Raw genomic sequence first — 45,212 nt, forward strand, 5'->3', positions numbered from 1 at the left:
GACCTGCATTACCGCGTGCGCGAAACCAACGAAGAAGCCAAGCTCGCCGGCGATACGCTCTATGCGAAGTGGTCGCCCTATCCGGATGTGACGGTGGAGACATGGCTCGTCCCTGCCGCACCCTGGCATATCCGCCTGCACCGGATCACCACGTCGCGGCCGCTGCAGACGGCGGAAGGCGGCTTTGCCATTGCAAGGCGCGATTTCGAAGCCGACACGCTCTCATCCGCAACCGGTGCCGCCTATGCGATCGGCGAAGAGGATTTTAGCGGCATTCTCGATCTTGGCTCGACGATCAAGCGCCAGGGCATCGCGCAGAAGGCGCCGCCGAACACCAACCTCATCGCTTCCAAGACGCTGGTGCCGCAGCTGCGCGGCACCATTCCTGCGGGCGAGACCATTCTCGTCTCTGCCGTGCTTGCGGAGAAAGACCAAACGGCCGTCGATCACACTTGGACCAAACCGCCTGGCCGACCCGATATCGATGCCCTGCGCGCCCTTATCCGTGACAAGGGGATCACGGTCAGCGTCATCGGGGCGCCCGGTCGCCTGCCATGACGCAATTTGCTTCCGGCCGTCCCGCCATTGCCCTAGCCATGCAGCCGTCGCGCACGCAGCACGTCCTGCCGGAGGCGCTCCTTCAGCGTCTCGGCACCGTTGGGCGCGTGCTCGATGCAGCACCGATGCAACGCTTCGATGACGAGCGTGCGGCGAAGCTCTTGGCGGAAGCCGAAATCCTGATCACCGGCTGGGGCGCTCCGACGATCGACGCCGCAGCGCTGGCACTATCGCCACGTCTGAAACTGGTGGTCCACGCCGCTGGCACGGTGAAGGGGCTGCTCGGGGACAGCCTGTTCGATCGCGGCATATTGGTCAGCCATGCCGCACAGGCCAATGCCCTGCCGGTTGCCGAATTCACGCTTGCCGCCATCATCTTCGCCGGCAAGAAGGTCTTCCGGTTCCGCGATTTCTACGTTGCCGACCGCAATCGCGCGCGGACGCTGACGATGCAGGCCGAGGCCATCGGCAACTACCGCCGCACGGTGGGCATCATCGGTGCCTCGCGGATCGGCCGGCGGGTGATCGAGCTGCTTTCGCACTTCGACTACCGCATCCTGCTTTACGATCCCATGGTCGGTGACACAGAGGCCGCCAGGCTGGGCGTCGAGAAAGCCGAGCTGGACGTCTTGATGGCATCGGCCGATATCGTCTCGCTGCATGCACCTTCCCTGCCGGCAACCCGGCACATGATCGACGTGCACCGCCTCTCGCTGATGAAGGAAGGCGCGACATTCATCAATACGGCGCGCGGCGCGCTGGTCGATGAAGAGGCCCTGATTGCCACACTGAAAACCGACCGCATCGACGCAATCATCGACGTCACCGATCCGGAAATCCCGGAAGCATCATCGGCCTTCTATGATCTGCCGAATGTCTTCCTGACGCCGCATATTGCCGGAGCCGTCGGGCTGGAGCGCACCCGCCTCGGCGAGATGGCGGTCGAGGAAGCCATCCGTTTCATCGAGGGCAAACCACTGCTCTACGAAATTCGCCGCGAAGACATGGCGCGCATGGCATGATGCACCGCAGCAGATCCATGAAAACTCCCTGAAATCGCCCCATTTCGGCACAGGCGAACAACTCGTTTTTAATCATTCCGCGCTAGCAATCTCTTTAGTGAAGAGGTTCTAGTAATGCGTACCCGTGTCCTTTCCATTCTGGCCGTAATGCTGCTCGGCGTGCTGGCGGGCTGTGCGACCGCACCCCGCCATACCCGCAACATCTGCGCGATCTTCGACCAGCGCGATGGCTGGTTCAACAACTGGCAGCGGGCCGCCGACCGCACGCAGCGGAAGTACGGCGTGCCGGTGCCGATCCTGATGGCGACGATCTACACGGAATCCGGCTTCCGACCGCGCGCCCGCCCACCGAGACGCTACCTGCTCGGCTTCATTCCCTGGAAGCGCCCGACGACAGCCTACGGCTATTCGCAGGCACTCGACGGCACCTGGGACAAATACAAGCGCGAAACGGGTAATTGGGGTGCAAGCCGTACCGACTTCGCCGACGCCATCGACTTTGTCGGCTGGTATCACTACCAGACGCACCTGCAGACCGGCATTCCGCTGAACGATTCCTATGGTCTCTATCTTGCTTATTATTCGGGGGCCAAAGGCTATCTGCAGGGATCATGGCGTGGCAATTCGACCGCGTTGGCCGGAGCCAAGCGCTTCAACGGCATGACGAGAATCTACGCGCAGCAGCTGCCGAGCTGCAGCTGATCTCGACACCCGGTTAAGATCAACCTCCGCGAGGATAAAGCGCCACGGCCCTAGGGCCGTGGCTCCAACAAATTCAAGCCGCCATCTTTACCCCAGATATCGGCGATCGATACCTGCTGGCCGCTGCGACTGCTCTGCAGCGCGGCTATGCCGCAGAGAACCGACATTGCCCCTGCACGTGAGCCGGCGCGCTGCTTAAGCTCATCGTTCGGACCCGAGCGCAACAGCATGTTGCGCAGCCGGTCGTCGCCGCCATAGTGCCCGCCGGACGAATGCGGCACCCAAATGCGCTCGACATCGCCGAAATTCTTCATCACGACGATCTCGTCGGCCGGCGGCGTCGTCCAGTTCTGCTTCTCGTATTGCCTGAGCTCGATGCGGCCCTTGTGGCCGTTGAAAGCGATGTGATGTCCTTCGATCGGCATATAGGTATTCAGGGAATAGGAGACATTGACGCCGCTGCGATAGCGGATGGAGGCGACCATCGTATCGGGGATATCGATATCCTCCCGGAAAACGCAGGCATCGCGTAGATAGCCGTCGACGGTGGACGGCTCCTCATAGAGGCTTTCCAGCAGCGGCGTGGCGCTGATGTCGAGATAATAGTCGCACTCATCCTTGTACCGACAGGTACGACAGCGCTCGCCGCGGAATGGGCCTTTGCGGCCGTAGTGCTTGAGATCCGCGAAGGCGGCGACCGTTTCCGGATCGGAATCCAGATACCAGTTCAAAAGATCGAAATGATGCGTCGCCTTATGAACGAAGAGGCTGCCGGAATTTTCCGTGAAAGCATGCCAGCGGCGGAAGTAGTCGGCACCATGGCTGGTGTCGAGATACCAATGGAAATCGACTGACGTGATGTCGCCGATGACGCCCGAATTGATCAGCTCCTTGATCTTTGCCGAGGTCGGCGCAAAACGGTAGTTGAAGGAAATATCCAGCCGCTTGCCGGTGCGGACCTCGGCGTTGAGAATACGCTTAATCTTGTCGACGGTCGTCGTCATCGGCTTCTCGCTGATGACGTTGGCGCCCACCTCCATCGCCTTGACGATCAGATCGTCATGGGTGGAATCGCGGGTGCAGACGATGACGAGATCCGGTTTCTCGACACGTAACAGCTCGTCGAAATCCGTATAGATCGGCACCGATGCGCCGATATATTCCAGCGCCCGCTTCGCACGCATGGCATTGAGATCGCAGACGGCGACAAGCTCGACCTCCTCGCTCCAGCCCTCGACCAACTCCTTGCCCCACATGGTCGCCCCACGATTGCCCGTACCGACCAGAACGTAACGTTTCTTCGATGACTGCATCTGCTCCTCCAGACTCTGCAAACAGCGATGATGGGGCCACGACGGCCCTTCTTCGGCGGTTTGCCCCTCACCCCGACCCTCTCCCCGCTCGCGGGGAGAGAGCTAGGGTGGGGGGCCATGCTCGAGAGGACATCAAAATCCTCATGACCCTAACCAAAATCTTACGTCGGCGACCTCTCCATCGCCTTCCAGTCCGGCGCAACCGACGAACCAAGACCGACAGCGCCGATGACGGAGCCGATAGCGAGCTGTCCGGCCTCGATCCGCAGCCGCGTGCGGCCATTGCTGACGCGGTAGAGATCGGAATGCGCTTCGGCGAAGGCGCCCTGCTCGGCTTCTGGCGCGCCGGCCATGCCGTCGACATAGTGATGGCCGTTGCGCTCGATATGCGTCATGCCGATCAGCGATGCCAGCGCTAGGTCCTGCTGCACGGCAAGGCCGCCCTGCGTCGTCAGATCCTCCGCCGACATGAAATAGGGCATACAGTCCTCAGCACTCCATTTGGCGACACGCGCCCGGTTCAATAGCGAACGATAGAAACCCTTGCAGGATTTCGAGGAGATCCCGGTATAGCCGAGCCCCCTCGCCGTGACGAAAGCATCGATGTCGGCATCGGATTCGTCGATCTCCACTGGCTTGAAGGCGGCAAGTGCCTTCACCGGCTTCTCGAAGGCATGGGCGCGGGCAATCGGCTGCTCGACGAACAGGATCGACGCAGCAAACCGCGCCAGCCTGGGCTCCTCTTTCACGCGAGCCAGCAAATCGGCGACCGCTTCCGCAGATGAAAATTGTTCGTTGCCGTCAAGCGTCACGGAATAGGTAGGCACCTTGGCATCGATGACAGCAGCAACGCGGCAGAGACGATCGATATCGGCCTCGGGGACGCCGGAAACCTTGACCTTGAAGAAGGTCAGGCCATAGGCGTCGATCGCCTCCTCGAAACTCTCCGGCAGGCCGTCATTCAGACGCTCACTCGCTTGGATATCGCCAGGCACGATAGCATCGACCAGACCGACAGTGTGGCGGGCGGCAAGGCTTGCCGCCGGCTGCAATGTCGACAGGAAACCGGAGAGATCGAAGCCTGAGAGATCGCGCGCCGTGGATGCATCAATACCCGGACGGTTCTCCTTGATCGCCTGCGTAACCGTCAGCCCTTCAAGACGGCAGAGCGCATCGAGAATTGCTCGATTGGCAAGTGCCAAGCCGAAGGAGGCGACAAGCCCATTCAGCTTCTCAGCCGCTGCCCGAGCATGATGCGATGCTTCGACGGCCGCGTGTAGGCCGAAAGCCGTTCCCGCCCCTGCACTCCTTAGCGCATCAAGCGCCAGTGCCAGCGAACGGCGAAGCTGGTTTTCATTGTCGGCATTGGAAAGCGCGGGCGACTTGTCGAACCATTTCGGCACCATCAGTTCGGCCGCCATCCCCTCGACCGAGCGCCCAAACGTATCCTCGATACGCACGCGCAGAAAAACCTGCCGTGCCTCCCGCAAGGTCGCCGCTCCGAAGCGGAAGGGAAGCCGCAGCTTGACCGGGCGTTCGAATGTCTCGGCCTCGACAAGCCTGATTTTCAATGGATCGGTCATGATGCTAGTCTGCTCCTGTGATTTTCAGGCAAGTCTGTTCGTGTATGCGCCAGGTGCATGGCCCCTCATCCCAACCCTCTCCCCGCAGGCGGGGAGAGGGGGCTTTTCAATTCGTGCATCCCCCAGATCGAAAACAGCGAACCAGTTTGCACTGTCGCCCCCTATCCCCGTTTCAACGGGGCGAACGGCCATTCGGATAGTCGCAGAAGAAATTTTTCACATCGCCAGCCACGTCACACATTGTGGCCAATACACTTCACGATTTCTCCTCCGCTCCCTTTTCCCTTCGAAATCAGGGAAAGCAAATGTTTGGCCACCTAAGAAATGTAACTATATGGTTACAAGATCGCGCGATAGCTCCAGCCTTGTCAATCGTATTTTGAAAATTTCTCGAAGGCGTCGGAAGTCTCCGCACCCTCGAGCACTTTACGCCCGAATCGAAGCAAGCGTGACCGCAACGATGTGCTCTCCCCAGGCATTCAGCGCATCCGGCGCCGTCAGCTTGCGCGCGAAAATCGTCGACAACGTGTGGCGGTTCGACAGATAGAAGAAGCCGAGCGCTGCGATCGTGAGATAGACGGATATCGGATCGACGGCCGGCCGAAAAATGCCGAGCGCCTCCCCGCGACGCAGCACATCCGAAAGCTCGTCGATGAGATGGGAATGCATGACCGAGACTTTTTCGGAGCGGCGCAGATAATGCGCCTGGTGCAGGTTTTCCGTGGCAAGCAGGCTCAGAAACTCCGGATGCGCAAGAAAATGCTGCCAGGTGAAGAGAGCAAGCTCCCGCATTCCGTCTTCCGGATGGCGGTGAGCAAGATTGAGCTGCTTTTCGGCGTTACGGATCGTCGCATAGGTCGCCTCCAGCACGGCGAGATAGAGCCCCTCCTTATCGCCGAAATAGAGATAAAGCATACGCTTGTTGGTCTGCGCCCGCGCAGCGATCGCATCCACCCTGGCGCCGCCAAAGCCGTGCGCGGCAAATTCTTCCGTCGCCGCGTCGAGGATCGCCGCATGAGTGCGCTGCGGGTTGCGCGAGACCTTCCTCCGCCGCTTCCCCGCGGCCTCGGCGACATCCTCTTGTGCTGCATTTTCAGTCTGTTGCCTCGCTCTGCCCGCCATGGACGATCTCCTTCCCGGCCGGTACCTCTGCGATGGATGCCGACGGCTCCCGCATGCCCCGTTTTGATTGCAATGCGATTGGCGCTTGACAGCGGTCGCGTTTCTATCCAACTTGTAACCAAATAGTTATATGATGCAAAGCAGTTCGTAAATCATCGGTTCGCTGGGGAGGAGACCAGGATGACGTTGACGATCGACCGCCGGCAGATGCTTGCCGGCATGGCAGCCACACTAGCTTTCAGCAGTATCGGACTTTCCCGCGCCAATGCGGCAACCGCGATGCGCCTTCTTTGGTGGGGATCGAAGGAGCGTAGCGACCGCACATTTGCGGCGGTAAAGGCCTATCAGGCCAAGAACCCGGATGTCACCATCGCCGGTGAATCCTTCGGCTGGGACAGCTATTGGACGCGTCTCGCCACCCAGACCGGCGGCGGCAATGCCCCCGATCTCATCCAGATGGATTATCGCTACATCTTCGAATATGCCCGCCGCGGCGCGCTGCTCGACATGACGCCCTATCTCGGCAAGAGCCTGGCGATCGAGGATTTCGGCGCCGCCAACATCGATTCCGGCAAGGTCGACAACAAGATCTATGGCGTCAGCCTCGGCGTGAATTCCTCTATGGTCGTCGTCAATGCCGCGGCCTGGAAGGAAGCCGGTGTCGAACAGCCGCATGACGGCATCACCTGGGAAGAGCTCGGCGATGCCTGCGCTAAGGTGACGGCCGCCAAAAAGCGGCGCGGTTTCTACGGCACGGCCGACGCGAGTGGCCTGGAGCCCGCCTTCGAATGCTGGCTACGTCAGCGCGGCAAGGCGCTCTATACCGCCGACGGCAAACTGGCCTTCGAGGCCAAGGATGCGGCCGACTGGTTCGACTTCTGGGGCCATATGCGCAAGATCGGCGCCTGCGTGCCGGCTGATGCGCAGGCACTCGATCAACAGACCCTCGAAACCGATATGCTCGTAACGAAGAAGGCAGCTGTCAGCTACGCCCATTCCAACCAGTTCGTCGCCATTCAGGGCCTGGTCAAGGAAAAGCTCGATCTCGTCTCCTATCCGGCCAATGCTGATAGTAAACCGGGACAATATTTGAAACCCTCGATGCTGATGTCGGTTTCGGCAACCTCCCCGAACAAGGACGCCGCCGTCGCCTTCGTCAACTACCTGGTAGAAAATCCGGAGGGTGCCAAGACGCTCGGTGTCGAGCGCGGCGTTCCTCCTTCGCCGAAGATCCGTGATCTTCTCACTCCGGATCTGGATGCGGTCAGCAAGCAGGTCGTCGATTACATCGGCCGGCTGACGTCACATGTCGGGGCACTGCCGCCGTCTCCGCCGAACGGCGCCGGCGAGAATGCATTCCTGCTGAAGAAGATCGCCGAGGAAGCGGCCTTCGGCAAATCCAGCGTACAAGACGCTGGTGCGAAGTTCACCGAACAGGCAGCAGCAAACATTACGCGAGGCTGATACCGTGGGTACAAACAGCAAGAGCGTTGCCGGCGGCTTGGCCGTCGGCGCGCCCGCGCCGTTGCGCGTGGAAACCACCTATAAGGCGCCAAGCGCGTTCGCGCGCAACGCGCCTGGCTATCTCTTCCTTCTGCCGTGGTTCATCGGCTTCTTCGGACTGACCCTTGGGCCGGCCATCGCCTCGCTCTACCTGTCCTTCACTGACTACAATCTGCTCCAGTCGCCGAACCTCGTCGGCATCGACAATTACGTACGGATCGCGACGGCAGACGACAAATTCCTGTCGTCGATGAAGGTGACGCTGTTCTACGTCGTCTGTTCCGTGCCGCTGAAGCTGGCCTTCGCGCTTCTGGTGGCGCTGCTGCTGAACCGCGGCATCAAGGGCTTGCCGGTCTACCGTGCCATCTTCTATCTGCCGTCGCTGCTCGGCTCCAGCGTCGCCATCGCCGTGCTCTGGCGGCAGATCTTCGATGCCGACGGCATCGTCAACACCCTGCTGTGGTATGTCTTCGGCATCAACGGGCCGAGCTGGATCTCCAATCCGGATTATTCGCTCTATACGCTTGTGATCCTGGCCATCTGGCAGTTCGGCTCGCCGATGATTATCTTCCTCGCCGGCCTGCGCCAGATCCCGACTGATCTCTACGAGGCCGCCAGTCTCGATGGCGCCTCCAAGGCGCGGATTTTCTTCAAGATCACCCTGCCGCTTTTGACACCCGTCATCTTCTTCAATGCCGTGGTCCAGACGATCGACGCCTTCAAGGCTTTCACGCCGGCCTATGTGATTTCCTCCGGCACCGGCGGACCGATCGACTCGACGCTGTTCTATACGCTCTATCTCTATCAGGAAGCCTTCGGTTATTTCCGCATGGGCTATGCCGCAGCACTCGCCTGGGTCTTGGTGATCATCATCGCCATCTTCACCACCTTCTCCTTCCTCTCCGCTCGTTATTGGGTCCACTACGATGACTGACGCGAAGCTCACCTATTTTGCCGAGGACATGAAGCCGCCGCGCGAACGCCCGTGGTTCCTCTCCGTCCTCATCCATATCGCCCTCATCGCCGCATCGATCGTGATGCTCTATCCGCTGCTGTGGATGCTCTCCGGTTCGATCAAGGACCAGAACGAGATCTTTGGCACGGCATCGCTGATCCCCTCGCAATTTGATTTCAGCGCCTATGCCCGCGGCTGGTTCGGCGGGCAGGTCACTTTCGGCAAATTCGTCTGGAATTCCGCCGTCATCGCCGTGCTTTCGGTCATCGGCAACGTGATTTCCTGCTCGCTGGCGGCCTATGCCTTCGCCCGGCTGAATTTCTGGGGCAAGAATTTCTGGTTCGCCCTGATGCTGGGCACGCTGATGCTGCCCTATCACGTCACGCTGATCCCGCAATATATCCTCTTCCTCAAGCTCGGCTGGGTGAAGACGATGCTGCCGCTCGTCGTGCCGAAATTCCTTGCGGTCGACGCCTTCTTCATCTTCCTGATGGTGCAGTTCTTCCGCGGCATTCCCCGCGAACTGGACGAGGCTGCCATGATGGACGGTTGCAGCGCGTGGCGTATCTACTGGCGCATCATGCTGCCGCTGTCGCTGCCGGTGCTGGCAACGGCCGCCATCTTCTCCTTCATCTGGACCTGGGACGATTTCTTTGGGCCGCTGATCTATCTCTCCGACATTAATACCTACACGGTACAGCTCGGCTTGCGCTCCTTCGTCGACTCCACCGGAAGTTCCGATTGGAGCAGCCTGTTTGCCATGTCGAGCCTGTCGCTGATCCCGGTCTTCCTGATCTTCCTGTTCTTCCAGAGGCTGCTGATCGACGGCATCGCGACCGCCGGCCTCAAACGCTGATTATAAACTCTGCAGTCCCAAGCACCCGAGATTTGGGATTGCAATCAAGGAAACCCACTGAAAGGAAATGTCGCATGAGCGCGCTGCGCTTTGCCGCCATCGGCCTCAATCACGATCACATCTACGGCCAAGTCAACGTCATGCTGCGGGCCGGCGCCGAACTCGTCGCCTTCCATGCGGTGGAGGACGACCTCGCTGCCGTCTTCGCCGGGCGCTTTCCACAAGCGAAACGCGTCGCCGACAAAAGGGAAATCCTCGAGGATCGCTCCATCGCGCTCATCGTCAGCGCCGCCATTTCCAGCGAACGGTCGGGCCTTGCCATCGAGGCCATGCGCCACGGCAAGGACGTGATGCTCGACAAGCCCGGCATGGTGACGCTGGATCAGCTTGCGGACGTCCGAACGGTGCAGGCCGAGACCAAGCGCATTGTCTCCATTCTCTATTCCGAGCATTTCGAGACGGCATCGACCGTCAAGGCCGGCGAGCTGGTGAAAGCCGGCGCCATCGGCAAGGTCATCCACACGACGGGCCTTGGGCCGCACCGGCTGCGCAAGCCGACCCGGCCGGACTGGTTCTTCGACCGCAAGCGCTACGGCGGCATCATCACCGACATCGCCTCGCATCAATGCGAGCAGTTCCTGTTCTTTGCCGGCTCGCTGGAAGCCGAGGTGCTGTCGGCGACGGTGTCCAACCGCGCCAACCCCGATACGCCCGGCCTGCAGGACTATGGCGATTTTCACCTGCGCACGCCTGACGTCACCGGCTATGTCCGTGTCGACTGGTTCACGCCGGATGGTCTTTCCACCTGGGGCGACGGCCGTCTCTTCATCGTCGGCACCGAAGGCACGATCGAGCTGCGCAAATATATCGACGTCGCCGGCCGGCCCGGCACGGATCATCTCTTCCTCACCGACCGCAAGGGCATGCAGCATATCGACTGCACCGGCTTCCACCTGCCCTACGGCCGCCAGCTTGCCGCCGACATAAGAGACCGCACCGAAACGGCGATGGGCCAGGAACATTGCTTCAAGGCCATGGAGCTGGCGCTGAAGGCGCAGGCGCTCGCCGAGGCAACATCGCTCAACAGCATTCAGAGGTAATTGCGATATGTCCGACGTAAAGAAAGTCGCGATCATCGGTCTCGGCATCGGCCGCTCCCACATCGTTGAAGGCTATCTGCCTCACTCTGATCGTTTCGAAGTTGCCGCTCTCTGCGATCTGAACGAGGAGCGCCTGAACGCGGTCGGCGACGAATTCGGCATCGGCAAGCGCCTCAAGGATTTCTCCGAAGTCCTGAACATGCCCGATATCGACATCATCGATATCTGCACGCCGCCCGGCTCGCATTTCCAGCTCATCATGCAGGCGCTTGCGGCCGGCAAGCATGTAGTCTGCGAGAAGCCGCTCGTCGGCTCGCTCGCCGATGTCGACGCCGTCATCGCGGCGGAGAAGACCTCTAAGGGCCGGCTGATGCCGATCTTCCAGTATCGCTACGGCGACGGCATCCAGAAGGCCAAACGCATCATCGACGCCGGCATCGCCGGCAAGCCCTATGTCGCGACTTCGGAAACGCACTGGGTCCGCGGCGCCGACTACTATGCGGTCCCCTGGCGCGGCAAGTGGGACACCGAGCTTGGCGGCGTGCTGATGACGCACTCCATCCATCTGCATGACATGCTGACCTATCTGATGGGGCCGATCGCGGGTCTCTTCGGCCGTGTCGCCACTCGCGTCAACGACATCGAGGTGGAGGATTGCGCCAGCGCTAGCCTGCTGATGGAAAACGGCGCGCTCGCCACCATCAGCGCCACGCTCGGCTCGCAGGAGCAGATCAGCCGCCTGCGCCTCTGCTTCGAAAACGTCTTGATCGAGAGCAATCACGAGCCCTACAGCCCGGGCCAGGATCCCTGGAAGATCGTTCCGGCCAATGACGAAGTTGCGGCAAAGATCGATGCGCTGCTCGACGGCTGGTCGCCGATCCCGATCCGCTTCAACACGCAGATGAAACTGTTCCACGGAGCGCTGGTATCGGGCGGACCGTTGCCGGTGACGACAGTCGATGCCCGCCAGGCCTTGGAACTGGTGACGGCATTCTACGAATCGTCGGAAACGCGCACCGAAGTCCGCTTCCCAGTCGGCCCGGAAAGCGCAAAATACAAGAGCTGGAGGCCGACATGAGTGTTGCCCCGCGAGCCATCAGAACCAACAAGGAGGAAGCGCCCATGGCGACAAGCGTATCGCTGCAGAAGGTTATCAAGCGCTATGGCGAGCTTCAGGTGGTTCACGGGATCGACCTGGAAATCGAGCCGGGCGAATTTACCGTCTTCGTCGGCCCCTCCGGCTGCGGCAAGTCCACGCTGCTGCGCATGATCGCCGGGCTGGAACCGATTTCCGGCGGCGGGCTCTATCTCGACGGCAGCCGCATGAACGATGTCCCCGCCTCCAAGCGCGGCATTGCCATGGTGTTCCAGTCCTATGCGCTCTACCCGCATATGAGCGTCTACAAGAACCTTGCCTTCGGCCTCGAAACCGCCGGCATGAAGAAGCATGAGATCCAGCCGCGCGTCGAAAAGGCGGCCGAGGTTCTGCAGATCACGCAGCTGCTGCAGCGCAAGCCGAAGCAGCTTTCCGGCGGTCAGCGCCAGCGCGTCGCCATCGGCCGCGCCATCGTGCGCGAACCGAATATCTTCCTCTTCGACGAGCCACTCTCGAACCTCGATGCGGAACTGCGCGTGCAGATGCGCGTCGAGATCGCCCGCCTGCACCAGCGGCTCGGCAACACCATGATCTACGTGACCCACGACCAGACCGAAGCCATGACCATGGCCGATAAGATCGTCGTGCTCAATGGCGGCAAGATCGAGCAGGTGGGCGCACCGCTCGACCTCTACAACAAGCCTAAGAACAAGTTCGTCGCCGGCTTCATCGGCTCGCCGAAGATGAACTTCCTCGACGCTAAGATCGTTGCCTCAGACGACGGCTCCGCCGTCATCGATCTTGCCGGCCAGACGGTGCGCCTGCCGCGTCGGCTGGGCGGCCTCCAGCCGGGGCAGCCCGTCACCCTCGGCGCCCGTCCGGAGCATCTGAATGTCGGCGATCGCGGTCTGTCGCTCGGCAATGCCCGTGTCGATCTCGTCGAGCATCTGGGCGGCCAGACGATCCTTTATGTCACCCTACATGGCGGCCAGGCGCTGACGATCGCGTTGGAAGATCAACAGGCGATCCGCGCCGGAGAAACGGTCAGTATCCATATCGATCCCGAGCGCTGCCATCTGTTCGGGCCGGATGGGGTGACGCTGTAGGAGGATTGTTGACGCGGATGGGGCCCATCTCGCCCGCCGAGGGCGAGACAAATCAGCGCTCGCCGCACCTTGATCAGATTTCAACGATCCGCCGGCTGCCGATCGTGCGGATCTGGCCCGTTGGAATGGCATCGGCCGAGATGCCGTCCCGCCGGTGCAGCCGAAGCCGCCTGCTGCCGGGCGCGAGATGGAACCAGTCATCCTCAGCCCGGTAGGCTTCCAAATCGATCTGCACCGATTGCGCCAGCCGATCGGCGCTCAGATCGAGGAACCAGTCTTCACCCTCCTGAACCGCCAATGCCGTGATCTCGGCATCGTGAAACGCTTTGGTGCGTCCAAGCGGGAAGTAAAAGGCCTGGGCGATCATCGCGCCGGTCGCTGGCGCCGTCAGACGTGCCACGGTGACATCATGCGACGGCGGCCCGAAGCGGAAAGCGTAGGTCGTATCGAAGAAAGCGCCGAAAAGATCAGTGCAGGCTATCTTTTGTTTGCCGCGCGCTTCGACCACCAGGTCGCGCCCGCCTCCCACGACAATCTGACGGCCGTCGCGCAGGCAGGAGACCTCGAGCGTCAGATCGAGCGCGGCATCGCTTTCGTTGACGATGTGCACGTCGAGACCATTGGTGCCCTCGTCCATCAACAACACTTGAACCGGCCTGAAGGCGCGGCGCAGCCCATACCAGACCGGCTTCGGCTCGCCGGTCGAATCGATCACACCCCAGCCGGCGCCGGGAAGCAGGTCCTGCAGCGTCCAGACAAGCGCGCCGTTGCAGCCGGAGCCCTGGCGGCGCCACTCGGCATAGGTCTCTTCGGCCACCTCGCCGGTCACAGCCCGCGAAAGGTTGAGATAGAGATCGGGATCTTCCCGCCGCAAACGGTTGGGCTCGAAGCCATAAATCTCCTGAAGATAATAATCGCGCACGTCCTCGAAATCCCAGGATGCTCCGCGATCGCGCGGCACGCGCTCCTTCCATAGCGGGCTATGGACAGCGGGAACCGGCAGATGCCGGCCGAGCGTGCGGGCTTGCGGCACATGCGCGAAAGCCAGGCTTTCGGCGGCAAATCGGACGTCGGCACGGCGCGCATCGGCGAGCGGCCGCATATAGGCACCGACGCCATAATAATGCGTGACGCCGGCATTCGGCGAAAAAGGCATGGCGCCGCCGGAGGGCGAATTGACGACATAAGGCACATCGGGACGAAGCGACTGCACCAGCGGAGGGATGATCTCCTCGACAACAGGGCTTTGCCAGAACTGTTCGGGCAGGCCCATCATGGCGGCCTGCTGGTGAATCTCGCTGCCGCCGCAAAGCACCGCCAGCGAAGGCGACAGGCGCGTGCGGCTCAAAAGCTGCGAAACCTCCGTTTCGACATGGGCACTGAAGACCTTGTCGTTCTTCGGATAGTCGAAATTGGCGAACATGAAATCCTGCCAGACCAGCAGGCCCAGTTCGCCGCAGAGGCGGAAGAACTCCGGCGCTTCATAGGCCATTGTGCCGCCGATGCGGATCATGTTCATGCCGGCCTCGGCCGCCAGCCGCAGCCAGGGTTCGTAATCCTCGCGACCACCGGGCAAGCGCACGATATCGGCCGTGGTCCACACCGCGCCCCGGCAGAAAATCCGCTCACCATTGACGATCAGCGCGAAATCCTGCCCGTCGGCACCGCGATCGACCGACAGCCGGCGAAAACCGGTCTGCCCGAGCGCGTGCTCGACACCATCGACGATGAGCGTGACATCGTGAAGCTGCGGCACACCATGCGTATGCGGCCACCACGGTACCACATCGGGAATTTTCAGGATTGCGGTATAGCGACCGGCACCATCCTTCTCGAACGCCTGCTCAGTCTCCCCGCATTTCAGCACCAGATCTTCGACATCGCCCTCAATCGAAAGCGAAGCATAGAGCCTGCCCTCACCGTTCTCGAGCAGGTCAGGCCGCAAGGAGAGATCGCGAATGACGCGCGCGCGCGGCCGCAACAGCGAAATCGGCCGCCACGGGCCGACGGCCTGAACCTCCGGGCACCAGCCTGGCATATGGCCGAGCAGCGTCGTGCGCACCATGCGCAGACCTTGCGGCGTAATCATCTGCGGCCGCCAGCGGGCGCGAGGTCCCGGCGCGGAGAGCTTCGGTTCCAAGGCACGGAAGCAGAGGGCCAGCTCGTCGCCGCCAAGCAGGGTGACCTCGACGTCATGGGCCTCGAACATGCTTTCGGAAACGAGGATTTGCTGGCCGTTCAGGAAGACTTCGCAGAGCGTCGCCAGCCCTTCCAGCCGCAAAACCGCCTCTCCGGCCTCGGCATCCACCAGACGGCAGATGTACCAGGCATCATGGTCGTGAAGAGGCTCATGCTTCGTCCGGTCCAAACGCCCGACCTTTTCCAAGGCTTCAGCCACCGTGCCTGGCACCGGTGCAGGAATGAAGCCTGACGTCAGCGGCACATCAGAAGGCGAGTCGCAGGTGCCCGCATCCGTCAACACCAGATTCCAACCTTCGCTCAGCTGCATTCCGCCGCCGAGATCCGCCAAGCGCCCGCCCATGACATCTTCCGGGGAATGTCCCCGCCCCAATATTTTCAGAAATGACCCAGCCGTATCGCGATCGAACGGAAGCAGGTCAAAGCTTCCGTTCGAGCTCGCCCATCATGGCATCCCATGCATCGGCAGCCGGATCAAGGGCTGTGCGCAACGGCTCGAATTTCTTGCGCGTGATGGCGCGGGCAAGCTGGAACTGCACCGACTTCGCCATCTCGGAAATTTTCCGCGCCTCTCCCGCCGCATCGGACAAATCTGCCGAGAGCCAATCGAAGTGGCTGCCGGCCAGCTCGAAATTTGCGCCGAGCTGACGCAGCGTGTTGAAGGCATATTTATGGAAGAAGCCGAAAGGCCGTTCCGCAACCCCTTCCACCTGCACGGGGAAGACCTCTGCAAAGGCACGGATCGGGTTGGCCTTCGGGCGACGGCGGAAATGGAAGGACAGGAGCTGCTGTGCGGTCTGGCGGATCGCGGCTTCGCCCGGCGCCTTCTCAGGAAACTTGGCAAATTCCGTATAGGGCAGGAAGGGCAAGTCCTCATCCGTCAGATGCAGCTGGAACAGCCCGTCGAAATCCTCCCCCGACAGCTGGAAGAACCCGCCATTGTGGAAATAGTCGAGCGTGCGGCCCGCCATATCAAGCCGGTTGATCGCCACCGTCGTCTTGCCGTGTTCGCGGCGATAGCCGACGCCTTGCGTATCCGGCATGAAGAAGGAATCCATTTCCACCAGGCAGAGCCGGCCGCGGCCGATCTGCTCGGCGAAATGGTTCTGGACCTTGTCGTAGATCGCAAGCTCGGTGCAGCGCACACCATAGAGCGCTTCCAGATCTTCGAGCGGCACCTTGAAGAAGGTGAACTGGTCACCCTCGAAATCCTGTGTCACAGTGAAACCAAGCATGGCTTCCGGCGGCAATTTCAGACTTGAGAGCACCTCGATCCAGAGATCGATGTAGCAGTTCGTCTCGGGCCACATGCGCTCGCTATCGTGCAACGCATGCGGCTTGTAGGCGGTGGGGTCCAGTCCCTGAAATACGGCAGCCATGGAAGCGATCAGCCCCACAGCGCCTTGCGCACGCTCTCGGGCCATTCCTTGACGTCGAGACCGTGAGTATGGAACAGCGCCAGCGCAATGCGCTCTAGGCCGAAGCCGACGCAGGCCGTGTGCACGACGCCGCCGTCGGCAAAGTTCAGGCCCCACTTCGTGCCGAAGGCATCCTGATGGTAGTTGAAGCTCATGCAGGCGGTCGGCTTGGCGACAGAGGTGATCGGGATCAGCAGTTCGAACTTCAGGTTCTGGTCGCGCTGGTTGTTGGCAAGCATCTTGCCGGCGCGGCCGAAGAAGGGGTCGTTAGCGACGTCGATGGTCACGTCGAGACCGACGGCCTTCATCATCTCGACGCCGCGGTCCATCCAGCTCTGACGGAAATCCGTCACATGCTTTTCGCTACCCATGCAGACATATTCGCGCATGCGGAAGAGCTGCTGGCGGGCCGGATCCTTGGAGGGCTCGTGGCGGAAGCAATAGGACTGCAGATCATAGAGCGCGCCGTTTTCCGGAATCGCGCCGCGCTTGGCAACCGTCGGATAGAGCGGATAGCAGGCAGCCGGCGTCAGCACGATGTCGGTCGCCTGCTGGTCTTTCGTCCAGTCGTCGCCGACTTCCATGCACTTCAACAGGCTCATATGGTCGAGCTCGTTGCCGCAGAAGCTGTGCACCGTGCCGGCAAGCTGCGGGAAGCTCTTCATGTAGCCGCTCGTTTCGAAGAAAGCGCGGTTCATGCCGGGCGGAAAGCGGATGGCTTCGGCGCCATCGGCGCCGCCGAACTTGTCGATCAGACGCTCGAAGGCGGAAATGACGTCTTCGAACTGGCCGCTGCGGCCGTAGAGACCGTCAACGCCAGTGTCGATCAGAAGGCCGGATTCGAAAAGGCGATCGAGAAACGAGGTTTGCATATCCATGACGGTTACCCCAACAGGCTGGTATCTTGTTTGTGGACGAGCAGCATGGTCGACGTATTGCCGAGGATGCGGTCGTTCGAGATCATCAATTGCGCCGAGTGCGCGTCGCGCAGGTGGCGGCCGAGGCTGTAGGGCGTACCGTTCTTGTAGCCCATGATGCCGCAGATCAGCATCGCGTGGTTGATGATCGGCAGGATCATCTCCGAGGATGCGATCTTGACGTTGTTCATCGCCACGGCAAAACCCATCGACGACAGCCGATCGGCATCGAGCTTCGCCTCTTCATAGGCCTTCAGCCCGGCAACCACATTGGACTTCACCATCTGCAGCATGCTGGAGGCTTCGGCGAGACGCAGCGCGCCGGGCGGCGGCGCACCGGGAGACTTGCGGGCGGCGGCCCGCACGAACGCCTGCGCGCGGGAAACCGCATCGGCGGCTATGCCGTACCAGACGCCACTCCAAAGCAGATGCGAGCTCGCCAGCATCGATTGCGCGGCAATCTCGGCAAACGGCTTCGGCAGGATCTGCTTAGCCGGCGCTTCGCCCTTGAACAGGAAGCCATCGGAGCAGGTTCCGCGCATGCCGAGCGTATTCCACTCGACCGTGCGCTTGATGTCGTATTGGTCCTTGAGGAAGCAGGTCAGCACCTGGTCGGACGAAGCAGCATCGGCATGGCTGCGCGAGGTGATCAGAATGGCGTCGGCATGGGCGCCATAGGAGATGACGGTCGCGTCCTTTTCGAGATAACAGGTATCGCCCTCGACCTTGATGGCGCAAATGCTGTTGCGCAGATTGCCGCCGATCCCGCCTTCAGTCGTCGCCGAGGCCAGTAGCAGCTGCTCGCTTGAGATACGGCGCATGAAGTCGCGGTGCCATTCACTATCGGCGCCGTGCTCGACCAGGCTCGAAAGCTTGATGTGATGCATGGCAAAAACCATCGCGCTCGCCGCACATACCTGACCAAGGATCGAGCACAGCTCGGCGATCTCGGTGATCGAAGCACCCTCACCGCCAAGTGCGGTGGGGATCTGGATGGAAAGCAGCTTCTCGGCGCGCATCGCGTCGACAGCTTCCAGCGGGAACCGGCCCTCGGCATCGACGGCATCGGCGTGTTGGCTGGCGATCGCTGCGACGCGTGCGGCGCGCACTGCCGCTCCCTCGCCCGTCCCAACCTCAATTAGAGCGACCGCCGCAGTCATCAGGCGACCTTTCTGCCGTCCAGGATCAAGCCGACGGTTCTTTCGATCGCGGCGATGCTGGCGAAGGACTTGCGGTTCAACAGATTGTCGGGAAACTCGATGTCGAATGCCTCTTCGATGCCAAGCATCAATTGTACGGAGGCGAACGAGGACAATCCCGTCGCGTAGAGATCGGCATCGTCTTCAATCTGATCGATAGCAACGGGAAGTGCACCGAATTTGGCCAGCAAATCGCGAATCGTCTTGTTCATAGTCTAGTCCCTTCTGGCAATTGCAAGCATAACCGCAGTTACGCAGTCTTATTGTTCGCCAAGAAGTAACAGGCAAAATAGAACATTCCGCTAATCGACGTGGTAAATGCAACTGACTTACACTTCGTAGGAAAAGTCTATATTTGATATTTATCCGATTGGAGTTTACCACGCGTAAAGCATGCAACTTGCCGTTTACGCACAAATATTCATAATTCCTAATATTTTGTTCCGGTAGCTCTTGGAGAGGACGCTGCCCGCAATAAGGTTAACGCGCCAACTCGCCACTACGTTTTATTCGAAAAATCTCATAACAATCTTAGCGTCAGTGCAAGCGTAAGGTAAAAGGGCCGAATCTAGGCCTCGGGCGGATAGATATGATCGCCGCCGCGATAATCCGAAACCGAATAGCAGCCTTCGCTCAGCTGGCGAACCGAACTTGCGCCGATATCCGCCTTGCCATAGCCGCCTGGAATATCGAGTATATAAGTGGGCTGGCAAAGGCCAGAGATGCGCCCGCGCAGGGCTGCAACGATCGCCTGCCCTTCCGCGATCGTCATGCGAAAATGGCTGGTGCCGGGGGCAAGATCGGGATGATGCAGATAGTAGGGCTTCACCCGCGTTTCGACGAAAGCCTTCATCAAAGCCGCCAGCACGTCGGGATCGTCGTTGACGCCCTTCAGGAGCACCGACTGGCTGACCAGCACGATCCCGGCATTGACGAGCCGCGCGCAGGCAGCCCGCGCCTCATCCGTCAGCTCCCGAGGATGGTTGGCATGCAGAGCCACATAAACGGTCTTGCCGCTGGCCTTCAGCGCCGCGATCAATGCCGCGTCGATCTTTGCCGGATCGACGACAGGAACGCGCGTATGGAATCGAACGATCTTCACATGGTCGATACTGGTGAGCTGTCCCAGGATTTCTTCCAGCCGCCGCGGTGAGAGAACCAGCGGATCGCCGCCAGTTAGGATGACCTCCCAGATCTCGTCGTGATCGCGGATATAGGCAAAGGCGCCGTCCAGCGCATCGCCATCCAGCGTTCCTAGCCCCTGCGGCCCGACCATCTCGCGGCGGAAACAAAAGCGGCAATAGACCGGGCAGACATGCACGGCCTTCAGCAGTACGCGATCGGGATAGCGATGGACGATGCCTTCGACCGGACTATGTGCGTGATCGCCGATCGGATCGGCGCGCTCCTCGGGGGTGACAAACAACTCGGCCGCATCGGGCACGAACTGCCGGGCGATGGGATCGGCCGGATCGGCTGGGTCGATCAAGCGCATGACGGCCGGTGTCAGAGCCACCGCATAGCGCTCGGCCACAGCCTCCAGCTCGATCGCCTGATCGGCATCGATCAGTCCGGCGCGCTCCAGTTCACCGATGTTGCGGATCGGACGCATCGAATTCATGCGTCGTACTCCGCGACCGGCGCCCACAGCACCTGTTCGATCCGTGAGGCACCGGTTGCCAGCATAACGAGCCGGTCAAAGCCGAGCGCGATGCCGCTCGCCGCCGGCATGACGGCAAGCGCCGCCAAAAAATCCTCATCCAGCGGATAGGTCTCGCCATAGACGCGCTGCTTTTCCGCCATTTCGATCTCGAACCGGCGGCGCTGCTCCTTGGCATTGGTGAGTTCGCCAAAGGCATTGGCAAGCTCGACGCCGCAGGCATAGAGCTCGAAACGCTCGGCAACGCGATGATCTCCAGCCGATGGCCGGGCCAGTGCCGCCTCGGAGACGGGATATTCGTCGAGGATCGTGGCGCGGCCGAAGCCAAGATTAGGTTCGACCTTCTCGACCAGTACTCGGCTGAAAAGATCGGGCCAAAGATCGTCGTCTGCAACGCGAATGCCCGCCCGACGCATGTCCGCTGCCAGGCGCTCGCGATCCGTCGATCCATCGAGACCGATGGATGCGAAGAGGTCGATGCCGGCATACCGCTCGAAGGCGGCTGCCACGCTGATGCGCTCGGGCAGCAGGAACGGATCGACCTCGGCGCCGCGATAGCTGAATTTCTTCGCCCCCACCGTCTCGGCCGCAAGTCCCAGCAGCGCGGCACAATCGGCCATCAGAATCTCATAGCTCTCGTCGGCCCGGTACCATTCCAGCATGGTGAATTCCGGATGATGCAGCGGCCCGCGCTCGCGGTTGCGGTAGACATGGGCAAAGCAGGCGATGCGCTCTTCGCCGGCCGCAAGCAGTTTCTTGCAGGCAAATTCGGGCGACGTATGAAGATAGAGAGGCAATACTCTGCCGTCCGTCGTCAGCGCTTCGGTCTCGAAAGCATGCAGATGCGCCTCGTTGCCGGGCGATACCTGCAGCGTCGCCGTATCGACCTCGATGAAATCGTTGCTCGCAAAGAACATGCGCATCGCCGCCTGGATCGCGTTGCGCCCAATGAGGAACGGCCGCCGATCCGCGTGCACATTGCGGGTCCACCAGGGGGACGCTTTGCTCGTCGTTGGCTTCATTCCTAGCTTTCTTCGGGGCGCAAGCCGCGTTGGGGGTGGCAATTTCCATTGATTTAGGGTAGTTGCGCCCCCAAGCAAACAATTGCTGCGTCTCGGAGAGCATTTCGACAGTCCCTCTACGACGCAAAACGCAGCGTTACAAGGAAGTCTTATGGTCAAGGTCATCGCCTCTTCGGTCCGCAAGGGCAACGTTCTCGACGTCGACGGCAAGCTCTACGTCGTTCTCACCGCCGCGAACTTTCATCCGGGCAAGGGTACGCCGGTCACCCAGGTCGACATGCGCCGCATCGTCGACGGCGTGAAGGTCTCCGAGCGCTGGCGCACCACCGAGCAGGTCGAGCGCGCCTTCGTCGAAGACGTGAACTTCCAGTACCTCTATGAAGATGGCGAAGGCTTCCACTTCATGAACCCCGCCAACTACGACCAGGTCGTCGTCGATGTTGACACTATGGGCGACCAGAAGGCCTACCTGCAGGAAGGCATGACCTGCATCCTGTCGATCCACGAAGGCATTCCGCTGGCGCTCGAACTGCCGCGCCACGTCACGCTGGAGATCACCGAGACCGAACCGGTCGTCAAGGGCCAGACGGCCTCCTCCTCCTACAAGCCTGCGATGCTGTCGAACGGCGTACGCACCATGGTACCGCCGCACATCAACGCCGGCACCCGCGTCGTCATCGCCACGGAAGACAATTCCTACGTCGAGCGCGCCAAGGACTGAGCCTCAACCTCTTGCTTGCATGAAAACGCCTCGTCCTTGGACGGGGCGTTTTTCGTTTCGAGCGAATTGAAGCCACACCAGCGTCGCCAACGCCTAGAAGATCGCGCTATCGCGTATTGGCTTTCTTCTCGTTCTTCTGGCCCGCATCGGCGGCTTCGGAAGGTGTGTCTATGGCGATACTGTGCTCCTGCTGGGCAAGAGCCTGCATATGCAGGAGGCGCGGCGACAGCGCGTGCATATAAGCATCGGAACGGCCGATATAGATCATGGTCACATCGGCGAGGTCGGCCAGCATGGCGCAGGCCTGCGCTTGAACTTCAGCTTCAAGCCCTTCAAAGGCATCATCAAGGATGATCCATTTCGGCTTCGCCAGCAGCAGATGCGCAAAGCCGACGGCCTTCTGTTCCTCGGTATCCAGCAAGCGATCCCAGCGGGCTTGCGTGTCGAGGCGGCTCTTCAAGCGGCCGAGGCCTACTTTGTCCATGACGGCATCGACGGCGGCATCGTCATAGGCATCCGTATCGTCCGGGAAACAGATTGCCTCCCTGAGTGTACCGGTCGGCACATAGGGCGTGTGCGGCACGAACAACATGTCTTCCATCGGCGGCAGGCTGACCGTTCCGGCACCGCTATACCATTGATGCGCCAACACCTCGAACAGCAATCTCCGGTTCACGCCATGGTCGCCGTTGATCATGATGTGCTCGCCGGCATTGATCGTGACCGTGCCCTCGGCAATCCGGAAGCCGTTCTCGGTGGCCTCGTCACTTGTCTTCGTCGATACCTCCAGGTCGGTCCACACCATGGTACCGGGGGCCGCCTTGTCGAAGAGGAGGGTATGCGGCATCGGAGTCTTGTCGTCCATCTCCGTCAGGGCCTGCCGAAAGTCGGTGACGCGCATCAACGTCGCACGCCATTCTGCGATGGGTCCGAAATTGGCAACATACCAACGCAGGGCCGAATTCACTTGGTTGAATGCGCCGACCGCCACCATGAGCTGGCCGAAGGTGAGCCCGCCGGAGAAATAGGCGGGTGCCGCCACCAGGATCGGGATGATCAGCACCAGCCAACCATAGCCTGCGGAAACCCAGGTGAGGTTGGTATTGGCGATCGCGAGCTGGCGGATGACGGCAAGCACGGCGGAAATATCGAGATTGATCCGCCGGCGCTCGTTCTCCTCGCCCCCGGCAATGGTGATCGCCGGCATATGCTCGTTGGCATGCATGAGCGCGAAGCGCAGCTCGGCTTCCTTGGAATAGCGGTCGGCATTCAGCCGCACCAGGCGACGGCCGACGAATTGACTAAGGAAGGATGCCGAGCCGGCATAGAGGATCGCCGCCCAAACCATATAGCCCGGGATGGAGAAGCTCGCGCCCTTGAAATGGAAGACCATGCCGCTCGACAGCTCCCAGAGCACGCCGATGAAGCTCAAAAGCAGGATTGTCGCCTGTACCAGACCGATAGCGAGGCCGGTCGTGCTCTCTGCGAGATTGCGGGCATCCTCGTGCAGACGCTGGTCGGGATTGACGCCGATCAGACCGGAGGAAGCAAGGCGAAGCGCGCGCTTGGCCTGCAGCCACTGGTTCACCAGATCTCTCGCCAGTCCCTCGCGCATGTAGAGCGCCGTCATCTGGTTCAGCCAGGCCTGGATGACGTTGAGAACCAGAAGCGAGCCGGCGATCATGCCGAAGACGCCGAGCTGGTGGAAGAAGGCGGAGATATCGCGCCGCGCCAACGAATCGTAGAAGGGAGCGTTCCAGCTGTTCAGCAGCACCTGAACGTAGGCGGTGACCATGATAATTGCGAAGAGCGCAACGGTAAGCGAAATGATCTTGATGCGGACCGGCGAATTCCAGAACGCCGAGAACATCATCCGCAGCCGAAAGAAAAGGCTGAAATCGTACCCGACCTGCTCGTTGCCTTGCATATTCGGCTTGGCTTGCGCTTCAACTGCCATCAGCACTTCCCTGCGACGCACATCCCCTCAATTAATCATGACCCACCCTCATGTCCATCCTCGTGGCAGACCGGTGTGCGATCACGTTCCTATATACACGTTTTCGCGTCTTGAACCGAATTAGGTCAGCAATTAGCTTGCAGCTGAAAGATTGAGAAAGCCCACCAATGCAATTTCAGGGAACTGCGGACTACATTGCCGACAAGGATCTAATGGTTGCCGTCAATGCCGCCATCCGGCTGGAGCGCCCGCTCCTCGTCAAAGGCGAACCCGGCACGGGCAAGACCGAACTCGCCCGCCAGGTCGCGACAGCACTCGAGCTCGAACTCATCGAATGGAACGTCAAATCGACGACGAAGGCCCAGCAGGGACTCTACGAATATGATGCCGTTTCGCGTCTGCGCGACAGCCAGCTCGGCGACATCAGAGTTCACGATGTCCGCAACTATATCAGACGGGGCAAGCTTTGGCAGGCCTTTACCTCGCAGAAGAAGTGCGTGCTGCTGATCGACGAGATCGACAAGGCCGACATCGAGTTTCCAAACGATCTGCTGCAGGAACTCGATCGCATGGAGTTCTATGTCTACGAGACGGGCGAAACTATCCAGGCCGCCCTCCGCCCGATCGTCATCATCACGTCAAACAATGAGAAGGAACTGCCGGACGCCTTTCTGCGCCGCTGCTTCTTCCACTATATCCGCTTCCCCGACATGGAGACGCTGGCGCGCATCGTCGAGGTTCACTATCCCGGCATCAAGCAGGCGCTCGTGCATGCGGCGCTAACGCAATTCTTCGAAATCCGCGATGTGCCGGGCCTGAAGAAGAAGCCCTCGACCTCCGAAGCCCTTGATTGGATCCGCCTTCTGGTCGCCGACGATGTCGATCCCGGCACGCTGCGCGCCGATGCGAAGAATGCGCTACCGAAGCTGCATGGCGCATTGCTGAAGAATGAGCAGGACGTCCACCTTTTCGAGCGGCTGGCCTTCATGGCGCGTGGACAAGGCAGGTAATGCAACCGGATGCCATCAAAGTATTGATTTATGCCGTACGGGACGACGATCTGCTTGTTTTCGACGAGCCGGATTTTCCGATGATCGAGCCATAGGTGCCAGGTGGTACGGTCGAGGATGGCGAAGATCTGGCGCTCGCAGCCGCGCGCGAATTCGAGGAGGAAACGGGCCTCAGTTCCGGCATTCTGCATAAGCTGGGCGTGCAGGACTACCACTTTGTGCGGGAGGGACGCGCCTATCATCATCGGCGGCACTACTTCTGCTGCAATCTGCCGGAAACGGTGCCCGACACTTGGCGCCATTTCGAGATGACACCGTTTGGCGGGGGCGAACCGATCTGCTTCCGGTTCTTCTGGATCTCCGTAGCAGAAGCGCATCAACGCCTCGGCTATGGAATGCATGCGCTTCTTGAACATCTGTAAGCGGCAACTGACATCAGAACACGGCCGCTAGCTTCGCGAAGCTTGCCCATTGACCCGCCGCATTGGCAGGTTTATGCATTTCTCCTCGTGGTGATTTGGCCGGCCGGCTTGCAGCCACGTTAAATAAGTCGCTAAAGGGCCGCGTGCGGACCGGTAGCGATTCTTATCGCGGCCGGTTTTTTTGTATTTGGTCGAGTGGAAACAATGCCCATCAAAATTCCCGATACCCTGCCCGCGTTTGAAACCCTCCAGAACGAGGGTGTGCGGGTGATGACCGAAACGGTGGCGTTCCGTCAGGATATCCGCCCCCTTCAGATCGGGCTCCTCAACCTCATGCCGAACAAGATCAAGACCGAGGTCCAGATGGCGCGCCTGGTCGGCGCATCGCCGCTGCAGGTCGAGTTTTCGCTGGTACGCATCGGCGCGCACAAGGCCAAGAACACCTCCGAGGAGCATCTGCTCTCCTTCTACCGGACCTGGGATGAAGTGAAGCACCGCAAGTTCGACGGTTTCATCATCACCGGCGCGCCGATCGAGCTGCTCGAATACGAAGATGTGACCTACTGGGACGAAATGCAGCAGATCTTCGAGTGGACGGCCACCAACGTCCATTCGACGCTCAACGTCTGCTGGGGCGCAATGGCGGCGATCTATCACTTCCACAAGGTGCCGAAATATACGCTGAAGGAAAAGGCGTTCGGGGTGTACCGCCACCAGAACCTGAAGCCCTCCTCCGTCTATCTCAACGGCTTTTCCGACGATTTCGCCGTGCCGGTCTCGCGCTGGACGGAGGTGAAGCGCGCCGACATCGAGAAGGTGCCTAGCCTGCAGATCCTGATGGATTCGAGCGAGATGGGCGTCTGCCTCGTACACGAACAGGCCTGCAACCGGCTCTACATGTTCAATCACGTGGAGTATGATTCCACTTCGCTGGCGGACGAGTATTTCAGGGATGTGAATGCGGGCGTGCCGATCAAGATGCCGCACAACTACTTCCCGCACAACGACCCGGAAATCCCCCCGCAGAACCGGTGGCGCAGCCACGCACACCTGTTCTTCGGCAACTGGATCAACGAGATCTACCAAACCACGCCGTATGATGTGGAGGAGATCGGCCAGGAAAGGACTTGAGGCTTGTTCATTCCCTTCTTCCTGAAGCTGAAGGAAGCGAAGGTTCCGGTAACGCTCCGGGAGTTCCTGTCGCTGCTTGAGGGAATGGAAGAAGGAATTGCCGACTATGACGTCGAGGCCTTCTACTATCTGGCGCGCACGACGCTGATCAAGGACGAGCGCTTCATCGATCGCTTCGACCAGATCTTTGCCGACTATTTCCGGGGCGTCGAGGCGATCGGCGGCAATGCTGATGTGGTCGAAGCGACCGAAATTCCCGAAGAATGGCTGCGCAAGCTCGCCGAACGGCATCTAACCGACGAGGAGAGAAAGGAAATCGAGGCGCTCGGCGGCTTCGACAAGCTGATAGAGACCCTGCGCGAGCGGCTGGCCGAACAGAAGGGCCGGCATCAGGGCGGCTCGAAATGGATCGGCACGGCAGGCACCTCACCCTTCGGCGCCTACGGCTATAACCCGGAAGGCGTGCGCATCGGCCAGGAAACATCCCGCCATCGGCGCGCGGTCAAGGTCTGGGATCGCCGCGACTTCCAGAATCTCGACGATAGCGTCGAGCTCGGCACCCGCAACATCAAGGTGGCGCTGAAGCGCCTGCGCCGCTGGGTGCGCGAGGGTGCCGCCGAAGAACTAGATCTTTCCGGCACCATCCGCTCCACCGCCGAGCATGGCTACCTCGACGTCCAGACTCGGCCGGAGCGCCGCAACGCCGTCAAGCTGCTGATGTTCTTCGATGTTGGCGGCTCGATGGACGACCACATCCGCGTGGTCGAAGAGCTGTTTTCCGCCGCCCGATCAGAGTTTCGCCACATGGAATATTTCTACTTCCACAACTGCCTCTACGAAGGCGTGTGGAAGGACAATCGCCGCCGGCGCGTCGATATCACTGCAACAACCGATCTCATCCACACCTTCGGTTCCGATTATCGCGTCGTCTTCGTCGGCGATGCATCGATGAGCCCCTACGAAATCAACCATCCGGGCGGCTCGGTGGAGCACTGGAACAAGGAATCGGGCGAGGCCTGGCTCGCCCGCATGACCGGCCATTTCCGCAAATGCATCTGGCTCAATCCCGTGCCGGAAAACTATTGGGGTTATACGACCTCGATCTCCATCATCCGCCGCCTGATGAGCGACCGCATGTATCCTTTGACCCTCGGCGGCCTGGAAAAAGCGACGCGGGAATTGTCGCGCTGAGCATTGCCTTTGCTCGATGACTTTGGCGTTGCCGCCGCCGCACCTGGGAATGTCTATGCGCCTGCCTTGCGATAAGCTGCAACGAAGAGCCAGATTGCCGAAAGCAGAAAGTAGAATGCGCCGAACGCCACATAGGGGGTGATGTCCAGGATCGTCGGCGCTGCCGTGCCAAGCGATCGGCTGATCATGAATCCACCGGCAAGGGCCGACTGGGCGCCACTTAGGATCATCACCCATTGTGCGCCATAATGGCGCCAACGCCTTACTGCCGTGTATAGCTGCAGCAGACCAGAAAAGATCGCCCAAATCCCGAACACCGCCAAAACAGCATAGGTGCTGCTGCTGACCGCCGCGATCACGGCAAGCGCGGTGATCGTGCTGACGACTACATTCAACGCTTGGGAAGAGTTGGCTTTCAGACCGCCGTTTACTCGTGCGTCAACCAGGTTGGCGAGGGCGTCCCACGCCGGGTAGATCACAAGCAAAAATGCGATGGCACCAGGCTGCCCCCGTAGAAGAATGGCAGCGGCAATCCAGGCGACGGAGAAAAGCGCACGTACGAAATAATAGGATCGCAGCCAGCTGGACTGACTCAAAGAGTTGCTTGACATCGGTAGGCTCCAAGTTGAAATCTACCTACTAGTAGGAAGATAAAATTGGCAAAGTCAACCCGACGATTGAACACCTCTTTGTGAGGGATTGGAAGTGCCGTGACCTTGACAAACGACCTACCAGAAGGTAGGCAGCGACATGAAATCAACGACTTCCACTTCCGAGAAAGTTCTCGACTCTGCGCAGTCTCTCATCGTCGCCGGAGGCTACAACGGGTTCAGCTATGCTGATATCTCGGCGGCGATCGGCATCAGAAAGGCCAGTATCCACCATCATTTTGCGACGAAGGCCGAGCTGGTTTCGGCGCTGGTGGATCGCTACCGGCAGCAGGCGGAAACGGGGCTGAATTCTCTTCGTGAACAGTTCCCAAGCCCTGCCGAACAATTACAGTCCTATGTGAATTTCTGGCAGGCGTGCATTCGCGACGCCTCGTTGCCCTTCTGCGTCTGTGCGATGCTCGCTTGCGAGATGCAGATGCTGCCGGAAGACGTCGCATCCCGCGTACGCGCCCATTTCAATAGTCTCGCACAATGGCTTACCTCGGTGCTGGAAGCTGGAGCCGAGCAGAACCTGTTCCGATTGGCCAAGCAGCCGGAAGAGGAGGCCCAAATGCTGATGGCGTCCGTTCATGGGGCAATGCTTTCTGCGAGAGCGTTCAGCAATCCCGGACTGTTCACCACGATCGTCTCCCCCCAGATCGCCAAGCTGCTGACGCCGCATAGCTAGAGAACCGCCACGCGGAAGTATTCAACAGAGGACCGTTGGGGCCGACCACACGAGCCAAAACAGGCACCAATACACCCGCCTGTCGTACCCGCTGCACATTTGCGGCGCAGGTTGGCATTCCGGAGCGATGAGAGAAAGCCAAATCGAGGCTTGATCCACCATCGACCGCCCCTAGATTTCGCCTTCGGACCGGTTGCGGAACGATGCGAATGGGGGCAGGGTCTGGCCTTGCCTTTTCGATAGCCATGGATGAGCTGATATGACGGAAAATACTTTGCAGCGGGAAGTTTTTGGGACGACGGCCGATGGGGATACCGTCTATCGCGTCAAGATCGTCGGCGGCGGATTGACCGCGCATGTTATCTCATGGGGCGCGGTCATCCAGGACCTTCGCCTTGAGGGTCACCAGCCGGCCTTGCTGCTCGGCTTCGACAATTTCCCCGACTACCCCGCCCATTCCTCCTATTTCGGCGCCACGCCCGGCCGCTGCGCCAACCGCATCGGCGCCGGCCGCTTCACGCTGGACGGCAAGCAGTACCAGCTCGAGCTCAACGAGAAGGGCGTCACGCATCTGCACGGCGGCAAGGACAATATCGCCAAGCGCAACTGGACCATCGTCGAGCACGATACCGACCGCGTCGTCCTGAAGATCGTCGATCCCGATGGCCGCGCCGGCTATCCCGGCAACTGCACGATACAGGCGACCTACCGGGTGCATGGCAACGGCGAGCTGTCTGTCACCTACGAATCGACCACCGACCAGCCTACTCTCGCCAATGTCTGCCAGCACGCCTACTTCAACCTCGACGGCCGCGACGACACGCTTGGCCACGACATCATGATCGCCGCCGATCACTACACCCCGACCGACGACAAACAGGTACCGACGGGGGAAATCCGCTCGGTCGAAGGCACCGTGTTCGATTTCCGCGAGATGTCGCCGATGAAGCGCTTCGAAGGATCGGAACAGGCGCTTTACGATCACAATTTCTGCTTCTCCAGCGAACGCATGGCCAAACGCTCCGTTGTGCTTGCCCGCAGCGTCAATTCCGGCGTGTCGCTGGAAGTCCGCACGACCGAGCCAGGCGTTCAATTCTACACCGCCTTCAAGCTCAACGTTCCGGTTCCCGGTCACGACGGCCAAAAGATCGGACCGTTCGCAGGCTTCTGCCTGGAAACCCAGGTCTGGCCGGATGCCATCAATCATGAGGGCTTCCCCAATGCCGTGCTCCGCCCGGGCGAGGTATTGCGGCAGGAAACGGATTACATCTTTACCAAGAACTGAACCGGGCATGCCCTGTTCTCACAATGATCGGCCGGGCGTCCAAAGCGCCCGGCCGATTCTTTTTGGGCCGAAGGACAGATTAACCTTGTGAATTGGTTCTAAATAGGTTCTAAATAGTCGCCATGGATAGAACCAGTTTGATCACTGAATTGAACAATCGCGGTCTCGGCGAGGGGACCGGGAGCGGGCCTCTCTATAAGCGCCTGGCGCAGGCATTGACGGGCCTTATCCAGGAAGGGCTGCTGAAGTCGGGGACGGCGCTGCCGGGCGAGCGCGATCTTGCCGGCGCCCTGCAGATCGGTCGAGTGACGGTCAGAACCGCCTATCGCGACCTGCTTGCTTCGGGGGTGATCGAATCCCGCCACGGCAGCGGCACCTTCGTCTCGCAGCATGTCGAGCGCATCGAACAGCCGCTCTGGCGCCTCTCCTCCTTCTCCGCCGACATGCGCTCTCGCGGCCGCGAGCCGGCGGCCCGCATCCTCCAGCGCACCATCAGCCCACCGGCACCGGAGGAAACCTTCCTCCTCGGCCTCGGGCTCGACGAACCCGTGCTGCGGCTCGACCGGCTGCGCTTGGCCGACGGTCAGCCGCTTGCCATCGAGCGCGCCGTCGTTCCCATGAAATTCCTGGGCGAAGAGGCCATATCCGAAGGGTCGCTCTACGATGCGCTGGCCGCCCGGGGCTTCAAGCCTGTGCGCGCGCAACAGAGGCTGACGGCCGTGACGCTGGACCCCACTTCCGCATCGATCCTGACCGTCAAGGCCGGTGCACCGGCACTCTTGATCGAGCGCGTCTCCCGCCTCGCGGACCAACGCGTCGTTGAATATACGCGCTCGCACTATCGCGGCGATGCTTATGATTTTGTTACCGAATTGAGAATTGGAGATGACCTATGAGCAAGACCCAATCCCTGATGCTGACGGAAGCCGGCCAGTCGCCGGAGGTAGTTGCAACGCTGCTTGAAAAGGAAAAGCCCGCCTTTGCCGAAATCGCGAAGCTTTTCTCCTCGACCAATCCGTCCCTGATCACCACGGCAGCGCGCGGTTCCTCCGACCACGCCGCCACCTTCTTCAAATATCTGTTCGAAATCTCCCGCGGCATCCCAGTCGCCTCCGTCGGCCCGTCGATCGCCTCCGTCTACGGCGCGCCGCTGCATTTGGAGGGTGGTATCCACTTCACGGTATCGCAGTCCGGCGGCAGCCCGGATATTATTGCGCTGCAGGCCGCCGCCAAGAAGGGCGGTGCCACGACGATCGCCGTCGTCAACGTCACAGACAGCCCGCTCGCCAAGGAAGCGGACATCGTGCTCGGCCTCAATGCCGGCAAAGAACAGAGCGTTGCCGCCACCAAGTCCTTCATCGCCGCCGCCGTCGCGCTTGCCGGCGTCACCGCTGCGATCTCGCAGGACAAGGCGCTGACTAACGGCCTCGCAAGACTGCCGGACGCACTGGCCGCAACCTCGGGCATCGACGGCAAGGCCGCCGAAGACGTGCTCTTCAACGCCTCCTCGCTCTATACGGGCGGACGCGGTCCGGCCTTCGCCATCGCGCTCGAAGCAGCATTGAAGGCCAAGGAAACCGCAGGCCTGCACGCGGAAGCCTTCTCGCTGGCGGAGCTCATGCATGGCCCAATGCGCCTCGTACAGCCGGGCTTCCCGATCGTCGCCTTCTCGCCCGACGATGCCGCCTTCCCCAACAATGCACAGGCACTGGAGCGCCTGCAGAAGCTCGGCGCCACCGCCGTCTCCTTCTCGACCGCCCCGCTTGCCGGCATCAACCTTCACATGCCCAGCACCGGCAACGGCCTGCTCGACCCGCTGGTTTCGCTGCTCTGCTACTATCGCCTGATCGAGGCAGTGACGCGCCGCAAGGGTTTCGACCCCGATAAGCCGGCTAATCTCCTCAAGGTAACGGAGACCATGTGATGGATTACAAGGTCTTTACAGGCGCCCGCATCTTCGATGGCGACCGTTTTCACGAGGACAGCGCACTCGTGATCGGCAACGGCCGCATCCATGCCATCACCAGCGTCAACGACGTGCCCGACAACGCCGAAACCATCCAGCTGAAGGGCGGCGTCCTGTCGCCGGGCTTCATCGACGCGCAGGTGAACGGCGGCGGCGGCCGCATGCTGAACGACGAACCGTCGCCGGAATCCATGTATATGATCGCCGAGGGGCACCGCCCCTACGGCACGACCTCGCTCCTGCCGACCCTCATCACCGATGTCGCGGCTGCCACGACTGCATCCATCGAAGCTGCCGTCGAAGCCGTGAAAGCCAATCGCGGCGTCGCCGGCCTGCATCTGGAAGGCCCGCATCTGGCGCCGGCCCGCAAGGGCGCGCACCTGGCCGAGCTGATGCGTCCGGTCGAGGATAGCGACGTGAGGACCTTTATCCGCGCCCGCGAGGCGATCGGCACACTGCTGGTCACCATGGCCGCCGAGCAGGTGACGGAGCGGCAGGTACAGGCGCTCGCCGAAGGCGGCGTCATCGTCAGCATCGGCCACAGCGATTGCACGACAGAGGCCGCCAATGCGCGCTTCGATGCCGGCGCCCGTGGCGTCACCCACCTTTTCAACGCCATGAGCCAGATGGGCCATCGCGCGCCCGGCCTCGTCGGCGCGGCGATCGACCATCCCGCCCCCTGGTGCGGCATCATTGCCGATGGCCATCACGTCGAGCCGACGGCACTCAGGGTCGCGCTGCGCGCCAAGCGCGGCGAAGGCCGGCTGTTTTTCGTCACCGATGCCATGTCGCTCGTCGGCACCGATCTTCCGAGCTTCACGCTGAACGGCCGCACGGTCTACCGCACCAAGGGTGGCTACTGCTCGAAGCTGACGCTGGACGATGGCACGCTGGCCGGCTCCGACGTCGATATGGCCTCGACCATCCGCTACGGCGTCAACGTGCTCGAGTTGCCGCTGGCGGAAGCCTTGCGCATGGCGACCTCCTATCCCGCCCGCTTCCTGCAGCTTGCCGATCGCGGCCACCTGACGCCGGGAACCCGCGCCGACCTCGTTCACATCAACGACGGTATCGAAGTTACCGAAACATGGATCTCGGGCCAGCCTTCGGCCTGAGACACTCGAAAAGGAAGCTCGGCATGACCGCAGTCACGGACAGCTATTTCTCCGGCCTTATCGGCCGGTTGGAAACCCTGCGCGAAGCGCTTGCCGAGCCCATGTCGAGGGCTTCCGCCGCTATTTGCGCGGCCGCACGCGCCGATCGTCGCGTCTACGTTTTCGGCACCGGCCATTCGCATATGCTGGCGGAAGAGGTGCATTATCGCGCTGGCGGTCTCGCCTTCACCGTCCCGGTGCTGGTCGGCTCGGCCATGCTGCATGAAGGTGCCGTCATCAGCTCGGTCTACGAGCGCACCGAAGGCCTCATTCGCCCGATCTTCGAGCGCTACGGCATGCAGCCGGGCGATGTACTGATCATCGCCTCCAATTCCGGCGTCAATGCAGCGCCGCTCGAGGCAGCGGATTACGGCCGCGAGATCGGTGCCACGGTCATCGCCATCACCTCGCTTGCCTATTCGGCCGCCATTGCCAACGGCCGCAGGAAGCTTGCCGATGTCGCCGATATCGTGCTGGACAACGGCCTACCGCCCGGCGACGCCATGATCGACCTGCCGGGCACCGGCCTGAAGGTCGGCCCTGCTTCGACCGCCGTCGGCACCACTGTGCTGAACGCCATCTTTGCCGATGTCGCCGCCGAACTTTGCAAGGATGGCGATCCGCCCGTCTACCTCAGCGCCAACATGCCCGGCGCCAAGGAAACCAATCAGCGGCTGGTCAAGAAGTACCGTCCGCGTAATCCGCATCTTTAGGGTAATGACAGGAAAACTGCGGAATTAGGTAGCAAATGCCACAAGATTCCAGACACTGAAATTGTTACCTCTAGCTCTTCCGATGGAGTTGGATTGTATGGTGTCGATCGTCGAGGAATTGAAGGGCAAGCTGGCCGAGCTGGATGCCAGGCTTGAGGAGATAGAGGTCGAAGCGCTCGCCTTGGAATCGCAGAAGGCGGCGTTCGTAACCGTGATCAAGGTCTTTGATCCAGCGCGGCATCTGCGGCTCCTCAGCCGCCCAAGAGGAAGGATCGATCTACACCTGGTCGCCGTGTGACCGACCTTCTCAGAGGCCGTGATGTCCGCCGCAGTGTGCTTGAAATCCTCCGAGACGCGGAAGAGCCGATCCTTGCAGGTGATCGGTCGAAACAGTTTGCTGAACGAGAAGGCTTCGGGTCCGAGATCGACGGGATTAGTCCGAACCTTGCCGGTCGATTTTCTGGCCTGCTCGAACGTATGGAGCAGACAGGGCTGGTTCGCTCGTCAGGTGCTTCCGATGGTCGTCTAAATTGTGGGAGATCGTGTCCGGAAATTTATGGGGCCATTACACGCGGTCGAATAATGTTTACCACGCGCTGATGTAAGTGCGACTCTAAGTTGGGGCTGCAGATGACGCGGGAGAAGGCTCTCGTCCATGACATTTCTTTTTCTCAGTAAACCGATATGGCGAAAGTTGTAATAGCGTATCGGTAAAAGTTTCAATAGAAATCTGGTGAAAGTATCAATAGAGTGCTGGTGGAACCGTCAATAGCGCCCTGGTGGAACTGTCAGTACGCGTTGGACTTCTCGGCCCACACCTGGTTCTCGATGCGCTCTGCCGCACCCTGCCAGTAGCCGCAGAGGTTCTCCGACGTCGTGCGATGGGTGACGGTGTGCAGCACATCGGCGAGTTGCCAACGCAACCCCATGTAGCGAGTGTCCTCCTTCCAGGCGACCATCGCCATCTACCAGTCCAGGTACTTGACCGAGAAGCGGTGATGAATGCCGACATGCGCGCGCTCGGCGCTGGCGAAGAAGCTCTCGATCCTGTTCGTGTCGGTGCCATCCTCGGTCTGGTACGCCAGGCTGTGGTTCACGCGCCAAAGGATCGCCAACCCGACGAGGTCGAGAGATATGGTTATATGTGCCCGCAGGTTGATGGCTATTTCAAACACCAACCTTGTGGCATTTGCCACCTAATTCCGGAAAACTGCCGAGCAGTTTCTCTTGCGCAACAGCGCGAAAAACAAACGAATAGGGGGTTGAGCGCTTCCGTGAAACGCTCAACCCCTTAATCCATATCACTGTGCCGCGGTGTCGATAGCCGATGGCTCCTGAGCGGCAGCTTCGGCCTGTCTGCGCCGCCGGCGCAGAACGACGTAGAAGACCGGCGTCAGGAACAGGCCGAACAGCGTCACGCCGAGCATGCCGGAGAAGACGGCCGTGCCGAGCGACTGGCGCATTTCCGCGCCCGGGCCGGTGGCGATCATCAGCGGCACGACGCCGAAGATGAAGGCGAAGGCCGTCATCAGGATCGGGCGCAGACGCAGATGGCTAGCCTCGATCGCCGCTTCGACCGCGCTTTTTCCCTCAGCCTGCGCCTGCCGGGCGAACTCGACGATCAGGATCGCGTTCTTGGCCGCAAGGCCGATCAGCACGATGAGCCCGATCTGCGTGAGGATGTTGTTGTCCATACCTCTGAGATGCACGCCGATCAGTGCCGCCAGAACCGCCAGCGGCACGATGAGGATGATGGCGAGCGGCAGGACCCAGCTTTCATACTGCGCCGAGAGCGCCAGGAAGACGAAGATGACCGACAGGGCAAAGATGTAGATTGCCGTATTGCCGGTATGCCTCTCCTGATAGGCGAGTTCCGTCCATTCGAAAGTCGTGCCCGCTGGCAACAGGTTCTTTGCCAGCCCCTCCATAGTGTCCAGAGCCGTGCCCGTGGAGACACCCGGCCCCGGATTGCCCTGGAGAGGAACTGAGACATACATATTGTAGCGCTGCACGAGCGCCGGTCCGGTCGTGTCGCGAATATCGACCAGCGTCCCGAGCGGCACCAGCGCCCCGGTCGCCGAGCGAACCTTCAGCGCGAGAATATCGTCGCGATCCATGCGATATTGCTGATCGGCCTGCGCCCGCACCTGGTAGACGCGGCCGAAGGCATTGAAGTCGTTGACGTATGACGTGCCGAGGTTGATCGACAGCGTCTCGAAGATATTCGGGATCGGCACGTTTAGTGCGCGCGCCTTGTCGCGGTCGATCGCCAGGAAGTATTGCGGGCTATTGGCGGAGAAGGTCGTGAAGACACCGCTGACGCCCTTGTTCTGCGCGGCGGCGCCCATCATTTGATAGGCGAGCGGCAGGATGCGGCGCATATCAGCATTTTCCCGGTCCATGATCTGCATCTTGAAGCCGCCGGAATTGCCGACGCCGCGGATCGAGGGCGGCGGAATGGCGATGATGAAGGCTTCCTGGATGCCCTGGAGGCTGCCATAGAGCTGGCCGATGATCTTGGTGGCCGAATCTCCGGACTTCAACCGCTCCTCGAAGGGCTTGAACGGCGTGAAGATGACACCCGAGTTCGAGGCGTTGGTAAAGGTCGCACCGTTAAAGCCGGCGAAGGCGACGGCGTTCTCGATGCCCGGCGTCTTCTTGATGATTTCAGTCGCCTTCTGGATGACCGCATTCGTGCGCGCCAGCGAAGCGCCGTCTGGCAGCTGCACGACGACAATGGCATAGCCCTGGTCCATTGTGGGAACGAAGCCCTGCGGGACGATCCTGCCCATGTACCAAGTGCCGGCCAGGAGCGCGGCAAAGACGAGAAGCGCGCAGGCGAGTGCCGTCCAGGTCGTGACGAGGTGGCGCACGATCCAGGAATAACCGCTGCTCATCCGCTCGAAGCCGCGATTGAATCCATCACCCAAAGCACGGCCGAACCGCGCAAAGATATTGTTGGATTTCTTGTGGCTATGCGGGCGCAAAACGATCGCGGCAATCGCCGGCGACAGGGTCAGCGAGTTCAGGCAGGAAATCGCCGTCGCGACCGAAATCGTCACCGCGAACTGCCTGTAGAACTGCCCAGAGATACCCGGAATGAACGCCGTTGGCACGAAGACCGCGATGAGGACCAGCGAGATCGCCAGAACGGCAGTGCCCACCTCGTTCATCGTGACATGCGACGCCTCTTTCGGCGTCATGCCGAGCGCGAGATTGCGCTCGACATTCTCGACCACCACGATCGCATCGTCGACGACGATACCGATGGCGAGCACCAGGCCGAACAGCGTCAGCATATTCAGCGAGAAGCCGAAGGCCAAGAGGAAGGCAAAGGTGCCGATCAGCGAAACCGGGATGGCAACGATCGGAATGATCGCCGTTCGCCACGATTGCAGGAAGACCAGCACGACGATGGCGACGAGAATGGCCGCTTCGAAGATGGTCTTGTAGACCTCATGGATCGATTCGGCGATGAACTCGGTCGGATTATAGATGATGCGATATTCGAGGCCCTGCGGGAAATCCCGTGACAGATCCTGCATGGTCTTCTGAATATCGGCGGCGGCGGCAAGCGCATTGGTGCCTGGCCGGGCGAAGACGCCCAGCGCGACCGCAGGGCTGCCGTTCAGGTAGCTGTTGGTGACATAATCCTGCGCGCCGAGTTCGATGCGCGCGACATCCTGCAGCTGCACGAGGCGGCCATTGCCGGTCGCCTTGACGATGACGTAGCGGAATTGCCGCGCATCGGAAAAGCGCCCTTGCGTCGTCACTGTATATTGGAAGGCGTTGGTGCCCGAGACGGGTGGTCCGCCGATCGTGCCGCCGGAAACCTGCACGTTCTGATCCCGAAGCGCCTGAACGATGTCGCCTGCCGTCATGCCGTAGCCGGCGAGCTTTTGCGGATCGAGCCAGATGCGCAGCGAATATTGCCGCTCGCCGAAGAGCTGCACGTCGCCGACGCCATCCAGCCGGACGAGGACGTCGCGGATACGCGTGCGGGCATAGTTGGAGATGTAGAGCTGGTCGTAGCGATTGTTCGGCGACAGGAGATGCACGACCATCATCAGGTCGGGCGAGCTCTTGACCGTCGTGATGCCAATGCGGCGGACATCGTCAGGCAGGCGCGGCTCGGCAATGGCGACGCGGTTTTGCACCAGCACCTGTGCTTTGTCGAGATCGGTGCCGAGCTTGAACGTGATCGTCAGTGCCATGGAGCCGTCGGCGCTGGAATAGGAAGACATGTAGAGCATGTCCTCGACGCCGTTGATTTCCTGCTCGATCGGCGTCGCCACCGTATCGGCAATGGTCTGCGCGTCGGCGCCGGGATAAGAGGTGCGAATTACGATTGTCGGAGGTGCGACCTCGGGATATTGCGCCACCGGCAGCTGGAAATAGGCGATGCCGCCGACGATCAGCAGCACGATGGAAAGAACCGACGCGAAAATCGGCCGGTCGACGAAAAAGTGGGAAAACCTCATTGGTCCGTCCCCTGTATATCGGCCTGCGCCGGCGGCTCGTCATTCGTCGCCTGCTGCGGCAATTCGATCAGCTGAGGCGTCACTTTGACGCCCGGCCGGATGCGCATCAGCCCGTTGACGACGATCGTCTCGTCGCCGGTCATGCCGTCGCGAATGACGCGGTAGCCATAGAGCTTCGGCCCGACGCGCACGGGCTTCGGCGTAATATTGCCAGCGGTATCGGCGACATAGACGACGCGCTGGTTCTGGTCCGAGCCAATGGCTTCGTCTGGAACAAGGATCGCCTTGTAGCTGTTGGACCCCCTTACCTGGATACGCCCGAACAGGCCAGGCTGTAGAACCAGATTGGGATTCGGGAACCTGGCACGGACGCGGATCGTGCCAGATTCGTTGTCGACGCGGTTTTCGGCAAAGTCGAGTTTGCCCTTGAACGGCTTCTGCTTGGGATCGGCGATCGTCACAGTGACATCGAGCCCGCCGCCGCCCTGCWGCAGGGCGCTGCCGTTCTTGCGGGCTTCATCGGCATAAGAAAGCAGCCGGCGCTCGTCGACATCGAAATAGAAGTCGATGGGATCAAGGGACACAATGGTCGTCAGCGCAGTCTGATCGGCCTGCACGAGGTTGCCGACCGAGATCAGCCGCCGGTCGATCCGGCCGCTGAGCGGCGCTGTGATCCTGGTGAAATCCATATCGAGATTGGCGCGGTCGACCGTCGCTTCCGCGCCGCGCACATTCGCTTGAGCGGAAATGAGATCGCGGCGACGATCATCGAGGGTCGATGCCGACTGGCTGCCTGTTGTCGACAAGGATTCTGCGCGCTTATACTGCGCATCGGCGAGCGTCAGCGACGATTTCGCTACCTCCAGCGAGGCCGTCGCCTCGTTCAGCGTCGTGATAAAGGGCCGCTGGTCGATAACAAACAGCAGGTCCCCCTGCTTGACTATGGCGCCGTCCTTGAAATGCACTTCCTGAAGATAACCGCCGACGCGCGAGCGCACGGACACCTCGTCGACCGCCTGAAAGCGGCCGATGAACTCATCGCTGTCTATGACGTCACGAATGACGGGCTTGGCCACAGTAACGGGCACAGCCGGTGGAGCGCCCTGCGCAAGCACTTGGCTACCTGAGAAAACGGCAAAAACACAGCTAAATAAAACGGTACGCGGCAGCATAGGCATGAAGCCCCCCTCGAAAAACCGCGTACGGCAAAAGCGCCGTTATCACGGTAAGCGCTCACGAAATTTGCCTGCAACTTTCCACGAAGAGCCTGGCGCCGTCGGACGCAATGCAATCAGGTCACTTCGGACTTCCCAACATGCGCCACAGGCCGCACCGACCCGGGTATCATCCAGCCAGAGGGCCGGCACCACATGTTCATGTATAAACGGTTTATCGGATTCGACAACAGAGAATGACGCGGGTGCGCGCGAACGCAACCGATTGTTTTCATTATCTGGAAAGACGCCTATAAGATGAGTTGGCAGGGCTCTTCAGCCCTCCAGCTCCTCGCGCAGCATCTCGAGCTCAAGCCACTCTTCTTCCATTTTGATCAGGCTTTCCCGCAGCGTTTCCATCTCTGCAGCGAGACGATTGAAGGTTGCAGGATCCTTGGAGAAGAGGTTCGGATCGGCCATTTTCTGCTCGCGGGCGGCAATTTCAGCTTCGGCCCTGGCCATTTCCTTCGGCAGGTTTTCCAGAGCGAACTTCTGCTTGTAGGAAAGCTTGCCCTTACCCTTCGAACCCTCGGCAGCCGGTGCCGCAGCTTCGGTTGATTTGGGCTTCTCGGCTGCCTTTTCCGCTCGTTTGCGCTCCTCGATGGCACCCTTGCGCTGGGCGAGCATATCGGAATAGCCGCCGGCATATTCGATCCAGCGCCCGTCAGGCTCCTCCGGATTGGCGGGCGCGATCGTCGAGCTCACGGTGCGGTCGAGAAAATCGCGGTCGTGGCTGACGAGGATGACCGTGCCGGAAAACCCGGAAACGATTTCCTGCAGCAGATCCAGCGTCTCGATATCAAGGTCGTTGGTGGGCTCGTCGAGGATCAGGAGGTTTGTCGGCCGCGACAAAATACGCGCCAGCATCAGGCGAGCGCGCTCGCCACCGGAGAGATTCTTGATCGGCGTGCGCGCCTGCTCCGGCTGGAACAGGAATTCCTTCATGTAGCCGGTCACATGCCGCTGCTCACCATTGACGAGCAGGTTCTCGCCGCGTCCGTCGGTCAGGTAGTTGGCGAGGGTCTCTTCCGGATTGAGTTCCTCGCGCTTCTGGTCGAGCGTTGCGATTTCCAGGTTGGTACCGAGCTTTACCGTACCGGTGTCGGGTGCAAGTTGGCCGGTCAACATCTTCAAAAGCGTGGTCTTGCCGGCCCCGTTCGGGCCAACGAGACCGATGCAATCACCGCGATGCACGCGCATCGAAAACGGTGCGACGATGGCGCGGTCACCATAGGTCTTGGTGATCTTGTCCGCCTCGATCACCAGCTTGCCGCTTTCCTGCGCATCGGACGCAGCCGCCTGCACCGTGCCCAGAGCACCCTTGTGGCCGCGATGGCGCGAGCGCATATCCTGCAATTCGCCAAGCCGGCGCATGTTGCGCTTGCGCCGGGCGGTCACGCCATAACGCAGCCAATGCTCCTCGCGCTCGATTGCCTTGCCGAGCTTGTGCTGCTCCAGCTCCTCGGCTTCCAGCACCTGATCGCGCCAGGCTTCGAAATGGCCAAAGCCCCTGTCCAGCCGGCGCGAGGTGCCGCGATCGAGCCACACCGTCGCCGTCGAGACTTTCTCAAGGAAACGACGGTCGTGCGAAATCAGCACGAGCGCGCTGCGGCTCTTCTGCAGCTCGCCTTCCAGCCATTCGATGGTCGGGAGATCCAGATGGTTCGTCGGCTCGTCGAGCAGGAGGATATCCGGCTCCGGCGCCATGACGCGGGCCAGAGCCGCGCGACGCGCCTCGCCGCCCGAAAGGTTCTTCGGGTCTTCCTCGCCAGTCAGGCCGAGATGCGAGAGAAGATAGGTGACGCGATAGGGATCGTCGCCCGGTCCGAGGCCGGCTTCGGCATAGGCGGCCACCGTCTTGTAACCGGCGAAATCGGGCGCCTGTTCGAGATAGCGCACGGTCGACGAGGGATGGCGGAACACTTCACCGGACTGCGCCTCGACCATGCCGGCAGCGATCTTCAGAAGCGTCGACTTGCCGGAGCCGTTACGCCCGACCAGGCAGATCTTGTCACCCGGCTCTACCTGCAGTCCGGCACCGGCCAGAAGGGGCGCGCCGCCGAAGCTCAGGAAGATATCGTCGAGTTTCAGAATGGGAGGGGCCAAGATCAGACTCCACTAAGATCATAAGGGCGGGCAAGAACGATCGCCTTGCCGCTGCCGAGCGAAAAGCGCACCGGGCCTTCCGCCACATTGGAAATTGTCCGCGACGCGCCGAAGGGCAGATGGAAGTCGCGCAACGGATAACGGGCGTTATCGATGAAAAGACCCGTCAGATCGCTGAAACCAAGAACCGAAAACAGCGAGCCGGCCGGAAGATCCAGCTCCAGTTTTCCCGGCGGGAGCGGCACGGCCTCTTCATCGCCCGAAGTCAACAGCACATCGAAGCCCTTCTCGGCGAGCTGGAGACCATAGAGCAGATGCTGGATTGCATGATCCGAGCGCTCGCCGCCCATGGCGCCGGCCAGGATCAGCCTGACGGCGCCGCGATCGATCGCCTCCGATACGGCAATCTCGCCGTCGGTCGCCGCTTTCGCCGCCGGATAGGGCTGCTTCGGGACCTCGGGAAATGCTCCAAGCAGATCCGCGGGCGTAGAATCGAAATCACCGACCCATAGCTCTGGCTCGGCTCCAAGGGCGATGGCATGGCGCATGCCGCCATCGGCTGCGATAAAACGGCTGCCGGAAACCGCAGCACGCAGCCGGTCCGTCAGACGAAGCTCGCCGCCGAGAAGAATGGTGAAGGTGGTGGACTGGTTCATGGGCCAAGCCCATAGCGCAAAGTCGTATCCATAGGGAAGAGCGCCGTTCGCCAGAACAGCCCCCGCGGGCCGGTCAGTCGGTCGTTTCCTTCATGTTCGCCTGGAAAACGCGTTCATAACCGCTGACATAGCGATCGAACAGAAACGAGAAGCTCTCGATATCTTCGGGCGACCAATCGGCAAAGATGCTTCCGATAACGGCATACTTCTGCACCTGGATTTCCGACAGCAAGCGCTGCCCGAGCGCGGTGAGCACCACGACGATACGCCGTGCATCGGCCTGCGATGCCTTGCGACGCAACACCCCGCGGGCCACCATGTCGGCAGCGATGCGGCTCGCCCGCGACGGATCGATACGCAGCAACTCGGCGATCGTGCCGACGGTCACTTCGCCCGTGCCCTCCGCCCGCCGCACCACGTCGAGCACATCGAGATGCGAAAGCTCGAGCCCGGGGGCAACATTCTGAATGGCAAGCCTGCCGATCATGCGACGGCCCGTCAGCAGGCGCATGCGCATCATCGCCTGACCGATGCGCAGGAACTTCTCGTCTTCGGCCGGCGTCGGAGCTTCAACGTCACGTGTATTCGTCGCAGATGTCATCCCTCCACCATAGCAGAGGTCGAGAAGAAACAAAACATGCAAATGGCATTCACTTGCCATTGACAATTATATGCTAATAGCACATATGTTTCACCCATGAAGACTGGGCGTCCCGCGCATTCGCTCGATAGCGCAACGTCTCGGCCAAGCTCGGATTTCTTGCTCCATGGATATGCAGACAACGTTCAAGCCGCTCGTGGAGGATCATAAACGGCGGCTTATTCTCTTCCTGTTCCTGATGACCGCCATGTTCATGGCGACGCTCGACAACCAGATCGTATCGACAGCGCTCCCCACCATCGTCGGCGAGTTTGGGCATCTGGAACGCTTCGGCTGGATCGGATCGGCCTATCTTCTCTCGCTGTCAGCCGTCATGCCCGTCTATGGCAAGCTCGGCGATCTCTTCGGCCGCAAATATGTGATGATGACGGCGATCGCGATCTTCACCATCGGCTCCGCGGTCTGCGGCCTTGCCGTTTCGATGAACACGCTGATCGCCGCTCGCGTGCTGCAGGGCTTCGGCGGCGGCGGCATCATGGTATCGATCTTCGCAGTCAACGCCGACCTCTTCGAGCCGCGTGAGCGCGCCCGCTATCAAAGCTATTCGAGCCTCGTGCTGATGGCGTCGGGCGCCATCGGACCCGTTCTCGGCGGGACGATGAGCGATCTGTTCGGCTGGCGCTCGATCTTCCTCGTCAACGTGCCGATCGGCTTCGTCGTCTTGACTGGCCTCGCGCTCATGCTGCCCTACCGCAAGCCGGCCCGCCGGCCGAAGATCGACTATGCAGGTGCGATCGTTCTTGCCTTGACGACGACAAGCATCGTGCTCGCCGCCGATGGCACCGAACTCTTCGGATCGCTGCTATCGCCGCAATGCCTCGGCATCATCGCCTTCGGCATGATCTGCGCCGTGACCTGGGTCTTCATCGAGCGGCGCGCGCCCGAGCCAATCGTGCCGATGACGCTGTTCCGCAATCCGACATTCGGCCTGCTCCTGATGATCTCGATCACCAGCGGCGGCGTCGCCATCGGCATGGTCAACTACTTCGCACTCTTTCTGCAGACGACGACGGGCCTGTCCCCCTCGATGGCCGGGCTGCTGTTCATCCTCCTGACCGGCGGCATCGTCTGCGGTTCGCTGTCGGCAGGCCGGTTGATCGCCGCAAAGGGCCGTTATAAGCCTTTTGCCGTCGCCAGCGCCGCCTGCAGCACCATTGCGTTCACCTCGCTCGCCTTTGTTCATGCCGGCACGCCCATCGTCTTGATCGGCGGCCTGATGCTTCTGCATGGCATCGGCATCGGCCTTGCCCAACAGGTGCCCGTCATCGGCGTGCAGAACGCCGCCGGAAGCCGTGACGTCGGTGCCGCCACCGGCGCGGTCACCCTATCGCGCATGGGCGGCGCCTCGATCGCCATCTCAATCTACGGCGCGATCATCGCCGCCAAACTCGGCAATGTCGGCGCTTCCATCGCCGGCGTCGCCGACATCGAGGAATTGACGCCGAAGATGATGGCCGCCTTGCCGGCAGCAACCCGCGAAGCCGTCGCCAACGCCTATGCAGGCGCCTTCGGTCCGCTGTTCATGACGGCCGCCGGCATCTGCCTGTTCGGCCTCCTGACCTCGCTGACGCTGAAGAACGTGCAGCTTCCCGGCGCAACGAAGAAATTCGAAAGCGCGCCTGCCGCTCAAGCTGCCGAGTAGATCGCACATGCTGCAATCGACAAGGGAATCATTTCCCTTCAGATTGCTGACAAACCCCTGGCCTTGGCTGGGGGTTTATGATTCACTGGGACATGTTGAAGAAACCCGCTCCCGAACAGACGGCTCTCGAGATGGTGACGCTCGACAGTCTGGTGCCCCGGGATCACCTGCTTCGCAAGATCGACGCGGTGATCGACTTCTCGTTCATCCATGATCGCGTCGCCGGCCTGTAC

Annotated in this window: 41 protein-coding genes, 1 pseudogene and 1 riboswitch (1 of these 43 only partly in view); of the genes and pseudogenes, 23 read left to right on the top strand and 19 right to left on the bottom strand. The window is 60.9% G+C overall.

Annotation, left to right across the window (positions count from 1 at the left end):
• The 3 genes from QD409_RS20495 to QD409_RS20505 all read left to right on the top strand — a co-directional run.
• Positions 1–558, top strand: the 3' portion of a protein-coding gene (locus tag QD409_RS20495) for a DUF2264 domain-containing protein (RefSeq protein ID WP_430763561.1). It extends 1,299 nt beyond the left edge of the window; 558 of the gene's 1,857 nt are visible here — the last part of the coding sequence; its start codon lies beyond the left edge, outside the window; it ends in the stop codon at positions 556–558.
• On the top strand, positions 555–1,580 hold the full coding sequence (locus QD409_RS20500; protein ID WP_430763529.1) for a hydroxyacid dehydrogenase: 1,026 nt from the start codon (positions 555–557) through the stop codon (positions 1,578–1,580). Before QD409_RS20495 ends, QD409_RS20500 begins: the two co-directional genes overlap by 4 nt.
• Positions 1,581–1,694: 114 nt before the next feature.
• Positions 1,695–2,282, top strand: coding sequence for a transglycosylase SLT domain-containing protein (locus tag QD409_RS20505; RefSeq protein ID WP_004126901.1), 588 nt, complete (start codon positions 1,695–1,697; stop codon positions 2,280–2,282).
• A 50-nt stretch (positions 2,283–2,332) separates the two neighbouring features.
• Here QD409_RS20505 and QD409_RS20510 read toward each other — a convergent pair whose 3' ends face one another.
• The 3 genes from QD409_RS20510 to QD409_RS20520 all read right to left on the bottom strand — a co-directional run bounded on the left by QD409_RS20510 (position 2,333) and on the right by QD409_RS20520 (position 6,300).
• A complete protein-coding gene (locus tag QD409_RS20510) occupies positions 2,333–3,595 on the bottom strand; it encodes a Gfo/Idh/MocA family protein (RefSeq protein ID WP_430763530.1) in 1,263 nt (420 codons plus the stop codon).
• A gap of 161 nt (positions 3,596–3,756) precedes the next feature.
• Positions 3,757–5,178 carry a mandelate racemase gene (locus QD409_RS20515; RefSeq protein WP_430763531.1) on the bottom strand — a complete coding sequence of 474 codons (1,422 nt, stop codon included), beginning with the start codon at positions 5,176–5,178 and terminating at the stop codon, positions 3,757–3,759.
• A gap of 426 nt (positions 5,179–5,604) precedes the next feature.
• Positions 5,605–6,300: a TetR/AcrR family transcriptional regulator gene (locus QD409_RS20520; RefSeq protein WP_430763532.1), complete on the bottom strand. Its 696-nt coding sequence runs from the start codon at positions 6,298–6,300 to the stop codon at positions 5,605–5,607.
• A 180-nt stretch (positions 6,301–6,480) separates the two neighbouring features.
• Between QD409_RS20520 and QD409_RS20525 the strand changes: the two genes are divergently transcribed.
• The 6 genes from QD409_RS20525 to QD409_RS20550 all read left to right on the top strand — a co-directional run bounded on the left by QD409_RS20525 (position 6,481) and on the right by QD409_RS20550 (position 12,916).
• The gene (locus tag QD409_RS20525) at positions 6,481–7,764 is read left to right on the top strand and encodes an ABC transporter substrate-binding protein (protein ID WP_430763533.1); all 1,284 of its coding nucleotides are present in this window, start codon (positions 6,481–6,483) and stop codon (positions 7,762–7,764) included.
• Between the two features lie 37 nt (positions 7,765–7,801).
• Positions 7,802–8,737, top strand: coding sequence for a carbohydrate ABC transporter permease (locus tag QD409_RS20530; RefSeq protein WP_430763562.1), 936 nt, complete (start codon positions 7,802–7,804; stop codon positions 8,735–8,737).
• Between the two features lie 28 nt (positions 8,738–8,765).
• A complete protein-coding gene (locus QD409_RS20535; RefSeq protein WP_245298003.1) occupies positions 8,766–9,614 on the top strand; it encodes a carbohydrate ABC transporter permease in 849 nt (282 codons plus the stop codon).
• A 74-nt stretch (positions 9,615–9,688) separates the two neighbouring features.
• On the top strand, positions 9,689–10,714 hold the full coding sequence (locus QD409_RS20540) for a Gfo/Idh/MocA family protein (RefSeq protein ID WP_430763534.1): 1,026 nt from the start codon (positions 9,689–9,691) through the stop codon (positions 10,712–10,714).
• A gap of 7 nt (positions 10,715–10,721) precedes the next feature.
• Positions 10,722–11,792 (top strand): Gfo/Idh/MocA family protein, encoded by a 1,071-nt coding sequence (locus tag QD409_RS20545; RefSeq protein WP_430763535.1) that lies wholly within the window; start codon positions 10,722–10,724, stop codon positions 11,790–11,792.
• A 44-nt stretch (positions 11,793–11,836) separates the two neighbouring features.
• Positions 11,837–12,916, top strand: coding sequence for an ABC transporter ATP-binding protein (locus tag QD409_RS20550; protein ID WP_092848327.1), 1,080 nt, complete (start codon positions 11,837–11,839; stop codon positions 12,914–12,916).
• Between the two features lie 73 nt (positions 12,917–12,989).
• Here the strand turns inward: QD409_RS20550 and QD409_RS20555 are convergent, their stop codons facing one another.
• From QD409_RS20555 to epmA, 7 genes are all read right to left on the bottom strand, one after another.
• A complete protein-coding gene (locus tag QD409_RS20555) occupies positions 12,990–15,458 on the bottom strand; it encodes a glycoside hydrolase family 2 protein (RefSeq protein WP_430763536.1) in 2,469 nt (822 codons plus the stop codon).
• A 76-nt stretch (positions 15,459–15,534) separates the two neighbouring features.
• Positions 15,535–16,494: a DUF1839 family protein gene (locus QD409_RS20560; RefSeq protein ID WP_430763537.1), complete on the bottom strand. Its 960-nt coding sequence runs from the start codon at positions 16,492–16,494 to the stop codon at positions 15,535–15,537.
• A gap of 8 nt (positions 16,495–16,502) precedes the next feature.
• On the bottom strand, positions 16,503–17,411 hold the full coding sequence (locus tag QD409_RS20565) for an amino acid--[acyl-carrier-protein] ligase (RefSeq protein ID WP_430763538.1): 909 nt from the start codon (positions 17,409–17,411) through the stop codon (positions 16,503–16,505).
• 5 nt (positions 17,412–17,416) lie between these two features.
• Positions 17,417–18,610 (bottom strand): acyl-CoA dehydrogenase family protein, encoded by a 1,194-nt coding sequence (locus QD409_RS20570; RefSeq protein WP_430763539.1) that lies wholly within the window; start codon positions 18,608–18,610, stop codon positions 17,417–17,419.
• Positions 18,610–18,861, bottom strand: coding sequence for an acyl carrier protein (locus QD409_RS20575; RefSeq protein ID WP_092848096.1), 252 nt, complete (start codon positions 18,859–18,861; stop codon positions 18,610–18,612). The genes QD409_RS20570 and QD409_RS20575 overlap by 1 nt, the downstream gene beginning before the upstream one ends.
• 356 nt (positions 18,862–19,217) lie before the next feature.
• Positions 19,218–20,270: a lysine-2,3-aminomutase-like protein gene (locus QD409_RS20580; RefSeq protein ID WP_430763540.1), complete on the bottom strand. Its 1,053-nt coding sequence runs from the start codon at positions 20,268–20,270 to the stop codon at positions 19,218–19,220.
• Complete coding sequence (epmA, locus tag QD409_RS20585) at positions 20,267–21,331, bottom strand: EF-P lysine aminoacylase EpmA (RefSeq protein ID WP_430763541.1); 1,065 nt, start codon at positions 21,329–21,331, stop codon at positions 20,267–20,269. The genes QD409_RS20580 and epmA overlap by 4 nt, the downstream gene beginning before the upstream one ends.
• A 151-nt stretch (positions 21,332–21,482) precedes the next feature.
• Here epmA and efp point away from each other — a divergent pair, with 151 nt between their 5' ends.
• Positions 21,483–22,052 carry an elongation factor P gene (gene efp, locus QD409_RS20590; protein ID WP_430763542.1) on the top strand — a complete coding sequence of 190 codons (570 nt, stop codon included), beginning with the start codon at positions 21,483–21,485 and terminating at the stop codon, positions 22,050–22,052.
• Between the two features lie 106 nt (positions 22,053–22,158).
• Here efp and QD409_RS20595 read toward each other — a convergent pair whose 3' ends face one another.
• A complete protein-coding gene (locus QD409_RS20595; RefSeq protein ID WP_430763543.1) occupies positions 22,159–24,009 on the bottom strand; it encodes an ABC transporter ATP-binding protein/permease in 1,851 nt (616 codons plus the stop codon).
• 167 nt (positions 24,010–24,176) lie between these two features.
• Here QD409_RS20595 and QD409_RS20600 point away from each other — a divergent pair, with 167 nt between their 5' ends.
• The 4 genes from QD409_RS20600 (at position 24,177) to QD409_RS20615 (ending at position 27,763) form a co-directional block, all read left to right on the top strand.
• Positions 24,177–25,019: an AAA family ATPase gene (locus QD409_RS20600; RefSeq protein WP_430763544.1), complete on the top strand. Its 843-nt coding sequence runs from the start codon at positions 24,177–24,179 to the stop codon at positions 25,017–25,019.
• A 95-nt stretch (positions 25,020–25,114) separates the two neighbouring features.
• Positions 25,115–25,441: an NUDIX domain-containing protein gene (locus QD409_RS20605; protein ID WP_430763545.1), complete on the top strand. Its 327-nt coding sequence runs from the start codon at positions 25,115–25,117 to the stop codon at positions 25,439–25,441.
• Between the two features lie 77 nt (positions 25,442–25,518).
• A riboswitch (SAM riboswitch) is annotated at positions 25,519–25,596 on the top strand.
• A 49-nt stretch (positions 25,597–25,645) separates the two neighbouring features.
• A complete protein-coding gene (gene metA / locus QD409_RS20610) occupies positions 25,646–26,572 on the top strand; it encodes a homoserine O-acetyltransferase MetA (RefSeq protein WP_430763546.1) in 927 nt (308 codons plus the stop codon).
• Positions 26,573–26,575: 3 nt separating this feature from the next.
• The gene (locus tag QD409_RS20615) at positions 26,576–27,763 is read left to right on the top strand and encodes a vWA domain-containing protein (RefSeq protein ID WP_430763547.1); all 1,188 of its coding nucleotides are present in this window, start codon (positions 26,576–26,578) and stop codon (positions 27,761–27,763) included.
• A gap of 53 nt (positions 27,764–27,816) precedes the next feature.
• Here the strand turns inward: QD409_RS20615 and QD409_RS20620 are convergent, their stop codons facing one another.
• Complete coding sequence (locus tag QD409_RS20620; RefSeq protein ID WP_430763548.1) at positions 27,817–28,374, bottom strand: DUF308 domain-containing protein; 558 nt, start codon at positions 28,372–28,374, stop codon at positions 27,817–27,819.
• A 139-nt stretch (positions 28,375–28,513) separates the two neighbouring features.
• On the opposite strand from QD409_RS20620, the gene QD409_RS20625 reads away from it, so the two are divergent.
• From QD409_RS20625 to QD409_RS20655, 7 genes are all read left to right on the top strand, one after another.
• Complete coding sequence (locus tag QD409_RS20625) at positions 28,514–29,101, top strand: TetR/AcrR family transcriptional regulator (protein WP_430763549.1); 588 nt, start codon at positions 28,514–28,516, stop codon at positions 29,099–29,101.
• Positions 29,102–29,360: 259 nt separating this feature from the next.
• The gene (locus QD409_RS20630) at positions 29,361–30,386 is read left to right on the top strand and encodes an aldose epimerase family protein (RefSeq protein ID WP_430763550.1); all 1,026 of its coding nucleotides are present in this window, start codon (positions 29,361–29,363) and stop codon (positions 30,384–30,386) included.
• Between the two features lie 122 nt (positions 30,387–30,508).
• On the top strand, positions 30,509–31,282 hold the full coding sequence (locus QD409_RS20635) for a GntR family transcriptional regulator (RefSeq protein ID WP_430763551.1): 774 nt from the start codon (positions 30,509–30,511) through the stop codon (positions 31,280–31,282).
• The gene (locus QD409_RS20640) at positions 31,279–32,310 is read left to right on the top strand and encodes an SIS domain-containing protein (RefSeq protein WP_430763552.1); all 1,032 of its coding nucleotides are present in this window, start codon (positions 31,279–31,281) and stop codon (positions 32,308–32,310) included. Before QD409_RS20635 ends, QD409_RS20640 begins: the two co-directional genes overlap by 4 nt.
• Positions 32,310–33,467: an N-acetylglucosamine-6-phosphate deacetylase gene (gene nagA, locus QD409_RS20645; RefSeq protein ID WP_430763553.1), complete on the top strand. Its 1,158-nt coding sequence runs from the start codon at positions 32,310–32,312 to the stop codon at positions 33,465–33,467. Before QD409_RS20640 ends, nagA begins: the two co-directional genes overlap by 1 nt.
• 23 nt (positions 33,468–33,490) lie before the next feature.
• Positions 33,491–34,219: an SIS domain-containing protein gene (locus QD409_RS20650; protein WP_430763554.1), complete on the top strand. Its 729-nt coding sequence runs from the start codon at positions 33,491–33,493 to the stop codon at positions 34,217–34,219.
• A gap of 97 nt (positions 34,220–34,316) precedes the next feature.
• Positions 34,317–34,517: a hypothetical protein gene (locus QD409_RS20655; RefSeq protein ID WP_430763555.1), complete on the top strand. Its 201-nt coding sequence runs from the start codon at positions 34,317–34,319 to the stop codon at positions 34,515–34,517.
• Between the two features lie 490 nt (positions 34,518–35,007).
• Here the strand turns inward: QD409_RS20655 and QD409_RS20660 are convergent, their stop codons facing one another.
• From QD409_RS20660 to QD409_RS20690, 7 genes are all read right to left on the bottom strand, one after another.
• On the bottom strand, positions 35,008–35,184 hold the full coding sequence (locus QD409_RS20660; protein WP_430763556.1) for a hypothetical protein: 177 nt from the start codon (positions 35,182–35,184) through the stop codon (positions 35,008–35,010).
• Positions 35,185–35,415 carry a transposase gene (locus tag QD409_RS20665; RefSeq protein ID WP_430763557.1) on the bottom strand — a complete coding sequence of 77 codons (231 nt, stop codon included), beginning with the start codon at positions 35,413–35,415 and terminating at the stop codon, positions 35,185–35,187.
• 105 nt (positions 35,416–35,520) lie between these two features.
• Complete coding sequence (locus tag QD409_RS20670; protein ID WP_092848015.1) at positions 35,521–38,700, bottom strand: efflux RND transporter permease subunit; 3,180 nt, start codon at positions 38,698–38,700, stop codon at positions 35,521–35,523.
• Positions 38,697–39,878, bottom strand: coding sequence for an efflux RND transporter periplasmic adaptor subunit (locus tag QD409_RS20675; protein ID WP_430763558.1), 1,182 nt, complete (start codon positions 39,876–39,878; stop codon positions 38,697–38,699). The genes QD409_RS20670 and QD409_RS20675 overlap by 4 nt, the downstream gene beginning before the upstream one ends.
• Positions 39,879–40,190: 312 nt before the next feature.
• Positions 40,191–42,020 carry an ABC-F family ATP-binding cassette domain-containing protein gene (locus QD409_RS20680; protein WP_092848010.1) on the bottom strand — a complete coding sequence of 610 codons (1,830 nt, stop codon included), beginning with the start codon at positions 42,018–42,020 and terminating at the stop codon, positions 40,191–40,193.
• A 2-nt stretch (positions 42,021–42,022) separates the two neighbouring features.
• A complete protein-coding gene (locus tag QD409_RS20685) occupies positions 42,023–42,676 on the bottom strand; it encodes a thiamine diphosphokinase (protein ID WP_092848006.1) in 654 nt (217 codons plus the stop codon).
• Positions 42,677–42,749: 73 nt separating this feature from the next.
• Positions 42,750–43,277 (bottom strand): MarR family winged helix-turn-helix transcriptional regulator, encoded by a 528-nt coding sequence (locus QD409_RS20690; protein ID WP_208858646.1) that lies wholly within the window; start codon positions 43,275–43,277, stop codon positions 42,750–42,752.
• A gap of 166 nt (positions 43,278–43,443) precedes the next feature.
• On the opposite strand from QD409_RS20690, the gene QD409_RS20695 reads away from it, so the two are divergent.
• Together QD409_RS20695 and QD409_RS20700 are read left to right on the top strand one after the other, a co-directional pair.
• The gene (locus tag QD409_RS20695; RefSeq protein WP_430763559.1) at positions 43,444–44,979 is read left to right on the top strand and encodes an MDR family MFS transporter; all 1,536 of its coding nucleotides are present in this window, start codon (positions 43,444–43,446) and stop codon (positions 44,977–44,979) included.
• Between the two features lie 92 nt (positions 44,980–45,071).
• Positions 45,072–45,212 (top strand): annotated as a pseudogene (locus tag QD409_RS20700) (IS5/IS1182 family transposase); the annotation flags it as partial.

This window comes from Rhizobium sp. BR 315, from assembly GCF_050577975.1.
Lineage (GTDB): Bacteria > Pseudomonadota > Alphaproteobacteria > Rhizobiales > Rhizobiaceae > Rhizobium > Rhizobium miluonense.

Excerpts from the sequence above, each read along its gene's own strand:
- QD409_RS20535 (WP_245298003.1), top strand. The coding sequence starts at position 8,766 with ATGAAGCCGCCGCGCGAACGCCCGTGGTTCCTCTCCGTCCTCATCCAT.
- QD409_RS20580 (WP_430763540.1), bottom strand. The coding sequence starts at position 20,270 with ATGAATTCGATGCGTCCGATCCGCAACATCGGTGAACTGGAGCGCGCC.
- QD409_RS20540 (WP_430763534.1), top strand. The coding sequence starts at position 9,689 with ATGAGCGCGCTGCGCTTTGCCGCCATCGGCCTCAATCACGATCACATC.
- QD409_RS20650 (WP_430763554.1), top strand. The coding sequence starts at position 33,491 with ATGACCGCAGTCACGGACAGCTATTTCTCCGGCCTTATCGGCCGGTTG.
- QD409_RS20660 (WP_430763556.1), bottom strand. The coding sequence starts at position 35,184 with ATGGCGATGGTCGCCTGGAAGGAGGACACTCGCTACATGGGGTTGCGT.
- QD409_RS20510 (WP_430763530.1), bottom strand. The coding sequence starts at position 3,595 with ATGCAGTCATCGAAGAAACGTTACGTTCTGGTCGGTACGGGCAATCGT.
- metA (WP_430763546.1), top strand. The coding sequence starts at position 25,646 with ATGCCCATCAAAATTCCCGATACCCTGCCCGCGTTTGAAACCCTCCAG.
- QD409_RS20685 (WP_092848006.1), bottom strand. The coding sequence starts at position 42,676 with ATGAACCAGTCCACCACCTTCACCATTCTTCTCGGCGGCGAGCTTCGT.
- QD409_RS20525 (WP_430763533.1), top strand. The coding sequence starts at position 6,481 with ATGACGTTGACGATCGACCGCCGGCAGATGCTTGCCGGCATGGCAGCC.
- QD409_RS20670 (WP_092848015.1), bottom strand. The coding sequence starts at position 38,700 with ATGAGGTTTTCCCACTTTTTCGTCGACCGGCCGATTTTCGCGTCGGTT.
- QD409_RS20520 (WP_430763532.1), bottom strand. The coding sequence starts at position 6,300 with ATGGCGGGCAGAGCGAGGCAACAGACTGAAAATGCAGCACAAGAGGAT.
- QD409_RS20570 (WP_430763539.1), bottom strand. The coding sequence starts at position 18,610 with ATGACTGCGGCGGTCGCTCTAATTGAGGTTGGGACGGGCGAGGGAGCG.
- QD409_RS20500 (WP_430763529.1), top strand. The coding sequence starts at position 555 with ATGACGCAATTTGCTTCCGGCCGTCCCGCCATTGCCCTAGCCATGCAG.
- QD409_RS20565 (WP_430763538.1), bottom strand. The coding sequence starts at position 17,411 with ATGGATATGCAAACCTCGTTTCTCGATCGCCTTTTCGAATCCGGCCTT.
- efp (WP_430763542.1), top strand. The coding sequence starts at position 21,483 with ATGGTCAAGGTCATCGCCTCTTCGGTCCGCAAGGGCAACGTTCTCGAC.
- QD409_RS20630 (WP_430763550.1), top strand. The coding sequence starts at position 29,361 with ATGACGGAAAATACTTTGCAGCGGGAAGTTTTTGGGACGACGGCCGAT.
- QD409_RS20505 (WP_004126901.1), top strand. The coding sequence starts at position 1,695 with ATGCGTACCCGTGTCCTTTCCATTCTGGCCGTAATGCTGCTCGGCGTG.
- QD409_RS20655 (WP_430763555.1), top strand. The coding sequence starts at position 34,317 with ATGGTGTCGATCGTCGAGGAATTGAAGGGCAAGCTGGCCGAGCTGGAT.
- QD409_RS20550 (WP_092848327.1), top strand. The coding sequence starts at position 11,837 with ATGGCGACAAGCGTATCGCTGCAGAAGGTTATCAAGCGCTATGGCGAG.
- QD409_RS20640 (WP_430763552.1), top strand. The coding sequence starts at position 31,279 with ATGAGCAAGACCCAATCCCTGATGCTGACGGAAGCCGGCCAGTCGCCG.
- QD409_RS20620 (WP_430763548.1), bottom strand. The coding sequence starts at position 28,374 with ATGTCAAGCAACTCTTTGAGTCAGTCCAGCTGGCTGCGATCCTATTAT.
- QD409_RS20600 (WP_430763544.1), top strand. The coding sequence starts at position 24,177 with ATGCAATTTCAGGGAACTGCGGACTACATTGCCGACAAGGATCTAATG.
- QD409_RS20690 (WP_208858646.1), bottom strand. The coding sequence starts at position 43,277 with ATGACATCTGCGACGAATACACGTGACGTTGAAGCTCCGACGCCGGCC.
- QD409_RS20560 (WP_430763537.1), bottom strand. The coding sequence starts at position 16,494 with ATGGCTGCCGTATTTCAGGGACTGGACCCCACCGCCTACAAGCCGCAT.
- QD409_RS20695 (WP_430763559.1), top strand. The coding sequence starts at position 43,444 with ATGGATATGCAGACAACGTTCAAGCCGCTCGTGGAGGATCATAAACGG.
- QD409_RS20545 (WP_430763535.1), top strand. The coding sequence starts at position 10,722 with ATGTCCGACGTAAAGAAAGTCGCGATCATCGGTCTCGGCATCGGCCGC.
- QD409_RS20595 (WP_430763543.1), bottom strand. The coding sequence starts at position 24,009 with ATGGCAGTTGAAGCGCAAGCCAAGCCGAATATGCAAGGCAACGAGCAG.
- QD409_RS20575 (WP_092848096.1), bottom strand. The coding sequence starts at position 18,861 with ATGAACAAGACGATTCGCGATTTGCTGGCCAAATTCGGTGCACTTCCC.
- QD409_RS20515 (WP_430763531.1), bottom strand. The coding sequence starts at position 5,178 with ATGACCGATCCATTGAAAATCAGGCTTGTCGAGGCCGAGACATTCGAA.
- QD409_RS20625 (WP_430763549.1), top strand. The coding sequence starts at position 28,514 with ATGAAATCAACGACTTCCACTTCCGAGAAAGTTCTCGACTCTGCGCAG.
- QD409_RS20555 (WP_430763536.1), bottom strand. The coding sequence starts at position 15,458 with ATGGGCGGGCGCTTGGCGGATCTCGGCGGCGGAATGCAGCTGAGCGAA.
- epmA (WP_430763541.1), bottom strand. The coding sequence starts at position 21,331 with ATGAAGCCAACGACGAGCAAAGCGTCCCCCTGGTGGACCCGCAATGTG.
- QD409_RS20635 (WP_430763551.1), top strand. The coding sequence starts at position 30,509 with ATGGATAGAACCAGTTTGATCACTGAATTGAACAATCGCGGTCTCGGC.
- nagA (WP_430763553.1), top strand. The coding sequence starts at position 32,310 with ATGGATTACAAGGTCTTTACAGGCGCCCGCATCTTCGATGGCGACCGT.